At 63.2% G+C, this 56827-nt stretch carries 50 protein-coding genes, 1 tRNA gene and 1 pseudogene (2 of these 52 cut by a window edge); 20 read left to right on the forward strand and 32 right to left on the reverse strand.

Annotated features, from left to right (window positions below; all coding sequences use genetic code 11):
• The 3 genes in view from ACSQ3Q_RS16710 to ACSQ3Q_RS16720 are tightly spaced (at most 7 nt apart) and all read left to right on the forward strand, a layout consistent with a single transcriptional unit that may run on beyond the window.
• Positions 1–365, forward strand: the 3' end of a protein-coding gene (locus ACSQ3Q_RS16710) for a multidrug effflux MFS transporter (protein ID WP_436135465.1). 877 nt of this gene lie to the left of the window's left edge; the window shows 365 of its 1242 coding nt (coding positions 878–1242); the start codon falls outside the window, past its left edge; it ends in the stop codon at positions 363–365.
• A 7-nt stretch (positions 366–372) separates the two neighbouring features.
• Complete coding sequence (gene miaA, locus ACSQ3Q_RS16715) at positions 373–1374, forward strand: tRNA (adenosine(37)-N6)-dimethylallyltransferase MiaA (protein WP_436137019.1); 1002 nt, start codon at positions 373–375, stop codon at positions 1372–1374.
• Positions 1371–2117 carry an ABC transporter ATP-binding protein gene (locus ACSQ3Q_RS16720; protein WP_436135466.1) on the forward strand — a complete coding sequence of 249 codons (747 nt, stop codon included), beginning with the start codon at positions 1371–1373 and terminating at the stop codon, positions 2115–2117. Before miaA ends, ACSQ3Q_RS16720 begins: the two co-directional genes overlap by 4 nt.
• 8 nt (positions 2118–2125) lie before the next feature.
• On the opposite strand, the gene ACSQ3Q_RS16725 is transcribed toward ACSQ3Q_RS16720, so the two are convergent.
• Complete coding sequence (locus tag ACSQ3Q_RS16725) at positions 2126–3841, reverse strand: serine hydrolase (protein ID WP_436135467.1); 1716 nt, start codon at positions 3839–3841, stop codon at positions 2126–2128.
• 165 nt (positions 3842–4006) lie between these two features.
• Between ACSQ3Q_RS16725 and ACSQ3Q_RS16730 the strand changes: the two genes are divergently transcribed.
• The 3 genes from ACSQ3Q_RS16730 to ACSQ3Q_RS16740 are packed head-to-tail and all read left to right on the forward strand — an operon-like array spanning position 4007 to position 9015.
• A complete protein-coding gene (locus tag ACSQ3Q_RS16730) occupies positions 4007–6703 on the forward strand; it encodes an FtsX-like permease family protein (RefSeq protein WP_436135468.1) in 2697 nt (898 codons plus the stop codon).
• 52 nt (positions 6704–6755) lie between these two features.
• Complete coding sequence (locus ACSQ3Q_RS16735; RefSeq protein ID WP_436135469.1) at positions 6756–7832, forward strand: PLP-dependent cysteine synthase family protein; 1077 nt, start codon at positions 6756–6758, stop codon at positions 7830–7832.
• A 31-nt stretch (positions 7833–7863) separates the two neighbouring features.
• Positions 7864–9015: a lipocalin-like domain-containing protein gene (locus ACSQ3Q_RS16740; protein WP_436135470.1), complete on the forward strand. Its 1152-nt coding sequence runs from the start codon at positions 7864–7866 to the stop codon at positions 9013–9015.
• 72 nt (positions 9016–9087) lie between these two features.
• Here ACSQ3Q_RS16740 and ACSQ3Q_RS16745 read toward each other — a convergent pair whose 3' ends face one another.
• The 5 genes from ACSQ3Q_RS16745 to ACSQ3Q_RS16765 form a co-directional block, all read right to left on the reverse strand.
• Entirely contained in the window at positions 9088–10092 is a 1005-nt protein-coding gene (locus ACSQ3Q_RS16745) for a branched-chain amino acid ABC transporter permease (protein ID WP_436135471.1), read from the reverse strand.
• Positions 10093–10104: 12 nt separating this feature from the next.
• Entirely contained in the window at positions 10105–10989 is an 885-nt protein-coding gene (locus ACSQ3Q_RS16750) for a branched-chain amino acid ABC transporter permease (protein ID WP_436135472.1), read from the reverse strand.
• Between the two features lie 130 nt (positions 10990–11119).
• The gene (locus ACSQ3Q_RS16755) at positions 11120–12319 is read right to left on the reverse strand and encodes an ABC transporter substrate-binding protein (RefSeq protein WP_436135473.1); all 1200 of its coding nucleotides are present in this window, start codon (positions 12317–12319) and stop codon (positions 11120–11122) included.
• Positions 12320–12384: 65 nt separating this feature from the next.
• Positions 12385–13098, reverse strand: coding sequence for an ABC transporter ATP-binding protein (locus tag ACSQ3Q_RS16760; RefSeq protein WP_436135474.1), 714 nt, complete (start codon positions 13096–13098; stop codon positions 12385–12387).
• Positions 13098–13868, reverse strand: coding sequence for an ABC transporter ATP-binding protein (locus ACSQ3Q_RS16765; RefSeq protein ID WP_436135475.1), 771 nt, complete (start codon positions 13866–13868; stop codon positions 13098–13100). Before ACSQ3Q_RS16765 ends, ACSQ3Q_RS16760 begins: the two co-directional genes overlap by 1 nt.
• Before the next feature lie 418 nt (positions 13869–14286).
• On the opposite strand from ACSQ3Q_RS16765, the gene ACSQ3Q_RS16770 reads away from it, so the two are divergent.
• On the forward strand, positions 14287–16101 hold the full coding sequence (locus ACSQ3Q_RS16770; protein WP_436135476.1) for an ABC transporter transmembrane domain-containing protein: 1815 nt from the start codon (positions 14287–14289) through the stop codon (positions 16099–16101).
• 121 nt (positions 16102–16222) lie between these two features.
• On the opposite strand, the gene ACSQ3Q_RS16775 is transcribed toward ACSQ3Q_RS16770, so the two are convergent.
• The 21 genes from ACSQ3Q_RS16775 to pnp form a co-directional block, all read right to left on the reverse strand.
• Positions 16223–16720, reverse strand: a complete 498-nt coding sequence (locus ACSQ3Q_RS16775) for a DUF1178 family protein (protein ID WP_436135477.1) — start codon at positions 16718–16720, stop codon at positions 16223–16225.
• Positions 16721–16777: 57 nt separating this feature from the next.
• On the reverse strand, positions 16778–17083 hold the full coding sequence (locus ACSQ3Q_RS16780; RefSeq protein ID WP_436135478.1) for a DUF2818 family protein: 306 nt from the start codon (positions 17081–17083) through the stop codon (positions 16778–16780).
• 47 nt (positions 17084–17130) lie between these two features.
• The gene (nuoN, locus tag ACSQ3Q_RS16785) at positions 17131–18624 is read right to left on the reverse strand and encodes an NADH-quinone oxidoreductase subunit NuoN (RefSeq protein ID WP_436135479.1); all 1494 of its coding nucleotides are present in this window, start codon (positions 18622–18624) and stop codon (positions 17131–17133) included.
• A gap of 29 nt (positions 18625–18653) precedes the next feature.
• On the reverse strand, positions 18654–20129 hold the full coding sequence (locus ACSQ3Q_RS16790; protein WP_436135480.1) for an NADH-quinone oxidoreductase subunit M: 1476 nt from the start codon (positions 20127–20129) through the stop codon (positions 18654–18656).
• Positions 20130–20141: 12 nt separating this feature from the next.
• Positions 20142–22187 carry an NADH-quinone oxidoreductase subunit L gene (gene nuoL, locus ACSQ3Q_RS16795; RefSeq protein WP_436135481.1) on the reverse strand — a complete coding sequence of 682 codons (2046 nt, stop codon included), beginning with the start codon at positions 22185–22187 and terminating at the stop codon, positions 20142–20144.
• A gap of 31 nt (positions 22188–22218) precedes the next feature.
• A complete protein-coding gene (gene nuoK / locus ACSQ3Q_RS16800; protein ID WP_056162369.1) occupies positions 22219–22527 on the reverse strand; it encodes an NADH-quinone oxidoreductase subunit NuoK in 309 nt (102 codons plus the stop codon).
• Positions 22524–23192 (reverse strand): NADH-quinone oxidoreductase subunit J, encoded by a 669-nt coding sequence (locus ACSQ3Q_RS16805; protein ID WP_436135482.1) that lies wholly within the window; start codon positions 23190–23192, stop codon positions 22524–22526. The genes nuoK and ACSQ3Q_RS16805 overlap by 4 nt, the downstream gene beginning before the upstream one ends.
• Before the next feature lie 50 nt (positions 23193–23242).
• A complete protein-coding gene (gene nuoI, locus ACSQ3Q_RS16810) occupies positions 23243–23755 on the reverse strand; it encodes an NADH-quinone oxidoreductase subunit NuoI (protein ID WP_436135483.1) in 513 nt (170 codons plus the stop codon).
• 13 nt (positions 23756–23768) lie between these two features.
• Positions 23769–24845, reverse strand: a complete 1077-nt coding sequence (gene nuoH / locus ACSQ3Q_RS16815) for an NADH-quinone oxidoreductase subunit NuoH (RefSeq protein WP_436135484.1) — start codon at positions 24843–24845, stop codon at positions 23769–23771.
• Positions 24842–26977 (reverse strand): NADH-quinone oxidoreductase subunit NuoG, encoded by a 2136-nt coding sequence (gene nuoG / locus ACSQ3Q_RS16820; protein ID WP_436135485.1) that lies wholly within the window; start codon positions 26975–26977, stop codon positions 24842–24844. The genes nuoH and nuoG overlap by 4 nt, the downstream gene beginning before the upstream one ends.
• A gap of 14 nt (positions 26978–26991) precedes the next feature.
• A complete protein-coding gene (nuoF, locus tag ACSQ3Q_RS16825) occupies positions 26992–28347 on the reverse strand; it encodes an NADH-quinone oxidoreductase subunit NuoF (protein ID WP_436135486.1) in 1356 nt (451 codons plus the stop codon).
• Positions 28344–28880, reverse strand: coding sequence for an NADH-quinone oxidoreductase subunit NuoE (nuoE, locus tag ACSQ3Q_RS16830; RefSeq protein WP_436135487.1), 537 nt, complete (start codon positions 28878–28880; stop codon positions 28344–28346). The genes nuoF and nuoE overlap by 4 nt, the downstream gene beginning before the upstream one ends.
• Positions 28877–30130 carry an NADH-quinone oxidoreductase subunit D gene (locus tag ACSQ3Q_RS16835; protein ID WP_436135488.1) on the reverse strand — a complete coding sequence of 418 codons (1254 nt, stop codon included), beginning with the start codon at positions 30128–30130 and terminating at the stop codon, positions 28877–28879. The genes nuoE and ACSQ3Q_RS16835 overlap by 4 nt, the downstream gene beginning before the upstream one ends.
• Positions 30131–30157: 27 nt before the next feature.
• Complete coding sequence (locus tag ACSQ3Q_RS16840; RefSeq protein WP_436135489.1) at positions 30158–30766, reverse strand: NADH-quinone oxidoreductase subunit C; 609 nt, start codon at positions 30764–30766, stop codon at positions 30158–30160.
• A gap of 10 nt (positions 30767–30776) precedes the next feature.
• Complete coding sequence (locus ACSQ3Q_RS16845) at positions 30777–31256, reverse strand: NuoB/complex I 20 kDa subunit family protein (RefSeq protein ID WP_007849129.1); 480 nt, start codon at positions 31254–31256, stop codon at positions 30777–30779.
• A gap of 31 nt (positions 31257–31287) precedes the next feature.
• Positions 31288–31647: an NADH-quinone oxidoreductase subunit A gene (locus ACSQ3Q_RS16850; protein ID WP_055393226.1), complete on the reverse strand. Its 360-nt coding sequence runs from the start codon at positions 31645–31647 to the stop codon at positions 31288–31290.
• A gap of 73 nt (positions 31648–31720) precedes the next feature.
• A tRNA-Leu gene (locus tag ACSQ3Q_RS16855) sits at positions 31721–31805 on the reverse strand.
• 114 nt (positions 31806–31919) lie between these two features.
• Complete coding sequence (secG, locus tag ACSQ3Q_RS16860) at positions 31920–32297, reverse strand: preprotein translocase subunit SecG (protein ID WP_436135490.1); 378 nt, start codon at positions 32295–32297, stop codon at positions 31920–31922.
• Between the two features lie 42 nt (positions 32298–32339).
• The gene (tpiA, locus tag ACSQ3Q_RS16865; protein WP_436135491.1) at positions 32340–33089 is read right to left on the reverse strand and encodes a triose-phosphate isomerase; all 750 of its coding nucleotides are present in this window, start codon (positions 33087–33089) and stop codon (positions 32340–32342) included.
• A gap of 2 nt (positions 33090–33091) precedes the next feature.
• Complete coding sequence (locus ACSQ3Q_RS16870; protein ID WP_436135492.1) at positions 33092–34090, reverse strand: NAD(P)H-quinone oxidoreductase; 999 nt, start codon at positions 34088–34090, stop codon at positions 33092–33094.
• Positions 34091–34174: 84 nt separating this feature from the next.
• Positions 34175–36421 (reverse strand): polyribonucleotide nucleotidyltransferase, encoded by a 2247-nt coding sequence (gene pnp / locus ACSQ3Q_RS16875; RefSeq protein WP_436135493.1) that lies wholly within the window; start codon positions 36419–36421, stop codon positions 34175–34177.
• Between pnp and ACSQ3Q_RS16880 the strand changes: the two genes are divergently transcribed.
• On the forward strand, positions 36420–36551 hold the full coding sequence (locus ACSQ3Q_RS16880) for a hypothetical protein (RefSeq protein ID WP_436135494.1): 132 nt from the start codon (positions 36420–36422) through the stop codon (positions 36549–36551). The two genes, pnp and ACSQ3Q_RS16880, sit on opposite strands and share 2 nt — an antisense overlap.
• Positions 36552–36637: 86 nt before the next feature.
• Here ACSQ3Q_RS16880 and rpsO read toward each other — a convergent pair whose 3' ends face one another.
• The gene (rpsO, locus tag ACSQ3Q_RS16885; protein WP_005793232.1) at positions 36638–36904 is read right to left on the reverse strand and encodes a 30S ribosomal protein S15; all 267 of its coding nucleotides are present in this window, start codon (positions 36902–36904) and stop codon (positions 36638–36640) included.
• 1466 nt (positions 36905–38370) lie between these two features.
• Here rpsO and ACSQ3Q_RS16890 point away from each other — a divergent pair.
• The 9 genes and pseudogenes from ACSQ3Q_RS16890 (at position 38371) to ACSQ3Q_RS16930 (ending at position 50098) form a co-directional block, all read left to right on the forward strand.
• Entirely contained in the window at positions 38371–38964 is a 594-nt protein-coding gene (locus ACSQ3Q_RS16890; RefSeq protein WP_436135495.1) for a GspH/FimT family pseudopilin, read from the forward strand.
• Positions 38961–39644, forward strand: a complete 684-nt coding sequence (gene pilV / locus ACSQ3Q_RS16895; protein ID WP_436135496.1) for a type IV pilus modification protein PilV — start codon at positions 38961–38963, stop codon at positions 39642–39644. The genes ACSQ3Q_RS16890 and pilV overlap by 4 nt, the downstream gene beginning before the upstream one ends.
• A 38-nt stretch (positions 39645–39682) precedes the next feature.
• Positions 39683–40531: a PilW family protein gene (locus ACSQ3Q_RS16900; RefSeq protein ID WP_436135497.1), complete on the forward strand. Its 849-nt coding sequence runs from the start codon at positions 39683–39685 to the stop codon at positions 40529–40531.
• A 16-nt stretch (positions 40532–40547) separates the two neighbouring features.
• Positions 40548–41276, forward strand: a complete 729-nt coding sequence (locus ACSQ3Q_RS16905) for a pilus assembly PilX family protein (protein WP_436135498.1) — start codon at positions 40548–40550, stop codon at positions 41274–41276.
• A gap of 44 nt (positions 41277–41320) precedes the next feature.
• Complete coding sequence (locus ACSQ3Q_RS16910; RefSeq protein WP_436135499.1) at positions 41321–44665, forward strand: pilus assembly protein; 3345 nt, start codon at positions 41321–41323, stop codon at positions 44663–44665.
• 17 nt (positions 44666–44682) lie between these two features.
• On the forward strand, positions 44683–45105 hold the full coding sequence (locus ACSQ3Q_RS16915) for a type IV pilin protein (RefSeq protein WP_436135500.1): 423 nt from the start codon (positions 44683–44685) through the stop codon (positions 45103–45105).
• Between the two features lie 58 nt (positions 45106–45163).
• Positions 45164–46278: pseudogene (gene ribD, locus ACSQ3Q_RS16920) on the forward strand (bifunctional diaminohydroxyphosphoribosylaminopyrimidine deaminase/5-amino-6-(5-phosphoribosylamino)uracil reductase RibD).
• Between the two features lie 301 nt (positions 46279–46579).
• The gene (locus tag ACSQ3Q_RS16925) at positions 46580–47782 is read left to right on the forward strand and encodes an ammonium transporter (protein ID WP_436135501.1); all 1203 of its coding nucleotides are present in this window, start codon (positions 46580–46582) and stop codon (positions 47780–47782) included.
• A gap of 396 nt (positions 47783–48178) precedes the next feature.
• Positions 48179–50098, forward strand: coding sequence for a phospholipase D family protein (locus ACSQ3Q_RS16930; RefSeq protein ID WP_436135502.1), 1920 nt, complete (start codon positions 48179–48181; stop codon positions 50096–50098).
• A 28-nt stretch (positions 50099–50126) separates the two neighbouring features.
• Here ACSQ3Q_RS16930 and ACSQ3Q_RS16935 read toward each other — a convergent pair whose 3' ends face one another.
• Complete coding sequence (locus ACSQ3Q_RS16935) at positions 50127–51080, reverse strand: tRNA dihydrouridine synthase (RefSeq protein ID WP_436135503.1); 954 nt, start codon at positions 51078–51080, stop codon at positions 50127–50129.
• 249 nt (positions 51081–51329) lie between these two features.
• On the opposite strand from ACSQ3Q_RS16935, the gene ACSQ3Q_RS16940 reads away from it, so the two are divergent.
• On the forward strand, positions 51330–51914 hold the full coding sequence (locus tag ACSQ3Q_RS16940; protein ID WP_436135504.1) for a hypothetical protein: 585 nt from the start codon (positions 51330–51332) through the stop codon (positions 51912–51914).
• A gap of 89 nt (positions 51915–52003) precedes the next feature.
• On the opposite strand, the gene ACSQ3Q_RS16945 is transcribed toward ACSQ3Q_RS16940, so the two are convergent.
• The 3 genes from ACSQ3Q_RS16945 to ACSQ3Q_RS16955 all read right to left on the reverse strand — a co-directional run bounded on the left by ACSQ3Q_RS16945 (position 52004) and on the right by ACSQ3Q_RS16955 (position 54471).
• The gene (locus ACSQ3Q_RS16945; RefSeq protein ID WP_436135505.1) at positions 52004–53158 is read right to left on the reverse strand and encodes a methyltransferase; all 1155 of its coding nucleotides are present in this window, start codon (positions 53156–53158) and stop codon (positions 52004–52006) included.
• 10 nt (positions 53159–53168) lie between these two features.
• A complete protein-coding gene (locus ACSQ3Q_RS16950) occupies positions 53169–53693 on the reverse strand; it encodes a GNAT family N-acetyltransferase (RefSeq protein WP_436135506.1) in 525 nt (174 codons plus the stop codon).
• Positions 53694–53877: 184 nt separating this feature from the next.
• Positions 53878–54471, reverse strand: coding sequence for a hypothetical protein (locus ACSQ3Q_RS16955; protein ID WP_436135507.1), 594 nt, complete (start codon positions 54469–54471; stop codon positions 53878–53880).
• Positions 54472–54732: 261 nt separating this feature from the next.
• Between ACSQ3Q_RS16955 and ACSQ3Q_RS16960 the strand changes: the two genes are divergently transcribed.
• Both ACSQ3Q_RS16960 and ACSQ3Q_RS16965 read left to right on the forward strand, forming a co-directional pair.
• The gene (locus ACSQ3Q_RS16960; RefSeq protein WP_436135508.1) at positions 54733–55371 is read left to right on the forward strand and encodes a response regulator; all 639 of its coding nucleotides are present in this window, start codon (positions 54733–54735) and stop codon (positions 55369–55371) included.
• Positions 55358–56827: the 5' portion of a hybrid sensor histidine kinase/response regulator gene (locus ACSQ3Q_RS16965; RefSeq protein ID WP_436135509.1), read on the forward strand. The gene runs 447 nt beyond the window's last position; 1470 of the gene's 1917 nt are visible here — the first part of the coding sequence; it begins with the start codon at positions 55358–55360; its stop codon lies beyond the right edge, outside the window. Before ACSQ3Q_RS16960 ends, ACSQ3Q_RS16965 begins: the two co-directional genes overlap by 14 nt.

The raw sequence follows: 56827 nt of genomic DNA on the forward strand, positions 1-56827 counted from the left end.
TGGCGATTGCGGGCGCACTGAGCGTGAGCGGCGGGACGCTGATGGCGGCTGTAGCCCACATGGGCTGGCACCAGCCGTGGGCGCTGCTGCTGCCGTTTTATCTGTTCATGCTCGGGCACGGCATCCACCAGCCCTGTGGGCAAAGCGGCGCCGTGGGCCCCTTCCCCAAGGCGGCGGGCGTGGCGTCGGCACTCAACGGTTTCATGATGATGCTCGCCGCGTTCGCCATTGGCGGCTGGCTGGGCATGCGCCTGGATGGCACGGTCTGGCCGCTGGTCAACGGGATCTGGTTCTGGTCGGTGGCGCTGGCCGCCATCTCGTGGACGCTGGTGCAGAAGTTTGGAGCGCGGCGTGAGCACGCCTGATCACCCGATGCAGGAGGTGCACGCGCTGCCCACCATCGCCATCGCCGGCCCCACGGCCTCCGGCAAGACCGCAGGCGCCCTGGCGCTGGCTGCCGTGCTGGGCCAGCGGGGCATTCCGGTAGAGATCATCAGTGTGGACTCGGCCCTGGTGTACCGCGGCATGGACATCGGCACCGCCAAGCCCACCCCTGAAGAACGCGCCGCCGCGCCACACCACCTCATCGACATTCGCGACCCGTTGCAGGCCTACAGCGCGGCCGAGTTTGTGCAGGACGCCACGCGGCTCATCGCGGAGATCCGCACACGGGGTGCGCTGCCGCTGCTGGCGGGCGGCACCATGCTGTACTTCAAGGCGCTGTTCGACGGCATCGACGACATGCCCGCCGCAGACCCCGCCATGCGTGCACAGATCGAAGCCCAGGCCGCCGAACAAGGCTGGCCCGCGCTGCACGCCGAGCTGGCGCGCGTGGACCCTGTGACGGCGGCCCGCCTGGCCCCGGCCGACAGCCAGCGCATTCAGCGCGCGCTGGAGGTGTGGCACCTCTCAGGCCAGCCGCTGTCGAGCTTTCACACTACAAAAAAGATAGCTACCAGCACAGACACGACAAGCGCTGGAGCACTTTTTTCCTTAGAACCGGACGATCGCGTCTGGTTGCACGGCCGCATCGCCCAACGTTTTGACGCCATGCTGGCCAGCGGCTTCATCGACGAAGTGTCGGCCCTGCGCGCGCGCGGCGACCTGCGCCCCGACCTGCCCTCCATGCGCTGCGTGGGCTACCGGCAGGCCTGGGAAGAGCTGGACTTCCAGGCCACCCGCGCACCGGGCACGCCATTGAACCTGGCCCACCTGCGCGAGCGCGGCATTGCCGCCACGCGCCAGCTGGCCAAGCGGCAGATCACCTGGCTGCGCAGCATGCCGCAGCGCCAGGTCATCGCCTGCGACCGACCCGGCGCGGTGGACGCGCTGGTGCGGGCCGCGCTGCTGCGGCTGGAGCAGCGCAACGCATGACACTCGCAACCCTTCCTGCAGGGCCAGGCGGCGGCCCCGCATCGGCGCCGGGTGCTGCGATCCGACCGGCGAATGGCACAGCGGCGACCGCCGGGCTGCAGGTAGAGCAATTGGGCAAACACTACGGCGAGACACCCGTGTTCGCGCAGGTGGATTTCAGCGTGGCGCCGGGCGAGTTTGTCGCCATCGTCGGCGACTCGGGCGTGGGCAAGTCCACGCTGCTCAATTGCCTGGCGGGGCTCGACACCTGGGACACCGGGCGCGTGCTCCACGGCGGCGTTGACCTGGGCCCGCTGGACGACACACAGCGCGCGTTGTGGCGCCGCGCCCACGTGGGCTTTGTCTTCCAGGCCTTCCATGTGCTGCCGCATCTGGACGTGGCGCAGAACATCGCCCTGCCACTGATGCTGCTGGGCCAGCCCGACCCCCTCCGCGTGCAGTACATTCTGGACGCCGTGGGGCTGGCCGACATGGGCACGCGATTGCCGCAGCAGCTCAGCGGGGGGCAGCTGCAGCGTGTGGCCATCGCCCGCGCGCTGGTGCACCGCCCCGCGCTGCTGCTGGCCGATGAGCCCACCGGCAATCTCGACCCCACCACGGCGGCGCGCGTAATGGACCTGCTGCTTGCGCAAACGCGCGAGCACGGCGCGTCGCTGGTGCTGGTCACGCATTCCGATGCCGCGGCAGCACGGGCCGACCGGGTGCTGCGGCTGCGCAGCGACGGGATCGCGGCGGGGTCCTAGGAACCTGTTCACGGCTCCAGCCGGGGTGCCCTGAAATGCCCTTTCTGGTGTAGCACCACAGCACGCGCCTCGCCACTTCGGTAGCGCTCAAACTCCAGTTCCGCCCGCACCGCGTCGTACGCAAACCGGTCCTGCTGCCCCGGCACCGGGTAGACCGTGAAGCGCGGCTGGGAGCCCAGGCGCACGTGCAGCCGGCCGCCCGTGGCCTGCACATCCAGCACACTACCGCCGCGCAGGCGGTAGCGGCCCAGGTACGGGGCCAGCTCCTCGGTGGACTGTGGCGGCGCGAGCCCCAGCACCGGCTCCTGAACACGCTGGGCCATCAAGCGTGCGCCAAAGCGTGTGTAGTTCAACACCGCGGGCCGCCCTTCCTTGTCGCGCTCAAAGCGCAGTTGGCGTCCCGATGCCGGCTGCGTGAAGGCGTCGGGACCCAGCACCTGCAGCGGCTCGAACACCCCACCCGTGGGCCGCAGCTGCAACTGGCCATCCACCATGGCAAGGCTCAGGGCGACGGCAGGCGACGCGCGGTAGACCCCTTCATAGGGCGCCAGCGCAGCGGCATCGGTGGCAGGCTGGCCGGGCGGGACCGGGTAGCGCTGCGCCAGCAGGGGCGCCATCACATCCTGCTGCGCGGCCTGTGCGTTGGCCACCAGGGCGATCACCGCTTCGCCCCGGTCGGGAGCCAGCAGCCACACGCTGCGAAAGCCCCCCGTGCCACCGCCGTGCAGCCAGGTGCGCAGCCCATCGCGCTCGCGCAGCATGATGGCGTAGCCGATCTGGCCGCCGTCGTGGTCCGCCAGCGGCGTGAACAGGCGCTCGGCCGCCGGGCCCAGCGGCCCTTGCGCGCCGGCCAGCAGGGCGCGGCTGAACACCAGCATGTCCGCCGCCGTGGAGCGCAAGGCGCCCGCCCCGGCAAACGCATCGAACTCCCACACCGACACTGACACCGCTGCCTCGCCATCGTGCGGGGTGGCCAGGCGCGGCGCCTTGTCGCCCAGCAACTGCACCGTGTCGTGCATGCCCAGCGGGCCGGTGATGCGCTCGTGCACCAGCCCAGCCCAGGGCTTGCCATAGCGCTGGGCCAGCAGCTCACCCAGCACCGCAAAGCCGAGGTTGCTGTACACGCCAGGGCACGGCGGCGACTGGGCCAGGCGCGTGTTGGCCAGGGATTGCCACAGCCGGGCGCGGTCGTAGCCCAGGTAGGGATTGGCAGCGTCGGACCCACGGCGGAAATCCGCAGGCAAGCGCGGCAGGCAAGAGGTGTGGGTGACGAGCTGGCGCAGCGTGATGGCCGCGACCGGTGCGGGCAACGGCGCGGCCAGCGCTGGCGTGCCATGGAGCAGCCCGCCCAGCGTGTCGTCCAGCGCCATGTCCCCGCGCTCCACGGCCTGCGCCAGCAGCAACCCGGTGAACACCTTGCTGATCGATCCGACTTCAAACAGCGCCTGGGCCGGGGCCTCCGGCACGCGCTGGCGGGCTGTGCCATAGCTCGCCTGGCCCCCCTGCCAAATGCCCACCTCGGCCGCGCCGCGCAGCGGGCCCAGCGCCGCAGCGGCCATGGCGTCTGCGGGGCCGGACCAGCCGAAGCTAGCAGCTTGTGCGGAGGCCGCAGGCACTGCCTGGGCGGCCCCGTAGCCCGCGCACAGCGCCCACAACACGCCAACGGCAAAGGCGCGTCCCGGCCAGCGCTGCGTTGGCGCAAGGGTTCCAGTCGTGCAAGCCATCCATCGCCTCTCTGAACAACACCGCGGTGCGGGTGCCGTGCGGGCATCGTGGCACACCAGGGCTGTGGGCCAGCTTAAGAGTCCGTCCACTCTCTTGCGACCTCTCCATAGTGAACCCGCCCCAGCGCACACAGCCCCACCACACCAAGCCGCACAATCCCCCCCATGCTCGCGCTGCTTCGCACCTTCTCCTGGCAAGACCTGCGCCACCACCCTTGGCGCAGCGCCGCGGCCGTGGTGGCGGTGATGCTGGGGGTGGCGCTGGCGTTTGCGGTGCATGTGATCAATGCCTCCGCGCTGGACGAGTTTTCGCAGGCCGTGCGTACCGTCAACGGCCAGCCGGACTTGGAGTTGCGCGCCATGCAGGGCAGCCTGCCAGAGGCGCTCTACGAGCAGCTGGCCACACACCCGCAGGTGGCGCGCGCAAGCCCGGTGCTGGAGCTGTCGGCCGCGGCGCGCACCGTGCAGCCACAGCCCCGCAGCAGCGCCGAGACCAACGCCGAAACCAGCGCCAACACAGCGGCGGCCCGCACGCCGCTGCGCCTGCTCGGCGTCGATGCGCTTCTGCTGCCCACGATGGCGCCCGCGCTCATGCCCAGGCCCTGGCCGGGTGCGGATCGCCTGGCCTTGTTTGCGCCGTCCACGGTGTTTTTGAACCCTGCAGCGCTGCAGGCCCTGGGGCTCGCCGCCACGGGCGCCGAGCCTGCGCCGCAGCTCGTGCTGCGCGCGGGGCTGCAGGAGCTGCGCGTGCGCGTGGCGGGCACGGTGGCAGCCGGCGGTGCGCCGCTGGCGGTGATGGACATTGGCGCGGCGCAGGACCTGTTTGGCCGCGGCGGACAGCTGAGCCGCATCGACATCCAGCTGGTGCCTGGCACCGACCGCAGCGCATGGGAGCAGGCGCTGCGCGCCCTGCCCGGCTGGCCGGCGCAGGTGGTGTTCGCGCAGCCCGGCGATGCGGCGCAGCGCATCAGCAATTTGTCGCGCGCCTACCGCGTCAACCTCACGGTGCTGGCGCTGGTGGCGTTGTTCACGGGCGCGTTCCTGGTTTTCTCGGTGCTGGCGCTCAGCGTCGCGCAGCGCGGGCCGCAGTTTGCGCTGCTGGCCGTGCTGGGTGCCACGCCGCGCCAGCGCCTGGCGCTGGTGCTGGCCGAATCCGCCGTGCTGGGGGTGATCGGCAGCGCCGCCGGCATTGCCCTGGGTACGGCGCTGGCCGCGGTCGCACTGCAGCTGTTGGGCGGTGACCTGGGAGGCGGCTACTTTGCGGGCGTGCAGCCCGCGCTGCAGTGGAGCGCCCCGGCCGCTTTGGTCTACGGCGCACTGGGCGTGGTGGCCGCGCTGGTGGGCGGCTGGTGGCCGGCGCGGGCCGCCCAGGCGCTGCCGCCGGCGCAGACCCTGAAGGGCCTGGGCGCTGCGCCTGCCCAGTCAGGCGGCGGCCGTGTTGGTATGGTTTTGATAGCAATAGGATCCCTTCTGACCAGCGCTCCGCCCATTTTTGGCATCCCATTGGCGGCCTATGTGGCCATTGGCCTGCTGCTGGTGGGGGGCATCGCCCTGCTGCCCTGGGGCATGGCCTGGTTGCTGCACAGGCTGCAGCCGCTGGCCGCGCGCCATGCCCTGCCGCTGCTGGCGCTGGAGCGCGCGCGGCGCATGCGCGGCTCGGCCGCCATCGCCGTCGGCGGCGTGGTGGCCAGCCTGAGCCTGGCCGTGGCGCTCACGGTGATGGTGTCGAGCTTTCGCGGCTCGGTCACGCAGTGGCTGGACGCGGTGCTGCCTTCGCCGCTGTACGTGCGCTCGGCGCTCAACGCACCGGGCAGCGATGCCGCGCTGCTGCCCGCGGGTTTTGCCGAGGCGGTGGCGCAGCTGCCCGCGCTGGAACGCACCGAGCCGCTGCGCGCAAGCCCGTTGCAGCTCGACGCCACGCGCCCGGCGCTCATGGTCATCAGCCGCCCGCTGGGGCCGGAGCCCGAGCGCAACCTACCCCTGGTGGGCGATGCGCTGCCGGTGCCCGCCGGGCGCACGGGCGTCTACGTGAGTGAGGCGGTGGTCGACCTGTACGGGCTGCGCCCGGGCATGGAGTGGCCGGCACTTTCAAAGGCTTTTAGGCCTCTAGCGCTTGATCATCAAGCGCCTGTAGCTATATTTTTTGTAGCAGGCGTGTGGCGCGACTACGCGCGGCAATCGGGCGCCGTGGTGATGGACCGCTCGGTCTGGCTGCGGCTGACCGGCGACGCGCGCACCAGCGACCTGGCGCTGTGGCCGCGCGCGGGCACCGATGGGCAGGCGCTGCAGCAGGCCATTCGCGCAGTGGCTGCAGATTACGCAAACAAGGCGGCCGGCGGCCCGGGCGCAGCGGCATCAGGGGCTGGCGCGTCTAGCGACAACGCATCAACCACACTGGTCGAATTTGTCTCGTCCGGCACGATCCGCGAACGCTCGCTGCGCATCTTTGACCGCAGCTTTGCCGTCACCTACTGGCTGCAGGCCGTGGCGATCGGCATCGGGCTCTTTGGCGTGGCCGCAAGCTTCAGCGCGCAGATCCTCGCGCGCCGCAAGGAGTTCGGGCTGCTGGCCCACCTGGGCCTCACGCGGCGCCAGATCTTGGCGGTGGTGGCCGGTGAAGGCGCGGCGTGGACCGGCGTGGGTGCGCTCGCGGGTGTGCTGCTGGGCCTGGCGGTGTCGGTGGTGCTGGTGCATGTGGTCAACCCCCAGAGCTTTCACTGGAGCATGGACCTCGACATCCCCGCGTGGCGCCTGGCGGCCCTGTGCGGCGCCGTGGTGATCGCGGGCACTACCACCGCCTGGCTGGCCGGGCGCGCTGCGGCGGGGCGCGATGCGGTGATGGCGGTGAAGGAAGACTGGTGAGGGCAACCGCCGCCCGGTGGTCGCCCGGCCGGCCTGCGAGACAATCGCCCGCATGACCGCCCCGACCTCTGCCCCCCAGCACGCCAGCGCCTGGCTACACACCGCCATCGCCCGCATCGAAGCCGACTACCAGCGCAGTGCCGACACGCACCTGATCCCCCTGCGGCTGCCCGCGTTTGCGGCGCATGGGATCGACCTGTACCTCAAGGACGAATCGACCCACCCCACCGGCAGCCTCAAGCACCGGCTGGCGCGTTCGCTGTTTCTGTATGCGCTGTGCAATGGCTGGATCCATGAAGGCTCGACGGTGGTCGAGTCGTCCAGCGGCTCCACGGCCGTGAGCGAGGCCTACTTTGCGCGCCTGCTGGGCCTGCCCTTCGTGGCGGTGATGCCCCGCACCACCTCGCCCGAGAAAGTGGCGCAGATCGAGTTCCACGGTGGCCGCTGCCATTTTGTGGACAGTGCGGGCGAGGTGTACGCCGCGGCCCGCGTCATCGCGGCGGAAACCGGCGGCCACTACATGGACCAGTTCACCTACGCCGAGCGGGCCACCGACTGGCGCGGCAACAACAACATCGCCGAGAGCATGTTCACGCAGATGGCCCGCGAGCCGCACCCCGTGCCGCGCTGGATTGTGGTGGGCGCGGGCACGGGCGGTACCAGCGCCACCATAGGCCGCTACGTGCGCTACCAGCGCCACGCCACGGAGGTCTGCGTGGCCGACCCGGCGGGCTCGGTGTTCAGCGCTTACCACCGCACGGGCGACGCAGCGCTCACGGCGCCCGGTTCGCGCATCGAAGGCATCGGCCGCCCACGGGTGGAGCCGAGCTTTATCCGCACGCTGGTGGACCGCATGGTGGACGTGCCCGACGTGGAATCCATTGCTGCGATGCGGTCGCTGTCGCAACTGCTGGGGCGGCGTGTGGGGCCGTCTACCGGCACCAACTTTGTCGCCATGCTCACCCTGGCGGGCGAGATGCGCGAACGGGGCGAGCGCGGCTCGATCCTGTCGCTGCTGTGCGATGCGGGCGAGCGCTATCTGCCAACCTACTTCGACACCGATTGGGTGGACCGCACGTTTGGCGACTGCTCGGCCGCGCAGCAGCGGGTTGATGCGTTGATCGGCTGACGCCAGCGCCGACGCTGCACTGCCACCCACTATGCACAGCCCCGCACGCCGCCATTGGATGCTGGCGTCCAGCCTGCAAGCCGCAGGGCTGTCCGCGCTGGGCCACGGACTGCTGTGGCCGGGGGCGGTGCAAGCACTGCCTGCCCGGGCTTTGAGCTTTCCGCGCGACCACGGCAGCCACCCGGAGTTGCGCACGGAGTGGTGGTACATCACCGGCCATGTGCAGGCCGCTGGCAGGCCATGGGGGTTTCAGCTCACGTTCTTTCGGTCGCGCGTCGATGCCACGCAGGGCCTGCAATCGGCCTTTGCCGCCAAGCAGCTGCTGTTTGCCCATGCGGCAGTGACGGACGTGCGTGGCGGGCGCTTGCTGCACGACCAGCGCATTGCCCGCGCAGGTTTTGGCGTGGCGCGCGCCAGCGAGTCCGATACCGACATCCGGCTGCAGGACTGGTCGCTGGTGCGCAGTGCGGTGTTTGGCGGTACGACAGCCGGGGCGTCGCCGGGTGGAGCGGCCAGCCGCTATGACGCACGCATCGATGCCGGCAGCTTTCGGCTGCACCTGCAGCTCGACAGCACCCAGCCAGTGCTGCTGCAGGGCCAGCAGGGCTTGTCGCGCAAGGGGCCCGCGGCCGAGCAGGCGAGCTACTACTACAGCCAGCCGCAGCTGGCGGTGAGCGGATCCCTCACGGTCGGGTCTGATCGAATGGCCGTGGCCAGCGGGACTAACACAGGCCGCGCCTGGATGGACCACGAGTGGAGCGAGACCCTGATGCACCCCGAGGTGGTGGGGTGGGACTGGATTGGGATGAACCTGCACGACGGTGGCGCGCTCACGGCGTTTCGTCTGCGCCGCGCGGATGGCTCGGCGGTGTGGGCCGGCGGATCGCTGCGGTTGCCGGGCGGGGCCGTGCAAACCTTCGGCGCCGATGCGGTGGTCTTTACGCCCGAGCGCTATTGGACCAGCCCGGCCAGCGGCGTGCGCTACCCGGTTCAGTGGCGAGTGCAAACGCCCGCAGGCATCTACCAGGCGCGGGCACTGCTGGACAACCAGGAGCTCGACAGCAGCGGCTCCACCGGCGCGATCTACTGGGAAGGTTTGTCGGACCTGCTCAATGCAGCAAGCGAGCCCGTGGGGCGCGGGTACCTGGAGCTCACCGGATACGGAAAACCGCTGCGCCTTTAGAACGCGTTTGTGGTCGCGTTCAGCAGGCTGCAGCGGCTGAAGATGGAGGCGCCCTGAACAGGCGCTGCGGTGTCAGTGCCTGGCCGCACCACCGCCCGACCGGCGCCGTGCCATCCAGGCAATGATCTCGCCCATGATGCCGCGGCGAAAGGCCAGCACACAGATCACGAAGATCAGGCCGGTGACCATGGTGACCGACTCGCCCAGCGTCCTGAACCATTCCACGCTGGTCAGCGCCGCCAGCAGATTGCCGAATTCGCCGATCTTGTTTTCCAGCAGCACCACCACGGCCGAGCCGATCAGCGGCCCGGAGAGCGTGCCGAGGCCGCCCACCAGTGTCATCAAGATGACCTGGCCCGATGCCGTCCAGTGCACATCGGACAGCGTGGCAAAGCCCAGCACCAGCGTCTTGAGCGAGCCTGCCAGGCCGGCCAGTGCGGCCGACAACACAAAGGCCAGCAGCTTGAAGCGGTGCGTGTCGTAACCCAGCGAAATGGCGCGGGGCTCGTTCTCCTTGATGCCCTTGAGCACCTGCCCGAACGGCGAATGGATGGTGCGCACGATGACGAGGAAGGCCAGCACCACCACCACCAGCGTCACGTAGTACATGACGAGGTCGCTTTGCAGGCTGATGATGCCGAAGAGCTTGCCGCGCGGCACGCCCTGCAGGCCGTCCTCACCACCGGTGAACGGGGCTTGCAGGCAGGCGAAGAACAGCATCTGAGCGAGCGCCAGCGTGATCATCGAAAAGTAGATGCCCTGCCGGCGGATGGCCAGCCAGCCGAACAGCAGGCCGAGCAGCGCGCCGCCAGCCGTGCCCAGCAGCAGGCCCACTTCGGGTGTCAGGCCCCAGACCTTGATGGCGTGGCCGGTGACGTAGGCCGCGCCCCCCAGGAAGGCCGCGTGGCCAAAGGACAGCAGCCCCGTAAAGCCCAGCAGCAGGTTGAAGGCCGAAGCGAACAGTGCAAAGCACATGAGCTTCATCACGAAGACGGGGTAGGCGCCCAGGAACGGCGCAGCGACCAGGCCCAGCAGCAGCAGGCCGTAGCCGACGGTGGCAATGTTCTTGATGTTCATGCGGTCGGCCCCTTATTTTTCTTTGCCGAACAGGCCGGCGGGGCGAATGAGAAGAACGATGACCATGATGACGAACACCACGGTGGAGGATGCTTCGGGATAGAACACCTTGGTGAAGCCTTCGATGACCCCCAGGCCCAGCCCCGTGAGGATGGAGCCCATGATGGAGCCCATGCCCCCGATCACCACCACCGCGAACACCACGATGATGAGGTTCTGCCCCATGAGCGGCGTCACCTGGTACACCGGTGCGGCCAGCACGCCGGCAAACGCGGCCAGTGCGGCGCCAAAGGCATAGGTCAGGGTCACCATCACCGGCACGTTGATGCCGAAGGCTTCGACCAGGCGCGGGTTTTCGGTGCCGGCGCGCAGGTAGGCACCGAGCTTGGTCTTTTCGATCACGTACCAGGTCGCCAGGCACACGACCACCGAGGCCACCACCACCCATGCGCGGTAGTTGGGCAGGATCATGAAGCCGAGGTTGGTAGCGCCCTCAAGCAACTCGGGCGTGTCGTATCCCAGGCCCGAGACGCCGTAGATCGAGCGGAACAAGCCCTCGATCAAAAGCGTGAGTCCCAAAGTAAGCAGCAGGCCGTAGAGGTGGTCGAGTTTGTAGATCCACCGCAGCAAGAGCCGCTCGATCAACACCCCCACCAGCCCGACCACCAGCGGCGCCAGCACCAGCATCCACCAGTAGTTGATGCCGAAGTAGTTCATCGCCATCCAGGTGATCAGGGCGCCGGTCATGAACAACGCGCCGTGCGCGAAGTTGATGACATTGAGCAGGCCAAAAATGACGGCCAGACCCAAACTGAGAATTGCGTAGAACGACCCGTTGACCAGCCCCAGAAGGAGCTGGCTCAACAGGCCGGGCAATGAGACACCAAAGAATTCCATGGGAGGCAACGGCTGGTGGAGAGAAGTGGTTCAGAAGAGAAAACTGGCAGGTCCCCGGACCCGAGGGTCCCACCGGAACAAGCGCGGGCGCACCACAGCGCTGCCGGCTTGTTCGCGTGTTTTCAGGGGTTTACTTCCAGAGCGGGCACTTGCTCTCGGCCTTGGTGGTGAACACCGTGTCACCGGGCAGCTTTTTGACCAGCTTGTAGTAGTCCCATGGCTTGGTGGATTCCGAAGGCTTCTTCACTTCCATCAGGTACATGTCGTGCACGTAGCGGCCGTCGGCACGCAGCTGGCCGGAGCCGAAGAAGTCGTTCATCTTCATGCCGCGCCAGGTGGTCATCACCTTGTCGGCATCGACGCTCTTGGTGGCTTCCACGGCCTTGAGGTAGTTCATGGTGGCGGAGTAGTCGGCCGCCTGGATTTCGGTGGGCATGCGCTTCGTCTTCTCGAAGAAACGGGCGGCAAACTTGCGCGTGTCGTCGTTCAGGTCCCAGTACCAGCTGGTGGTGAACTGCAGGCCTTCGGTGTTGCGCAGGCCCAGGCTGTGCACGTCGCTGATGAAGATCAGCAGACCAGCGAGCTTCATGCTCTTGCCGATACCGAATTCCTTGGCGGCCTTGATGGCGTTGATGGTGTCACCGCCAGCGTTGGCCAGGCCCAGGATCTGCGCCTTGGAGTTTTGCGCCTGCAGCAGGAAGGACGAGAAGTCCGACGCGTTGAGCGGGTGGCGCACCGTGCCCACCACCGTGCCGCCCTTGGCCTTGACGACCGTGCTGGTGTCGGCTTCGAGCGCGTGGCCGAAGGCGTAGTCGGCTGTCAAGAAGTACCAGCTCTTGCCGCCGGTATCCACGATGGCCGTGCCGGTGCCCTTGGCAAGGGCCACGGTGTCGTAGGCGTAGTGCACGGTGTAGGGCGTGCACTGGTCATTGGTCAGGGCCGAACTGGCGGCGCCGTTGTTGATGTACACGCGCTTTTTCTCGGCAGCCACTTTGGCGATGGCCAGGGCCGTGCCCGAGTTGGTACCGCCGAACACCATGGTCAGGCCCTGGGTATCGATCCATTCGCGCGCCTTGGACGCTGCGATGTCCGCCTTGTTCTGGTGGTCGGTGCTCATCAATTCGATGGGCATGCCCAGCACCTTGCCGCCGAAGTCGTCGATGGCCATCTGGATGGCCACCGCGCCGTTCTTGCCTTCCACGTCCGCGTACAGGCTGGACATGTCGGTGATGAAGCCGATCTTGACCTTGTCCTGCGCGTGTGCGGCCGAGGTGGCCAGGCCCGCTGCGGCAAGCACCAGTGCGAGCGCTGTGAGTTGGTTCTTCTTCATGGATTGTCTCCTGTAGGTGTGGTGGGTGAAGAAACGAAAGAGGTTCAAAAGGCTCGCTGGCGCGGTCAGACGCCCAGCAGCTCGGTGAGCACCGGCATCTTGGCTTCGAGTTCGGCAGCGCCGAATTTCTCGACGATGCGGCCGTGCTCCATCACGTAGAAACGGTCGGCCAGAGGCGCGGCAAAGCGGAAGTTCTGCTCCACCATCACCACCGTGTAGCCCTTCTCGCGCAGCATCGTGATCATGCGGGCCAGGGCCTGCACGATGACGGGCGCGAGGCCTTCGGAAATTTCGTCAAGCAGCAGCAGATTGGCACCCGTGCGCAGGATGCGTGCAACGGCCAGCATCTGCTGCTCGCCGCCCGACAGGCGCGTGCCCTGGCTGTTCTTGCGCTCGGCCAGGTTGGGGAACATGGCGTAGATCTCCTGCACGGTCATGCCGGGCATGCCCGTCTTGAGTGCAGGCGGCAGCAGCAGGTTTTCTTCGCACGAGAGGCTGGAGAAAATGCCGCGCTCTTCAGGGCAGTACCCCACGCCCAGGTGGGCGATGCGGTGCGTGGGCATGTTCACGGTTTCCACGCCATTGATCTTGACCGAGCCCTTGCGCGCCCCGGTCAAACCCATGATGGCGCGCATGGTCGTCGTGCGGCCTGCCCCATTGCGGCCCAGCAGCGTGACCACCTCGCCCGGCTGCACGACGATGTCCACGCCGTGCAAAACGTGCGATTCGCCGTACCAGGCTTCGAGGTTTTTGATTTCGAGTGCAGGGGTGCCAGCCATCAGTGTGCCCCTTGCAGTTGGCCGTCGGTGGTGCCCATATAGGCTTCCATGACCAGAGGGTTGCTCGACACCTCGGCATACGGCCCTTCGGCCAGCACCGCACCGCGCTGCAGCACGGTAATGCAATCGGCGATCGTGGAGACGACTTTCATGTTGTGTTCGACCATGAGAATGGTGCGGCCCGCCGACACCTTCTTGATGAGTTGCGTGACGCGGTCCACGTCTTCGTGGCCCATGCCCTGCGTGGGTTCGTCCAGCAGCATGAGTTCGGGCTCCATGGCCAGCGTGGTGGCGATCTCGAGCGCGCGCTTGCGGCCGTACGGCAGGTTGACGGTGACCTCGTCCGCGACGTCGGCGAGGCCGACCTCGGCCAGCAGCTGCATCGCGCGGTCATCGAGCTGATGCAGGGTGCGTTCGCTGCGCCAGAAGTGGAATGACGTACCGAGCTTGCGCTGCAGCCCCAGGCGCACGTTCTCCATCAGCGTGAGGTGCGGGAACACGGCCGAGATCTGGAAAGAGCGGATCACGCCGCGCCGCGCGATCTGCGCGGGCTGCTCGCGCGTGATGTCGTGCCCGTTGAAGCGGATGGTGCCCGAGGTCGGCGTGAGGAACTTGGTCAGCAGGTTGAAGCAAGTGGTCTTGCCTGCGCCATTGGGCCCTATCAGCGCATGGATGGAACCGCGGCGCACGGCCAGGTTCACGTCGCTGACTGCGGTGAATCCCTTGAACTCTTTGGTCAGGCTGTGGGTTTCAAGAATGACGTCGCTCATTGCGCCTGGGTCGCTCCGTAGGGGACTGAAGAAGGAGGCCGGTGAAGGTCTCCGTGCATGCGGTATGTCGCCGTGCATCCTATGCTTGCTTACCATGTGGTAGATACTGGGACTAATGCCTATGTATAAACGCCTACGCGGCGGGGACAGGCAGTGCACCCAGAGTGCCGACCCGGGTCTCCACAGGGTTCGGAGAGCGCCGCTGGGCGTGCTGCAGGCGCTCGGTGGACTCATCGCTTGGCCGTTGCGCCGGCTCTCAAAGCACTGAGCATTTGAAGCGCCTGCTTACAAATCCCAGGCGTAAGCAGCGCACCGCGCGCTGGTACTGAGACTGGTGCTTTTGCAGCGCTCGGGTTGTGTGAACTCCGCAATGGCCGTACGGCGGGCCTTTGCCACCACCCGCCTCTACACTCCGCCGATGGCAACCCTTCCCTCCCAGGCGCCCCGCGGCGCACCGCGCTCCCTCACCGGCCTGCTTCCCTTTCTCAAACCCTACCGTGGGCGCATCGCGCTGGCGGGGGTGTTCCTGGTGATGGCAGCCATCGCCACGCTGGCGTTTCCGCTGGCCTTGCGCAACCTTGTGGACGTGGGGCTCATCAGCACCGACAAGGGCGCGCAGACGATGGCGCTGCGCAATCACTTTGAGGTGCTGTTCGCGGTGGCGGTCGCGCTGGGCGTGTTCTCGGCGGCACGTTTTTATATGGTGAGCTGGCTGGGCGAGCGGGTGACCGCCGACCTGCGCAATGCCGTGTATGGCCATGTGCTGCGGCAAAGCCCGCAGTTCTTTGAGACCACGCAGACCGGCGAGGTGCTGTCGCGCCTGACCGCCGACACCACGCTGGTGCAGACCGTGGTGGGCTCGTCGCTGTCAATGGGGCTGCGCAATGCCGTGATGGGCGTGGGTGCGCTGGCTGTGCTGGTGTGGACCAATCCCTACGTCATGTCGATCGTGCTGGCGGCGGTGGTCCTGGTGGTGTTGCCGACGATGTGGATCGGGCGCCGCGTGCGCCGGCTGTCGCGCGACAGCCAAGACCGGGTGGCCGACTCCAGCGCCATCGCGGCCGAGGTGCTCAATGCCGTGCCGGTGGTGCAGAGCTACACGGCCGAGCCGCGCGAAACCAGCCGCTTTATGCAAGCCACCGAAAACGCGTTCCAGGTCGCCATCAAGCGCAGCCGTGCGCGGGCGCTGCTGGTGGCCTTCATCATCATCGCCAACGCTGCACTGCTGCTGTGGGGCCTGTACCGCGGCACCGGGGCCGTACTGGCGGGCAAGATGACGGCCGGCCACCTGGGGCAGACGGTGGTGTACGTGGCCCTGCTGGCTGGTGCGGTGGCGGTGCTGGGCGAGGTCTATGGCGACCTGCTGCGCGCTGCCGGCGCCACCGAGCGGCTCATGGAGCTGCTGTCGAGCCGCTCGCCCGTAGCCGACCCCGACGCACCGCGCGACCTGCCCTTGTCAGGCCAGGGCCTCGCCGTGGAATTCGACAAGGTGCAGTTCCACTACCCGTCGCGGCCTGACCAGCCTGCGCTGCAGGATTTCTCGCTGCGCCTGGCGCCAGGGGAAACCGTGGCGCTGGTGGGCGCGAGCGGTGCGGGCAAGACCACTGTGTTCCAGCTGCTGCAGCGCTTCTACGACGTGAACACAGGCGCCGGTGAGCGCCCGCAGGGTTACGTCCGCCTGAACGGCGTGGACATCCGCGAACTGCGGCTGGAAACACTGCGCGCCAGCACCGGCACCGTACCCCAGGACGCCGTGATCTTTTCGGCCTCGGCCATGGACAACATCCGCTACGGGCGCCCCGACGCCACCGATGAAGAAGTGATAGCCGCCACACGTGCCGCGTTTGCGCACGACTTTCTGATGGCGCTGCCCGAGGGCTACGCCACCTTCCTGGGCGAACGCGGCGTGCGCCTGTCGGGCGGGCAGCGCCAGCGCATCGCGATTGCACGGGCCATGCTCAAGAACCCGCCGCTGTTGCTGCTGGATGAGGCCACCAGCGCGCTGGACGCCGAAAGCGAGCGCATGGTGCAGGCGGCCCTGGACACCGCCATGCAGCGCCACACGGGGCGCCGCACCACCCTGGTCATCGCCCACCGGCTGGCCACGGTGCAGAACGCGGACCGCATCGTGGTGCTGGACCACGGGCGCATCGTGGAAGAAGGCACACACGCCGCATTGCTGGCCCAGGGCGGCGTGTACGCGCGACTGGCGGCGCTGCAGTTCACGGTGTGAACCCAGGGCACCAAATATGATGTTGCTATATTTTTTATAGCTACTAACGCTTTCTGAATAAGCGCCAGGGGCCAAAAACACCTAAAACCAGCAGCCACAAAAGGCTGCGGAGGCCCCAGGCTTACTGCAGGGTTTCCTTGGCAGCAGCGGGCAGCGGAAGGGGCATCACGGCGATGCCCTCCTCGATCAGCTGCACCGCCTCGTCCGGTGTCGCCTGGCCGCGGATGGCGCGCTCTTCCACTTCGCCGTGGTGCATGCGCCGCGCCTCTTGCGCAAAGCGCGGACCCACGTCCTCGGTGTTGGCAACGATCTTGCGCGCCAGGTCCAGCCATGCGGCCTGCAAAGCCGGAGGCAGCATGCTGGCGTCGACCGCGCCGGCAGGGCGCTGGGCCGGGATCACTTCGGTGCCAGGGGTATGGCCTGCGGCAGCGGGGCCTGCGGCGGGCGCGCGTGCGCCCAGGTTCAGACGGGGAGCGCTCAGGCGCTTTTCAATGTGGTCGTCCGCGCACATCGGGCACTGCACCAGCCCGCGCTCGCGTTGGCTTTGGAAATCTTCTTCGGAACCAAACCAGCCTTCAAAGACATGGCCGTGTTGGCATTGGAGATCGAGCACCTTCATGACGGGATTCGCGAGCGGGAAGACCCGGCCCGCGTCCCAGCCGGCATCGACACCCTGTCAGCCATGCCGGCGCAGCAGGTAACGATAGACAAAACCCGGGAAGGCCAGGGTCAGGAACAAGGTGCCGGTGATGGCATAGAACTCCCAGCCTTGCGGCGCGATCTGGCCTGCGCGGCGCTCGAGCAGCAGCGCGAGCCCTCCGACCAGGAAATAGCACAAGATCAGCTCTGCCAGCCGCCCGGCCAGGGGCTTGCGCGGCGATGCCGCGGGGCCCACCACCAGCCAGCGGTGGTTTACAAAGGGCAGGTTCGCAGCGATGAGCGCCGCGATGATGACCAGCCAGACCGATCCGGTGAGTGACACAGGGTGAAAAGGTGCGCGAAGGAACGGGGAGCGCGGAACTGGCGCGCTCAGGTCGCCAGCGCGCGCACCACGGCGTCGGCGCACAGGGCCATCAGGCCGCCGGGCAGGATGCCCAGCACCAGGATCAGCGCACCGTTGAGGGTGAGCACCACACGCACATCCGCAGGGGCCGACACGTTGGAGGCAGTCAGCGGCGCATCGAAGTACATCACCTTCACCACGCGCAGGTAGTAGAAGGCGCCGATGAGCGACATGACCACGGCGAACACGGCCATGGCGATGTACAGCGTCTGGCCCGAAGCCACCAGGGCCTGCAGCACCGCGAGCTTGGCATAGAAACCCACCAGCGGCGGCAGGCCCGCCATGGAGAACAGGCACACGGCCATCACACCGGCGTAGAGCGGGCTGCGCTGGTTGAGGCCGGCAAAGTCAGAGATCTCTTCGCTCTCGAACCCTTCGCGGGCCAGCAGCAGGATCACGCCAAACGATGCGAGCGTGGTCAGCACATAGGTCACGACGTAGAACATCGAGGCGCTGTAGGCGTTCTCGACAGCGGTCGCGTCCACGTTGCCGTTCACCACACCCGACATCAGGCCCAGCAGCACGAAGCCCATCTGCGAGATGGTCGAGTACGCGAGCATGCGCTTGAGGTTGGTCTGCGCAATGGCCGCCAGGTTACCCACCAGCAGCGATCCGATGGCCAGCACCGCCAGCATCTGTTGCCAGTCGATGGCCAGGGGCAGCAAGCCGTCCACCAGCAGGCGGATGGTGATTGCAAAGGCTGCCAGCTTTGGCGCGCCGCCGACCATGAGCGTGACGGCTGTAGGAGCACCCTGGTACACGTCAGGGATCCACATATGGAACGGCACCACGCCCAGCTTGAAGGCCAAGCCCGCCACCACAAACACCAGGCCAAACACCAGCACTTGGTGGCGGATCTGGCCCGAATTGACGGCCTTGAACACCTGGCCGATATCCAGCGAGCCGGTGGCACCATAAATCATGGACAGGCCGTACAGCAGGAAACCGCTGGCCATCGCGCCCAGCACAAAGTACTTCATGGCCGCTTCAGTGGCCGTGGCGTTGTCACGGCGCAGGGCCACCAGGGCGTAGCTCGACAGCGTGAGCAGTTCGAGGCCCAGGTAGATCACGAGGAAGTTGTTGCCCGAGATCATGATGAACATGCCCAGCAGCGAAAACATCGCCAGCGTGAACATCTCGCCGCCGCGCAGCATGCCGCGGTCGGCCGCATAGGGGCGCGCGTAGACCAGCGTGATCATCATCGCCACGGTGGCAAAACACTTGAGCCAGTTGCCCATGGCGTCGCTGACCACCATGTTGCCAAAACCGTAGAAGGTGTTGCCGCTGCTGGCGTACATGGCCTGCAGACCCGCCACGACGGCCAGTGTGAGCAGCGTCAGCACGTAGGTGGCGGTGCGGCGGGTGCTGTGCACACCCAGGTCGACCAGCGCGATCACGCAGGCCATGGTCAACAGCACGATTTCGGGGTAAATCGCGAGCCAGCTGATGTTGTCAATCATCTCGAATCTCTCAGTTCAGTCTGGTCTGGTCAGTTCAGCTTGGGCTGGGCGACGTGCTTGAGCAGTTCGGCGACCGAGGTATCCATCACGTCCGTGAACGGACGCGGATACAACCCCATGGCCAGCACGGCAATCGCCAGCAAGGCCATCACAAGGAATTCACGGCTGTTGATGTCCGTCAAGCCCTTCACGTTCTCGTTGGCCACGGGGCCCAGGTACACGCGCTTGAACATCCACAGCGTGTAGGCCGCACCAAAGATCAGCGCCGTGGCAGACGCCGCGCCGATCCAGAAGTTGGCCTTGGTCGCACCCAGGATCACCATCCATTCGCCCACAAAACCGGCAGTGCCTGGCAGGCCGCAATTGGCCATGGCAAACAGCAGGGCAAACGCCGTGAAGTTGGGCATGGTGTTGACCACGCCGCCGTAGGCTGCAATTTCACGCGAATGCACGCGGTCGTACAGCACTCCGATCGACAGGAACATCGCACCCGACACGAAGCCGTGGGCAATCATCTGCACCAGGCCGCCGGACACGCCGAGATCGTTGAAGATGAAGAAGCCCAGGGTCACGAAGCCCATGTGCGCGACCGACGAGTACGCCACCAGCTTCTTCATGTCCTTCTGGACCATGGCCACCAGGCCCACGTAGATCACGGCAATCAGCGACAGCGCAATCATCAGCCACGCCCATTCGCGCGATGCGTCGGGGGCGATGGGCATGGAAAAGCGCAGGAAGCCATAGGCGCCGAGCTTGAGCATGATCGCGGCCAGCACGGCCGAGCCGCCGGTGGGCGCCTCGACGTGCACGTCGGGCAACCAGGTGTGCACGGGCCACATCGGCACCTTCACTGCAAAGGCGGCAAAGAATGCGAAGAACAGCAGCGTCTGCGCCGTGCGGCTCAGAGGCAGCTGGTGCCAGGTGGCAATGTCAAAGCTGCCGCCCGACTGGTTGTACAGGAAGATCAGCGCGATCAGCATCAACAGCGAGCCGAGCAGCGTGTACAGGAAGAACTTGAACGCTGCGTAGATCTTGTTGGGCCCGCCCCAGATACCGATGATCAGGTACATCGGAATCAGCGTGGCCTCGAAGAACACGTAGAACAGCATGCCGTCCAGCGCCGTGAACACGCCGATCATGAGACCCGAGAGAATCAGGAACGCGCCCATGTACTGGTTCACACGCTCGGTGATCGACTCCCACGAGGCGATCACCACGATCACCGTGATGAAAGCCGTCAGCGGCACGAACCAGAACGAGATGCCGTCCACGCCCAGGTGGTAGTGCACATTGAAGCGTTCGATCCACGCGGCCTTCTCGACGAACTGCATTGCAGCGGTGCCGAGCTTGAAGTCGCCATACAGCGGCAGTGTTGCCAGGAAACCGATAACTGCACCGATCAGCGCCAGCCACCGCACAGCACGTGCATGCTCATCCCGCCCAATGGCCAGCAGCAGCAAGCCGAAGGCGATCGGCGCCCAGATTGCAAGACTCAACAGACCCATTTGTTGTTTTCCTTATTTGATGAGCTGCAAGAGAACATCGCCCCAGACAAACCAGGTCATCAGTGCGAAGACGCCCAGGATCATCACCAGTGCGTAGTGGAAGATGAAGCCGGACTGCATCCAGCGCACAACACCAGACACGCTGCGCACAACCTTCCAGGAACCGTTCACGAGGGCGCCGTCGATGATCGCCTGATCGCCCACCTTCCAGAGACCCACGCCCAGCGCACGTGCGCCGCGGGCGAGGATGTTCTCGTTGATCCAGTCGAGGTAATACTTGTTCTCGAACAAGGTGTAGATCGGCATGCAGATGCGTTTGATGGCCGCAGGCAAAGCCGGGTTCACCATGTACATGTAGTACGACAAGGCCACGCCAGCGACCGCCAACCAGAACGGCGCGGTCTGCAATCCGTGCAAGGCCATCGCCACCGGGCCGTGGAAGATCTCGCCGAGCTTGGCCATCGCCGGGTGCTTGGCTGCATCGACAAAGATCACGCCCTTGAAGAAGTCGCCAAACAGCATGGGCTGGATGAACATGAAGCCCACCACCACCGAAGGAATGGCCAGCAGCACCAGCGGCACCGTCACCACCCAGGGCGATTCGTGCGGCTCGTGGTGGTCGCCATGGCCATGGTGATCGTCGTGGTGGCCATCGTGGTGTGCGTCAGGGTTCTGATCAAACCGCTCCTTGCCGTGGAACACCAGGAAGTACATGCGGAACGAATAGAACGCCGTGATGAACACGCCCGCCAGCACCGCAAAGTGCGCGAAGCCGGCCGCAGGCAGTTGGCTGAAGTGCACCGCCTCGATGATGCTGTCCTTCGAGTAGAAGCCCGCGAACAGCGGCGTGCCGATCAGCGCGAGCGACCCCAGCAACGAAGTGATCCAGGTGATGGGCATGTACTTGCGCACGCCGCCCATCCAGCGGATGTCCTGGTTGTGGTGCATGCCCATGATGACGGAGCCGGCACCAAGGAACAGCAGCGCCTTGAAGAACGCGTGCGTCATCAGGTGGAACACCGCGACCGAATAGGCCGACGCCCCCAGGGCCACTGTCATGTAACCCAGCTGTGACAGCGTGGAGTACGCGACCACGCGCTTGATGTCGTTCTGGATGATGCCCAGGAAGCCCATGAACAGGGCAGTGATGGCGCCGATGATCAGGATGAAGTTGAGCGCGGTGTCCGACAACTCGAACAGTGGCGACATGCGCGACACCATGAAGATGCCGGCAGTCACCATGGTGGCCGCGTGGATCAGGGCCGAGATGGGGGTCGGGCCTTCCATCGAATCCGGCAGCCACACGTGCAACGGGAACTGGGCAGACTTGCCCATGGCGCCGATGAACAGGCAGATGCAGATCACGGTGATCAGCAGCCAGTCGGTGCCGGGGAACGACATGCCACCCAGTGCGCCAGCCTTGGCGAATATCTCGGCGTAATTCAGCGTGCCGGTGTAGGCAGCGATCAGGCCAATGCCCAGGATGAAGCCGAAGTCGCCCACGCGGTTGACCAGGAAGGCCTTCATGTTGGCGAAGATCGCCGTGGGCTTGTTGAACCAGAAGCCGATCAGCAGATACGACACCAGGCCAACGGCTTCCCAGCCGAAGAACAACTGCAGCAGGTTGTTGCTCATGACGAGCATCAGCATCGAGAACGTGAACAGCGAGATGTAGGCGAAGAAGCGGTTGTAGCCGTCGTCCTCTTCCATGTAGCCGATGGTGTAGATGTGCACCATCAGCGACACGAAGGTCACTACCACCATCATCATGGCCGTGAGGCTGTCGATCAGGAAACCGACTTCCATCTTCAGGCCGCCTACCACCATCCAGGTGTAGAGCGTCTCACTGAAGCGCGCGCCGTCGAGCGCCACGCTCTTGAGCGTCATCGCAGACAGGATGAAAGCGACGAGCACGCCCAGGATCGTCAGGGTGTGGGAGAGCCGGCGACCAATCCAGTTGCCACCGAAGGTCGTGCCGAAAATGCCGGCCAGCAAGGCGCCCGCCAGCGGAGCCAGCGGCACGGCCAGGAGCGTTGAAGCAGAGAGGGTTTGACTCATTCTTGAGAACCTTGGGAATGCTGGTAACCCATCAACCCTTGAGGGTGTTGAGGTCTTCCGCGTTGATGCTGGACTTGTTGCGGAACAGGAGCACCAGGACGGCCAGACCGATGGCCGACTCGGCAGCTGCCACTGTCAGGATGAAGAACACGAACACCTGTCCATGCATGTCGCCCAGGTAGTGGGAAAACGCGACGAAGTTCATGTTGACCGCCAGCAGCATCAGCTCGATCGCCATCAGCAGCACGATCAGGTTCTTGCGGTTCAGGAAGATGCCGATCACCGCGAGCGCGAACAGCATCGCACCCAAGGAAAGAAAGTGGCCCAAAGTCAGCGTCATGCTTTTTTCTCCTCGGCGGCTGGCTCGGCAGGCACTTCGGGCGCTGCCTTCTGAGTCACTGCGACCTTCACAACTTCCAGGCGGTCACCGGCGCGCACGCGGATCTGCTGCGATGGGTTGATGGCCTTGCTGTCCTTGCGCTGGCGCAGCGTGAGCGCGATGGCCGCAATCATGGCGACCAGCAGAATGACGGCCGCGATTTCGACTGGGTACAGGTATTCGGTGTAGAGCAGCTTGCCCAGCGCCTTGGTGTTGGAGTACGGCACCACCTGCCCAGCAGCATCCACCATGGTGGCGAGGGCCTTGGGCTCGTCCATGCCGCGAAATCCGCCCATCAACACGGCGGCCATTTCGAGGGCGATCAGAGCGCCCACGGTGGCCGCGAGCGGGAAATTCTTCCAGAACCCCTTGCGCACGGAGTCGATGTGGATGTCCAGCATCATCACGACGAACAGGAACAGCACCATGACCGCGCCCAGGTACACCAGCACCAGTGCGATGGCCAGGAACTCGGCCTTGAGCAGCAGCCACACGGCGGCGGCCTGCGAGAAGGCCAGGATGAGGTACAGCACTGCATGCACGGGATTGCGGGCAGTGATCACCCGGAAGGCTGCAAACAGCAGCACGACCGAGAAGAGATAGAAGAAACCAGTCTTGGCGTCCATGGATCGGGTCTTTATAGAAAGTCTGGCAAAAAGGCCGCGCTCGGCACCGCTCAGCGGTACTTCGCGTCCGCAGCCTTGGCTGCCGCGATTTCGCCTTCGTACCGGTCACCCACGGCCAGCAGCATGTCTTTCGTGAAGTACAAATCGCCGCGCTTTTCACCGTGGTATTCCAGGATGTGCGTCTCGACGATCGAGTCCACCGGGCAGCTCTCCTCGCAGAAACCGCAGAAGATGCACTTGGTCAGGTCGATGTCGTAGCGCGTGGTACGGCGCGAGCCGTCGGCGCGCACATCCGACTCAATCGTGATGGCCATGGCAGGGCACACGGCCTCGCACAGCTTGCAGGCGATGCAGCGCTCTTCGCCGTTTTCGTAGCGGCGCAGTGCGTGCAGGCCACGGAAACGGGGCGAGATCGGGGTCTTTTCTTCAGGGAACTGCACCGTCACCTTGCGACGGAAGGCGTAGCGGCCCGTCAGGGCCATGCCCTTGAGCAGCTCCACGAGCATGAAGCTCTTGAAGAAGTCTTTGAACGAAAAAGGTGCAGCAGCAACAACGGCAGTCATTTGTGTGTCCCGCTTATTTCCAGATATTCCAAGGCGACAGCAGCCATCCGCCCACGAAGAGCAGATACACCAGCGTCACCGGGATGAAGATCTTCCAGCCCAGACGCATGATCTGGTCGTAGCGGAAGCGCGGGAAGGTGGCACGGATCCAGATGAACATGGACACCACCAGGAAAGTCTTGATACCCAGCCAGATCCAGCCCGGAATGAACGAGAGGAATTCGACCGGAGGCAGCCAGCCGCCCAGGAACATCAGCGCGGCCAGGATGGACACGAGCCACATGCTGGCGTACTCGGCCAGGAAGAAGATCGCGAAGCCCATGCCCGAATACTCGACCATGTGGCCAGCCACGATTTCGGCCTCGCCTTCCACTACGTCGAAGGGGTGGCGGTTGGTTTCGGCCACGCCAGAGATCAGGTAGACCAGGAAGATCGGCAGCAGCGGCAACCAATTCCAGGACAGGAACGACAGGCCCATGTTGGCGGCCATGCCGCGGCTTTGGGACATGACGATCTCGGTGAGGTTCATGCTGCCCGACACCATGATCACGACCAGGAAGCAAAAGCCCATGGCGATTTCATAGCTCACCATCTGGGCCGAAGCCCGCAGTGCGCCCAGGAAGGCGTACTTGGAGTTCGATGCCCAGCCGGCAATGATCACGCCATACACCTCGATGGAGGTGATGGCCATCACCAGCAGCAGGCCGGCATTGATGTTGGCCAGGGCTACATCGGGGCCGAAGGGAATCGCCACCCAGGCGGCCAGCGCCGGCATGATGGCCATGACCGGCCCGAGCACGAACAAACCCTTGCTCGCAGCCGTGGGCTGGATGATTTCCTTGGTCAGCAGTTTGAGCGCGTCGGCGATGGGCTGGAGCAGACCCATGGGGCCCACGCGGTTGGGACCATGGCGCACCTGCATGAAGCCCAGCAGCTTGCGCTCCCACAGCGTGAGGTAGGCCACGGCACCCATCAGCGGCGCCAGAATGCAGACGATCTTGAGAAGGATCCAAAGCACCGGCCACACCACGCCGGTCCACCAGCCAAACGACAGCAGGTTCAGGCCCGCGTTGTAGATCGCGTCGATCATGCGGCCACTCCTTCACGTGCGATGCGCGCATCGGCAGTGAGCTGCAGCGATGGGGAACGGCGCACGAGACCGTCGAGTTGATAGATGGAAGCCACGACGGGCTCGCCGACCACAGCCGAGCTGGCGGGCGCTGCTGCGCCGACCACATTCGACAGCTGCTCGGCAGGCACATGCGTGACGCTGCCAGCAGGCGCATTCGTAGCGCGGGCCAGCACGTCCTGCGAGGTCTCGAAATCGAAGCCGGGGACACCGAGCAAATTGGCCAGCACACGCAGGACCTTCCACGCAGGGCGGGTATCGCCCAGAGGGCGCACCACGGCATGGAAACTTTGCAGCCGGCCCTCGGCATTGACGAAGCTGCCCGAGGTTTCGGAGAACGGCGCAATGGGAAGCAGCACGTCGCTGAATTCAAGGTTGGTCTTGAAGGGGCTCATGGTCACGACCATCTCAGCACCCGACAGCGCAGCGGCGGCATTGGCACCCGCGGCAGAGTCAAACACCGGCTCGGTGTTGAGCAACAACGCTGCCTTCAGGCCGCCGGAGAGCATCTGGCCGGCATTGAGGCCACCCTTGACGGGATGGGCGCCGGCGAACTGCGCGCCGACCGTGTTGGCGGCTTCCGTGAGGTAGCCAACAGAGGCACCCGTGTTCTCGCCGATCCAGTTGGCCAATGCCAGCAACCGTGTCGCCTGCGCGTGGTGCGCAGCTGCATTGCCCAGCAACACGGCCTTGCGTTCACCGCCCAGCAACGAACGGGCGATAGCTTGAGCAACATCATCAGCGCTCGCGGCGCCCTGGGGCGCGGCTACGCCCTTTTCTTGCGCCACTGCCGAGGCAATGCCACCCAGCACCTGAACCCATTGGTCGGCACTTTGCACAATGAACGGCTGCACAGGCAATGCCCAGTCGCGGGCCACCGAATCCACGGCACTGACCTGGCAGCCATGGCGGGCAGCCTGGCGGATGCGCTGCGCAAACAGCGGATGGTCTTTGCGCAGGTTGGAGCCCACAACCAGCACGCGCTGCAGCGTGGACAGAGAAGCGATGGACGTGCCCAGCCAGCGAACGCCTTCAGGCGCTGCAAACTCCGCATTGCGCAGGCGGTAATCGATGTTGTCGCTGCCAATTCCGCGCATGAGCGCGCTGGCCAGGTACAGCTCTTCGACCGTGCTGTGCGGGCTGACAAGAGCGCCGATGCTGTGGGCGCCGTGGTCGTTCTTGATGTTCTTGAGACCGTTGGCCACGTACTCGAGCGCGGTTTGCCAATCGACCTCTTTCCACACCCCGCCCTGCTTGAGCATGGGTTGGGTCAGGCGGTCGTCGCCGTTGAGCGATTCGTACGAGAAGCGGTCGCGGTCGGCGATCCAGCATTCGTTGATGGCGTCGTTCTCCAACGGCACCACGCGCATGACCTTGTGGTTCTTGACCTGGATGATCAGGTTGGCACCGGTGGAATCATGCGGGCTCACCGAGCGGCGGCGCGACAGCTCCCACGAGCGGGCACTGTAGCGGAAGGGCTTACTGGTCAACGCGCCCACAGGGCATATGTCGATCATGTTCCCCGACAGCTCGGAGTCGATCGTATCGCCCACTACGGTGGTGATCTCGGAATGCTCGCCGCGGTGGATCATTCCGAGTTCCATCACGCCGGCCACTTCCTGGCCGAAGCGCACGCAGCGTGTGCAATGGATGCAGCGGCTCATCTCTTCCATGGAGATCAGCGGGCCCACGTCCTTGTGGAACACCACGCGCTTTTCTTCCTGATAGCGCGAGGAGGAACCGCCGTAGCCCACAGCCAGATCCTGCAACTGGCACTCGCCACCCTGGTCGCAGATAGGGCAATCCAGAGGGTGGTTGATGAGCAGGAACTCCATGACCGACGCCTGGGCCTTGATGGCCTTATCGCTCTTGGTGCGCACGATCATGCCCTGCGTGACGGGCGTAGCGCAGGCAGGCATGGGCTTGGGCGCCTTCTCGATGTCCACCAGGCACATGCGGCAGTTGGCGGCAATCGAGAGCTTCTTGTGGTAACAGAAATGCGGAATGTAGGTACCCGCCTTCTCGGCTGCATGCATCACCATGCAGCCTTCGGCGACTTCCACTTTCTGACCGTCCAGTTCAATTTCAACCATATGTCTTCTCGCGATCAGGCGGAGGTCGCAGCCTGGGAGGCGTTGTTCCGGATCAGTGCTTCAAACTCGGGACGGAAATGCTTGATCATGGCGCGCACCGGCATCGCGGCGGCATCGCCCAGCGCGCAAATCGTGCGGCCCTGGATGTTGTCTGCCACCGAATTGAGCAAATCCAGGTCGCCCGCGCGGCCCTGGTTGTGCTGGATGCGATCGATCACGCGCCACATCCAGCCGGTGCCTTCGCGGCAGGGCGTGCATTGGCCACAGGATTCGTGCGAATAGAAGTACGACAGGCGCAGCAGGCTCTCGACCATGCTGCGGGAGTCGTCCATCACGATCACGGCGCCGGAGCCCAACATGGAGCCGGCCTTGGCGATGGAGTCGTAGTCCATCGTGCATTCCATGATGACGGAGGCGGGCAGCACCGGGGAAGACGAGCCTCCGGGGATCACCGCCTTGAGCTGACGGCCCTTGCGCACGCCACCGGCCAGTTCAAGCAGCTTGGCAAACGGCGTGCCCATGGGCACTTCGTAGTTGCCGGGCTTTTCCACGTCGCCCGAGACCGAGAAGATCTTGGTGCCGCCGTTGTTCGGCTTGCCACACTCGAGGTACGCCGCACCGCCATTGCGGATGATCCACGGCACGGCCGCGAAGGTCTCGGTGTTGTTGATGGTGGTGGGCTTGCCGTACAGGCCGAAGCTGGCTGGGAACGGTGGCTTGAAGCGGGGCTGGCCCTTCTTGCCTTCCAGCGATTCGAGCAACGCAGTTTCTTCGCCGCAGATGTAGGCGCCGAAACCGTGCGCAGCGTGCAGCTGGAAGCTGAAGTTGCTGCCCAGGATCTTGTCGCCCAGGTAGCCCGCCGCGCGTGCTTCTTCGAGCGCTTCTTCGAAGCGGTCGTAGGTCTGGAAGATTTCGCCGTGGATGTAGTTGTAGCCCACGGAAATGCCCATCGCGTAGGCCGCAATGATCATGCCTTCGATGACGATGTGCGGGTTGAACTGCAGGATGTCGCGGTCCTTGCAGGTGCCCGGCTCGCCTTCGTCCGAATTGCACACCAGGTACTTCTGGCCGGGGAACGAGCGGGGCATGAAGCTCCACTTGAGGCCGGTGGGGAAGCCCGCACCGCCGCGGCCGCGCAGGCCCGATTCCTTCACGGTGGCGATTACCTGGTCTTGCGTCAAGCCTGCGCCCTCGCCCTGCGCCAGGATCTTGCGCAGCGCTTCGTAGCCGCCACGCGCTTCGTAGTCCTTGATGCCCCAGTTCGTGCCATCCAGGCCCGCAACGATCTGCGGGTTGATGTGGCGGTCGTGGAAGCAGGTCTGGACGCCGGTCGCCTGGAACTGCGAGAGGATTTGTGCGGCAGTGGTCATGCTTGTCCCTCTGCGGCCTTGAGGCCGTCGACTAGCTGGTCGAGCTTGTCGGTGTCCATGAAGCTGCACATGGTGCGGTCGTTGACCAGCATCACGGGCGCGTCAGCGCAAGCGCCCAGGCATTCGCACTGCTGCAGCGTGAACAGGCCGTCGGGCGTCGTTTGGCCCATGGTCACACCGAGTTTCTTCTCGAGGTGCTGCAGGGCTTTTTGGCCATCGCGCAGCTGGCACGGCAGGTTGGTGCAAACGTTGAGCTTGTACTTGCCCGTCGGCTGCTGGTTGTACATGTTGTAGAACGTGGTGACCTCGTGCACCGCGATCTGGGCCATGCCCAGGTACTCGGCAATCACGGCCTCGCTCTCAACGCTGACCCAGCCCTGTTCCTGCTGCACGATGGCCAGGCAGGCCATGACGGCCGACTGCGCCTGCTCGGGCGGGTATTTGGCGACTTCGCGCGCAAACCGGGCGCGCGTTGCCTCGGTGATGGCGCCAGCGGTGCCAGCGGTCTGGTTCTTCGACTCGGTCGTACTCATCGGTCAATCTCCCCGAACACGATATCCATGGTGCCGATGATGGCCACGGCGTCGGCAATCATGTGGCCGCGGGCCATTTCATCGAGCGTTGCCAGGTGGGCAAAGCCGGGCGCGCGGATCTTCAGGCGGTAAGGCTTGTTGGCGCCATCGCTCACGAGGTAGATGCCGAACTCGCCCTTGGGGTGCTCGACGGCGGCGTAAGCCTCGCCCTCGGGCACATGGAAGCCTTCGGTGAACAGCTTGAAATGGTGGATCAGCTCTTCCATGTTGGACTTCATGGATTCGCGAGACGGTGCAGCCACCTTGTGGTTGTCGGTGATCACCGGACCGGGGTTGGCACGCAGCCAGTCCACGCACTGCTTGATGATGCGGTTGGACTCGCGCATCTCATGCACGCGCACGAGATAGCGGTCGTAGCAATCGCCGGTCTTGCCCACTGGCACGTCGAAATCCATGCGGTCGTAGACGTCGTACGGCTGGGTCTTGCGCAGGTCCCAGGCAATGCCGGATCCACGCAGCATGGGGCCGGTCATGCCCAGGTTCAGCGCCCGCTCGGGCGGCACCACGCCGATGCCCACGGTGCGCTGCTTCCAGATGCGGTTGTCGGTGAGCAGGGTTTCGTATTCGTCCACACAGGCCGGGAAGCGCTGCGTGAAGTTTTCGATGAAGTCCAGCATCGAACCTTTGCGGTTCTGGTTCATGGCCTCCAGGGCCTTGGCATTCTTGATCTTACTGACCTTGTACTGCGGCATGGAATCCGGCAGGTCGCGGTACACACCGCCCGGACGGAAATACGCCGCGTGCATGCGCGCGCCGGACACGGCTTCGTACATGTCGAACAGGTCTTCGCGCTCGCGGAAGGTGTAGATCAGGATGGTGGAGCTGCCGCAATCGTTGCCGTGCGAACCCAGCCACATCAAGTGATTCAGCAGGCGCGTGATCTCGGAGAACATCACACGGATGTACTGCGCACGGATAGGCACTTCCAGGCCCATCAGCTTCTCGATGGCCAGGCAGTAGGCGTGCTCATTGCACATCATCGAGACGTAGTCCAGCCGGTCCATGTAGGGCAGCGACTGGATATACGTCTTGTGCTCGGCCAGCTTTTCCGTGGCGCGGTGCAACAGGCCGATGTGCGGGTCGGCGCGCTGCACGACTTCGCCGTCGAGCTCGAGCACCAGACGCAGCACACCGTGCGCGGCCGGATGCTGCGGACCAAAGTTCAGGGAATAGTTCTTGATTTCAGCCATGGTGGGTCACGTGGGCGCGGGGGCGCCTTAGTGCAGGCCTCCGTACTTGTCTTCGCGGATGATGCGCGGTGTGATCTCGCGCGGTTCGATCGATACTGGCTCGTAGACCACCCGGCGCTGCTCTGCGTCATAGCGCATCTCGACATGGCCCGACAGCGGGAAGTCCTTGCGGAAGGGATGACCGATGAAGCCGTAGTCGGTCAGGATGCGACGCAGGTCGTTGTGGCCGTCGAAGACGATGCCAAAAAGGTCGAACGCCTCGCGCTCATACCAGTTGGCCGAGTTCCACAGGTCGGAGACAGAAGCCACCACCGGGAAGTCATCGTCCGGGCAGAAGACTTTCACGCGCACGCGCTGGTTCAGGCTGACGGACAACAGGTGCGACACCACGCAGTAGCGGGCACCTTCGTTCACCCGATCGGCATACGAGGAGTAGTCCACGCCGCACAGATCCACCAGTTGCTCAAAGCGACAACCTTCGGCATCACGCAGAACGCGCATGGCGTCGAGATAGTCGGCTGCAGCAACCACCACGGTCACCTCTTCCAGGGCCACGGAAATCTGGCGGACCCTTGCACCAAGGGCAGCGGAAATATGGTCCTTGAGCTTTTCAGGCCGAATGGCAACAGAAGTCATCATCAACCCTTCAGACGCGAGCAATGGTGTTGGTGCGGCGAATCTTTTGCTGCAACTGGATGATCCCGTAGATCAACGCTTCCGCGGTCGGAGGGCAGCCGGGCACATAGACATCCACAGGGACGATGCGATCGCACCCGCGCACCACGGAATAGCTGTAGTGGTAGTAACCACCACCGTTGGCGCACGAACCCATCGACAGAACCCACCGGGGTTCGGACATCTGGTCGTAGACCTTGCGCAGGGCCGGCGCCATCTTGTTGCACAGCGTGCCAGCAACAATCATCAAGTCGGACTGGCGGGGGCTGGCACGGAACACTTCGGCGCCAAAACGGCCAATGTCATAGCGCGCAGCCGCCGCGTGCATCATCTCTACCGCACAGCAGGCCAGGCCAAATGTCATGGGCCACAACGAACCCGTCTTGGCCCAATTCACCACGGAGTCATAGCTCGTGGTGATGAAGCCTTCCTTCATCACGCCTTCAATCATTGCATCATCCTTGCTTGCTGCTGAAGCCAGCTCATTCCCAATCCAGGGCGCCCTTTTTCCACTCGTAGGCAAAGCCCACGACGAGGATGGCCAGGAAAATCACGACCGCCACGAAACCAGCAATGCCCACCTCGTGCAAGGTGACGGCCCACGGAAAGAGGAAGGCGATTTCGAGATCAAACAGAATGAACAAGATGGCCACGAGGTAGTAGCGCACATCGAACTTCATGCGTGCATCCTCGAAGGCCTCAAAGCCGCATTCGTAGGGGGAGTTTTTTGCGGCATCTGGGCGATTGGGGCCCAGTATGTAGCCTAGTACCAAGGGGACAACGCCGACGGCGATGCCGACCAAGATGAACAAAAGGACGGGGAGGTACTGATCGAGGTTCATCTTGAGGATGTGCTCACCGCTGTGGCCTAGCCCGACATGGCCCTTGATGGGTCATGCGGGGAGGCCTTTGTTTTGGTGCCGTCGGCGAGACTCGAACTCGCACAGCTTTCGCCACTACCCCCTCAAGATAGCGTGTCTACCAATTTCACCACGACGGCTGATTTTTGCATCTGGATGGCATGAGGAACCTTGCGGTTTTGGCTTTCCAGACAATCCAGGATTCTACTCCGTAAAAACCCTGCTCCGGGTCTGTCGACCCAATTTAGTGCAGATTATTTGGTGGGAATCTGCGCTGCGCCCGATGCCGCCACGGCAGGCGCAACTGCTGCGCCAGGCGCCGAAGCGGCGGGATTTGCACCTGCAGGTACGGCCGCTGCGGGAGTCTCCAGCACACTGCCTGCTCCGGCTGGACGGGCATTGCCAAAGTAAGCCAGCGCCAGCGTGGCTACAAAGAACACCGCCGCCAACACGGCCGTCGCGCGCGACAGGAAATTGGCACTGCCACTGGCACCAAAAAGGCTACCCGAACTGCCGCTGCCAAAAGCCGCACCCATGTCAGCACCCTTGCCGTGCTGGACCAGGACCAGGCCGATCATCCCCAGCGCGGACAGCATCTGCACCGCCAAAACCACATTCACGATCACGTTCATTCTCTGTTCACTCCTGATTGAATAGCTTCTTGATCCGCCGCCTCAGTGGGCAGCGGAAATGATTTGCAGAAAGTCGGCCGCCTTGAGAGACGCACCACCAACAAGACCACCATCGATATCGGGCTGCGCCAGCAGTTGCGCTGCATTGGCAGCATTCATGCTGCCGCCGTAGAGCAGCCGGATCCGGTCCGCATGCTCGCTAGCGGCTGACAGCTGGGCACGCAACACGGCGTGCACTGCTTGAGCCTGCTCCGGCGACGCCGTGCGCCCTGTACCAATGGCCCATACCGGCTCATAAGCCACCACCACCTCGCTGATGCAGTGGCCGTTGAGATGGATCACCGCAGCGAGTTGGCGCTTCACCACCGCTTCGGTCTGCCCGGCTTCGCGCTCTTGCAGCGTCTCGCCCACGCAGACGATGGGAGTCACCCCAGCCGCCAACGCACGCTGGGCTTTCTCGGCCACCACCACATCGGTTTCGCCGTGGTACTGGCGGCGCTCGGAATGCCCTACCAAGGCATACCGGACGCCAAAGTCCTTGAGCATGGCCACCGACACCTCACCGGTATAAGCGCCCGCTTCGTACTGCGAGACGTCCTGCGACGCAACCGCCACGGCAGAGCCGGAAGTCAATGCCTGCACTTGCGCCAAATAAGGCGTTGGCACAGCCACAGCGACATCACACGCCGCATCGCCCAGCCCTCCTATGAGCGCTTTGAGCAAGGCTTCGTTGGCCGCGAGGCTGCCGTTCATCTTCCAGTTGCCGGCGATGAGTTTTTTCTTGCTGCTCATGATCACCACGTCAAAACGATCTTGCCGATGTGTTGGTTCGATTCCATCAGCGCATGCGCATCGGCCGCACGGGCTGCCTCGAACGTACTGTGGATCACTGGCCGCACCTTGCCCTCCGCCAGCTGGGGCCAGACCTGCTCACGCAGCGCGCGCGCGATGGCACCCTTGAATGCCACAGAGCGGGGGCGCAACGTGGAGCCGGTGATAGTAAGCCGGCGGCGCAGCACCAGCCCCGCGTTGAAATCGCTCTTCACCCCACCTTGAACGGCGATGATGACGATCCGGCCATCCTCTGCCAGGCACTCCACCTCGCGCGCCACGTAGTCGCCCGCCACCATGTCGAGCACCACGTCCACACCTTTGCCGTCGGTGATGCGCTTGACCTCGGCCACGAAGTCCTGGGACTTGTAGTTGATGGCATGCTGCGCACCCAGCTCCAGAGACGCAGCGCATTTTTCATCGCTGCCGGCCGTGGCAATCACCGTGGCACCAAAGGCACGCCCCAGCTGCACCGCTGTCACGCCGATGCCGCTGGTGCCGCCCTGCACAAGCAGGCTCTCACCCGCTTGCAGGCGCCCGCGATCAAAAACGTTGCTCCAGACCGTGAAGAAGGTTTCAGGCAACGAGGCCGCTTCGACATCACTCAGCCCGTCAGGCACAGGCAAACACTGCACCACAGGCGCGACGCACCATTGCGCGTAACCACCGCCCGCCACCAGTGCGCACACCCGGTCACCTACACGGATGCCAGCCGCTGCCATGGCGGCGTCATCGCCGGACTCCACCACGCCAGCCACTTCAAGACCCGGCAGGTCTGACGTCCCCGGCGGAGGGGCATAGTGCCCCAGGCGCTGCAGTACATCAGGACGGTTGATCCCGCTCGCTGCAACACGGATCAGCAGCTCGCCATCACCCGCCTGTGGCACCGGGCGATCACCCAGGCGCAACACCTCGGGTCCACCGAAAGCAGTGATCTCAACAGCACGCATGTTGCGGTTCATTGGACGGTAAATATAGAAGATTTTGGCCGCTAGCGCTTAATCCATAAGCACTAGCAGCTACAAAATCAATAGCAATCAGCACTATCAGCCAGTCACTTGACCGGATGCATCATCCGAAGGCAGGGACTGCTGCTGTTGTTGCTGGTCCGCGGGCTGACGGCTACCGTCACGGCCATGGTCACGGCGCGGCTCGCGATCACCCCGCTCTGCGGGCGCTGGGCGGTCGCCGCCACCCATCGGGCGGTCCGACAGCACCTTCATCGAGAGCTTGATGCGGCCCTTTTCGTCGGTTTCCATGACCTTGACCTTCACGATCTGGCCTTCGGTCAGGTAGTCGGACACTTTCTCGACGCGCTCGTGGGCGATCTGGCTGATGTGCAGCAGGCCGTCCTTGCCAGGCAGCAGGTTGATCAGTGCGCCGAAGTCCAGGATCTTGGTCACAGGGCCTTCGTAGATCTTGCCGATCTCGACTTCCGCAGTGATCTGCTCGATGCGCTTCTTCGCTTCGTCGGCCTTCGTTGCGTCGGTCGCTGCGATGGTGATGGTGCCGTCTTCCTCGATATTGATCTGGCAGCCGGTCTCTTCGGTCAGCGCGCGGATCACTGCCCCGCCCTTACCGATCACGTCACGGATCTTCTCGGGGTTGATCTTCATCGTGTAGAGCTTGGGCGCGAAGTTGGACACTTCGGTCTTGGCCTCGCCCATAGCTTCCTGCATCTTGCCCAGGATGTGCATGCGCGCTTCCTTGGCCTGTGCCAATGCGACCTGCATGATTTCACGGGTGATGCCCTGGATCTTGATGTCCATCTGCAGCGCAGTGATGCCGGTGGTGGTACCGGCCACCTTGAAGTCCATGTCACCCAGGTGATCTTCGTCACCCAGGATGTCGGTCAACACCGCAAAGCGGTTGTCTTCCTTGATCAGGCCCATGGCGATGCCGGCCACGTGGGCCTTCATCGGCACGCCGGCGTCCATCATCGACAGGCAGCCGCCACAGACCGATGCCATCGACGAAGAACCGTTGGATTCGGTGATTTCGGACACCACACGAATGGTGTAGGGAAACTCTTCTTTGGTCGGCAGCACGGCGATCAGCGCGCGCTTGGCCAGGCGGCCGTGGCCGATTTCGCGGCGCTTGGTAGAGCCCATGCGGCCCACTTCGCCGGTGGCAAAGGGAGGCATGTTGTAGTGGAACATGAAGCGGTCTTCGAACTCACCAGCCAGCGCGTCGATGCGCTGCGCGTCGCGCTCGGTGCCCAGCGTGGAGATCACCAGCGCCTGGGTTTCGCCACGCGTGAACAGCGCCGAGCCGTGCGTGCGGGGCAGTACGGAATTGCGGATTTCGATGGGGCGCACGGTGCGCGTGTCGCGGCCGTCAATGCGGGGCTCACCGGCCAGGATCTGGCTGCGCACGATCTTCGATTCGATAGCGAACAGCAGGTCGCCCAGCTTGCCGGAATCAAACGGCTCGCCGCTTTCCTTCAGCGACGCCAGCACGCTGGCATTGGCTTCGCGCAGGGCTTGCGTGCGGGCTTGCTTGCTGCGAATCTGGTAGACGGCGCGTAGCTTCTCTTCGGCCAGGCCCTTGACCTTGGCAACGAAGGCCTCGTCTTCGGCAGGTGCCTGCCAGTCCCACACGGGCTTGCCAGCGTCGCGTACCAGTTCATGGATCGCGTTGATGGCGATGTTGGCTTGTTCGTGACCGAACACCACGCCACCCAGCATGATTTCTTCGCTCAGCTGCTGGGCTTCGGACTCCACCATGAGCACGGCGGCTTGCGTGCCGGCGACGACGAGGTCCATCTGTGAATCCTTGCGGGCCGTCTGGCCCGGATTCAGCACGTACTGGCCGTTGATGTAGCCCACGCGTGCGGCGCCGATGGGGCCACTGAATGGAATGCCGGAGATCGACAGGGCAGCGCTCACGCCGATCATGGCGGCGATGTCGGCGTCAACTTCAGGGTTAAGCGACACGGTGTGGATGACCACATGCACTTCGTTGAGGAAGCCTTCCGGGAACAGCGGGCGGATCGGGCGGTCGATCAGGCGGCTGGTCAGCGTCTCGTGTTCGCTGGGCTTGGCTTCGCGCTTGAAGAAGCTGCCAGGGATCTTGCCGGCGGCGTAGGTCTTCTCGATGTAGTCGACGGTGAGCGGGAAGAAGTCTTGTCCGGGCTTGGCCGACTTGGAAGCGACCACGGTAGCGAGGATGACAGTGCCGTCGATCTCGACCAGCACGGCACCGTTGGCCTGGCGGGCGATTTCACCGGTTTCCATGACGACGGTCTTGTCGCCCCACTGGAAGGACTTGGTGACTTTGTTGAAGATGGTCATGATGACTCCTTTTGCTTCGGTTTTGATAGCTGGTTACGCTGAACCAGCAAGGGCCGGAGGCAATTCAGAACACGATGCCATTCCAGCGATGCTGCAGCACTGGGCGGCGGTTTCAACATCGGTGGAATGACACAGCTTCGCTCTGCTTTTGCGACTCCGAAGTAAAAAACGCCTGAGCTAGCGTGCTAACCCAGGCGTTTTGACATGCGAATGCGCTTACTTACGCAGACCCAGCTTGGCGATCAAAGCCGTATAACGGTCAGCGTCCTTAGCCTTCAGGTAGTCCAGAAGCTTGCGGCGGCGGCTCACCATGCGCAGCAGGCCGCGGCGACCGTGGTGGTCTTTGGCGTGCGTCTTAAAGTGAGGCGTCAGTTCGTTGATGCGAGCGGTCAGAAGAGCCACTTGCACTTCTGGGCTACCAGTGTCATTGGCAGCGCGGGCATTGGCCTTGACGACTTCGGCCTTGATGGAGGATGCGATCATATTTTTCCTTGGATTGAGGCCCACGAAGGGTTGCAGGCCATGTTTTACTTGCGCCAGCAGCTGGAACGGCCGCAGGCGTGCGTCTTGCACCATGCAAAAACCCCACTATCATAGCACCGCACGTCTCGTTCCGCTCATACTATTTGACTCCACTGAATTCCCATGCTTAAACGGCGCTTCAAACAGAATGCACTTCAAAAAAATTTGCCCGCTTCGCACGCCAAATGGCTCGCAGTAATCCTGTCGCTGTACTTCCTGAGCTTCCTGCCGGTCGCACAAGCCCAGCCTAGAGGAGGGAGAATCGGTCCGCCGGGACAGCACCCTGGGGCCATATCAGCCAAGAAAAAACCCGTGAATAAAATTACCTATCAACGCACTGCCTCTGAGGAAAGCCCCGCGGCGCGAGACAAACGGATGCTTCGGGAGTGCAAAGGGATGCACAACGCTGGAGCGTGCCGCGGATATACGCGATAGCAAATTATTGAATTATTGAAACCCCATAAATTTGACCTGCGGCGCCAGACGTCCATACCTAGCCGGTCAAATACCGGTATTTACGAATAACTGTTTACACCCCGCATTAAATCAAATGACAGGAGCAGAATATCGATTGCTACACTAGGCCGAAGCAGATCCAGGCGCGATGCCGAAGTAATTGCCAAATACAGCAATCGGTACCGAGTATGAGCTACGCGTCACTTATGGAGCTCTGTACTAATCCTTGCGCCGCATGGTCGACGAGGCCTTACGCCAAGACACCACAGTCAGGAAGCAATGCAGGATGGGGCCAAGCATCACCCACCAAGCGCACACACGAATGCAAACATAAGTTCATGAACCATGGAAATTTTGGTTCCCTGAAGTGGCCTATCTGGTAAAGCGCCCGCGCGCCCAACACGGAACGCCGGAGCCAATAACCGTGCATCCCCTGATGCTCATCCATTTCATGTGACAGTGGTTAAAGCCCAGCGACAGCCATGGAAAATCACTGCACGACGTGTCAGCCTTCACAACTTTGCTGACTTGACCCACCGGGATGGCCACCTCCTAACGGGTCCAGCATCCTGCGCTTTAAACACCTGCTGGAGCGCCACAAGTTGACCGATTAACTAATGGCTAACGCCAATGCTCGGCTGCAATCGCACGTTAATGCCACGCTGATTGTAGCGCCCCAAGCCACAAGGGACCAACCGGCGAGCAAGACGCCGAGTGCACCATCCCAGAAGGGCAACCAGTGACACTCTCGACATAAATGCCCATATTACCAATGGGTACGACTCGGCCCTGGTGACGCGTTGCAAGGCGCTAGCGGCAACGTCGGTGAAAGCGCATTGAGCAATCAAAACACAGGCCTCCTGCCTCCAGTTGACGCTCTCAAGCGTGTTGCGCTGCCACCTATCACATGCTGGATACCGCTGGTCCTCATGGTCACAAGGAGATCACAAGCGGTCGCCTAACATACAGACATGAGAAATTCATCCGCTCAAATTCGACAATCGATCGCAAGACCACGTTGCTTAAAGAAGCAGGACATTCGGGGCTTCACGATGATCGAGCTCATGGTTGTGGTCGCCATCCTTGCCACACTTACCGCCCTTGCAGCCCCTAGCTTTACGCCAATGATTGAGCGCTGGCGCGCCCGCCAAGCCGTTGAGGAAATGGTGGCAACTTTATATTTTGCACGATCCGAAGGGGTCAAGAGAGGGGGAGGGGTCGTTATTGAAAAAATCCCTAACTCCGCAGGAGTATGTACGCTTGCCCCGAACAATGCAGACTGGGGATGTGGGTGGAGAGTTTTTTTCGACGCCGACCAAGATGGAGGCTTCGACGCGGGCGAACCTATTCTTCAAACTTCGCCCCCCCCCTTAAATACTGAAATAACCATCCCCAGCAACGGCGGGAAAATTGTCGTTGATCGATGGGGTGCATTTAATGGAATGAGCGCTACAGCCATAACCTTCGTACCGAAGGGAAAGAACGTGAGCGATCCAGCGTCGGCTGCAATATGTGTATCCTCGGGCGGGCGGATCAGAACCCTTGCAGGCTCAGGCGTGTGTTGAAAACCTCTGTTATCCGACATTCAACTAACATGTTAATTTCAAAAAACCAGCAAGGCTTTAGCCTTATTGAGTCTCTTGTCGCCATTGTAATAACCGCACTTGGCATTTTAGGGATACTTGGCGTACAAATGCGTACCTTGTCCGACACTCAAAACGGCGTACGCAGAGCACAAGCCATCCGATTAATCGAGGACCTGAGCGAGCGCATTAAGGTAAATCCCACGCCGTTGGCGCCGGCAGTAATGGCCACCTACCGGGTTTCGGCACCTGGCCCTATTGCATCTCCGCCTGCCTGCACAACTGCCTGCACACCAGCGCAGTTAGCCCAGCACGATATCGCCTCATGGAAACAACAAGTAATTAATACGCTCCCGGCAGGGGATGCAGTGGTTTTCTCTGCCGCTGATGAACTTGATCTTAATAACCGGCGGCAGTTGGGGGTAATGGTAAGCTGGATTCAAAAGGAAAGTCGTAAGGAAACCGATAGTAATACCGACTTCGCCACCTACATTGCACCCTTTGCTGCAGCGGGAACTGGGGCGGCGGCAGTTAGCTGCCCGGCAAATAGGATATGCCATCTCCAATACATTCAGGTGGTGGCGCGGTGCCAACAGGATACGGCGGGGGGAGCAGCCGCGGCGACAACGTGGTGCCCATTCACACGCTCCGAACTCCCCTAGAACAGTGGCGCCGCAAATTAAATGACGAATCGAGTGAAATGACGTCACGGAACAAAGTTGTAAATATGAGAACGCCCTCTTCACGTAGTCGTATACAGTCCGGAGCAACCCTTATCGAGTTGATGGTCGGAATAACCATAGGCTTGTTGACTATTGCTGTAGCAATAGGGTCGCTCATGGTATCTCGGGGTGTATCCAGCGCGGTTAGCGACGTTACCGGCCTGCAAGAGCAAGCCAGTTATGCGTTTCGAATTATTGGCCAGCAACTGCGGCAGGCTGGATCGATTCGGTTGGATTTGGCCTCTAACAAGCCTGACGGTACGGCAATCGTCGCGGAAGATGTGGTTGCATTTGAAACCGTCTTTGATACTCAAAACAACACGATCACTGGTTTGGATTCGCCCTCGACATTAACGGTAGGTGCCCAAGCGTTTAACGAACCCAGTTTTCAGGATGCAACTGACCCACAGCTTATCAGAGACTGCATGCGCCAAAAGGCAACGCTGGTCGCTGGCAATGGAAATATTCGAAGCCAGTTTTCGCTGAACGGCGATCAACTAATGTGTCTTGGGTCTGCAAATGCCGCACAGGCCGTCATTCGCAATGTGGCCGCATTTCAAGTAACCTATCTCATCCAAGAAAATGCATTTTTGGGGGCGCCAACCATCCGGCGAGTAAATGCCGCCACGGCCGCAACTGACTGGACACGCGTTTTCGGCGTAGAGGTCTGCCTTGACCTCATGGGAGACGAACGGATTGACACCCGGGGGAATGCGGCGGCAGATGCGCAATACAGAAACTGTGCAGGCACGTTAGTACCTTTCGGGAGCCGGACGCACATGGTGTTTAGAAATGTCTATCAGTTGCGCGGCCAGGGTCGGATCTAATCTCACTTCAAACGCCATGAAATCTACCGCCAGCATCCAACAACAAAAAGGCATATCTCTTTTTGTTGTAATTATTATTGTTCTCTTGTCAACGCTTCTTTCATTATGGGCCTCCAGGTCCGCACTTTTCAATGAGCTGATAGTGGGCAACGACGCAGACTATCAACGAGCATTTGAAGCTGCGCAGGCACTCATACAAGACGCGGAATTTGACATCAAAGGTTCTCGGCCTGACGGATCGTTGTGCGTCCCGTTAGCTGGCTCACCAGCTGTTTGCCGCGTGCCCGACGCAAGTAATACAGTTTGGTTTCCAAATGAAGACAAGGAAGTATCTGAGCTTCTGCACGAGCTTAGTACCGCCACCACTGGTTGCAAAAATGGAATATGTCTTAAGCGCACAGGCAACCAAGATTTCTGGGCCGACACAGCAACACTGACAAGTATGATCGCTGCAGGCGTAGGCGCGAGATATGGCCAATATACGGGCGCTGAAAAAGGAAACGTCAGCAACACCATCCTAAACAATAACACAGCAGGCAGTGGTGGATGGTACTGGGTGGAAGTCATGCCTTATGACCCAAGCGCTGGAAACGGCGCAATTATAACTAGCGGTTCGAATTCCAATTTGCTGCTGAATATTGTTCCTCGGGTGGTCTACCGTATTACGGCGGTAGCTCGCGGCCTTAAGCCTGGAACCCAAGTAGTGCTGCAGTCTACCTTCGTCCGCCAAAAGAAAAAAGACTGAGCATTCAGCCAAACATTACAGAGCAAAAATTGGAGTGGTAAAAAATGAATATTCCTCAACGCTTTAAAAAGACAATACTCAGCGTAACAATCGGAAGTATTACGTTGCCAAACTTTGCGTTTGGCGCGGCAATGAACTTGGCGCAATATCCCGCAGGCACAGCAAGCACGCTGCCTGCGCCAAACGTTATTGTGAGTGTGGATAATTCCGGCAGTATGGGCGCTGCGGGGATGCTGGCACTACGAAACGCGCTTACAACCGCCTTCGCCCCCGGCGTTATGCCGGACGGAGCAATCCGCCTAGCGTACCAATCGATGTGGAATTGCAGCACAATTCCCAGCACGCACCCTCACTGCGCAGTGGGTGGCGTGGCTAACAACACCATGCGTGAGTTGACAGGCCCCGTGGCCACCACAGACCCTAGTCATCGAGGTCAGTTTTTCCGATGGGTTTCCACTCTTGGCCCCGTTGGTGGGACCCCCACCCATCAGATGATGTACAACGCCGGGGAGTACTTGAAAACGACAGGTGCCAATAGCCCCTGGAATGCCACCCCGGGCACTGCCGACGCTGCCCCCGAAACGTGCAGGCGGTCATACAACATCCTGATGACAGACGGTGGGTGGAACACTTATGACGCTACAACCCAGGCCGCAATTAACGCTGCCAGTATTGGGAACGTAGATGGCACCGCCCGTACTCTCCCCGATGGAGCCTCATACGATCCAACCTCTGGCGAAACTCGTATCTACGCGGATGCATTTGGCTCATTTGGTGCAGGGGCAAACAAGCCTACGCTTTCGGACATGGCGTTTCATTATTGGTCGCAAGATTTGCAACCCGCCATAAATAACAACTTATCACCTCAAATAAAAAAAGCCGGGGCGGAAACCTTTTTTGATGGCGCTGCTTCTCAAACAGTTTCTGAATACTGGAATCCCAGAAACAATCCTGCGACGTGGCAGCACATGCAGACATACACCATCGGATTCAATGCTGCGGCGGCTTGGCCGTCGATTGGCACCAACCCCATGTTCAATATCGCGCAGGGTATGTATGGAGGCGATTTCTCACGCGCGGTTGTAGGCACAAGGGCCTGGAGAAGCACAGTACAGGTAGGGCTAAATGACGCCGAACGCTCGGAAGACATTTGGCATATGGCAATTAACAGCCGTGGAAAGTTTTATCCCGCTACAAGCCCTGCCGCACTGACAGCCGCGTTTCAAGACATTCTTAATGTCATTATTTCCGACAACAGTACGCCCATTACTACAGCAGCTGGATCTGCAACTACAATTGCGCGTTCTGATGCGGGGGTATTTAAGGCTGGATACGATGCAAGCAAGTGGTCAGGATATGTAAGATCTGACAAGGTCGAAGCACTTACGGGCAATGAGACCGCAAATCCGGCGTGGGGAATTAACACAGGCGCGTTGGCCCCTGCCGACCGACGCACTACAGCTCAAAAACTGGATGCTCGTGCGAGCATTACAGGCCGAGTCATATACACAACCAATGACGTTACAAATGCGGGCGTTCCCTTTGAATGGGACATATCAACCACAAAACTCAGTGCGGCGCAAAAAACGATGCTGGATGGCGCTTCCATTGGCGAAGACCGGTTGAATTTTCTTCGGGGGGACAGAACAAAAGAAGGTGGTACAGCAGCTCTTCCTTTTCGCATCCGGGCGTCTCGCCAAGGTGACATCGTCAATTCTGGCGTGTGGTATACCCCAGCGCCCGTAAGTAATTTTACCTTCGCGGGCTATAAAACGTTTTCAAGCGCAAATCGCAAGCGTATTCCCATGATTTACGTGGGTGGCAACGACGGTATGCTGCACGGCTTTTCCGCACTTGACGGGGAGGAAGTTGTTGCGTACGTACCTAAAGGTGTTATTAAGAATTTGCCGGAGTTAGCTGATCCGGCATATTCACACCGTTACTATGTCGATGGGTCCCCTTTCACTGGCGACGCTGATGTTTCCGGGCCCGCTGCAGGGGTTCGTGACTGGCGTACTTTGCTGGTGGGGACTTTGGCCGCTGGCGGCAAAGGCTATTTTATTCTCGACGTGACAAAGCCGGGCACAACCGATGGCCTAATTCCTTCTGATTTCACCAACAACGCCGCTGGAGCGGGAGTAGTAGTGCAAATGGATAAAACCATCCACTCAAGCGACGTGCTCGTCTCAACGACTGAAGAAGCCGATATAGGCCATATCTTCGCAGCTCCGGTTGTAGATCCAATTAATCCCTATGTACCCACTCAAATAGTGCGCCTGAACGATAACCGGTGGGCAGTGGTTATGGGTAACGGGTACAATAGTACAAATGAACGTCCTGTACTACTAATTCAATACCTCGACGGTGCTAAGGAGCTCAAACGAATCAGTGCCGCTGCAGTCGGCAGCGCTGAGGCGGTACAAAATGGGTTATCTGCACCTAGGCTCGTGGATCTGAACAGCGATGGCAAACCAGATATCGTTTATGCAGGCGACCTGCGCGGCAATTTGTGGAAGTTTGACATCTCAAGCACGACCCCGGCATCTTGGGGTGTGGCGCTCAGCGGTTCGCCCCTTTATATTGCTAGAGACGGAACAGGAAATATCCAGCCTATTACAGTTCCGCCATCGGTAAAAGTGAATGATCGAGGAGCAGGGGGCATGATGGTGGCCTTTGGCACAGGGCGCAATGTTACTTTGGCTGATCGTACAGATATTTCCTCGCAAACATTTTATTCAATTCTGGACAGCACAAAATACAAAAATAGTGTTACCGGTGTTATTTCTGTTGATCCAGCCTTTCCGGGAGCAGCATTAACAGGGCGGGGCTCGTTGGTTGCCCAAAGCGTTGTTTCTTCCGGAACCGGATCAGGCAGCTACGGTGGGAATACGTTTTCCAGTCTGACCCAGAATACCGTTCCTTACACGGGCGCCTCTGCAAAAAAAGGTTGGTATTTTGATTTACCAGTGTCAGGGGAGCGCCTGCTGAAGCCCGCGTTCTTTTATGACGGCAGCAACGTGCTTGAAGTTCTCTCGCAAGTGCCCGCGTCCAGCGCCCTCATTGGTGGCCCCACATGCAGTCCTAATCCTCAAGCTGAGAAACAGTATCGTACCTTCTTGAATATCATGGATGGCCGCGCTGCAAGCGTTCAGCTGCTCGACAGAAATGGCGACGGCCTTTATAATGCGAGCGATTATTTGGGCGGAGTTTTTGCTTCGCGAATGGACACGACAGGCGGTTCCAAGACTAATATTTATTTGCCTAACAAGGTCATCGCAAAGGGCGAAACAGGGCAAGCTGGAGCCGGTGGTACTCCCCTTGCTAAAGACGACGCCATGCGACTCATGCCAGAACAGCCGCTTAGGCCTAGCTGGCGCCAGGTTCAGTAACCACTCTCGAAACCAGAATGAATACCAAACTACAGCAGGGCTTTACGCTCATTGAAGTAATGATAGTGGTCGCGATTGTTGGAATATTGACTGCCATCGCGTTACCAAGCTATCAGGAATACATTGCTCGTGGCCGCCGGGCGGAAGCAAGGGCGGGCTTGTTGCAAGCTGCGCAGTGGCTTGAACGCGCATCCACTGCAACTGGGCAATACCCTGCAACCGCAGCGTTCCCCCCCAACCTCACAACTGTGCCCTCAGGCGGATATGCGATTTCCCTCCTATCGCCTTCCGCGGGTGCAGGCACATTTTTACTGACCGCAACTCGACAAGGGCCTCAGGCGAACGATCCCTGTGGTAACTACACACTCAACCAAGCCGGCGCGCGCGGATCACTCTTGCTTTCGGGCGGGAAAACGCTGGCTGATTGCTGGAACAGGTAGCGCATAAATTTCATTTTTATTACCACTGTGCGCAGGCAAACATTTAAGCAAATGGCCACTGGAACCCCATCAGCATATAAACATTTCAAGGACGGTCGGCCTTGCGACTCAAGCGCTTTTTTTAACTCCAATCCGCGCGTCGGCTCGCATAGGCAACGCCTTGACAAGCACATATTGCAAGTTGATTGGTCAAGGCTTCGACCAAGGGAGGGCGTTGCCCTTAGATGCCGCGACCCTGCACGACGCTGCTGACAATAGCTACGATGCCGCTGGAGCTACCGCTTACGTGACAGTGAAGCCATGTACCTATGACGGTCGCACGGCGCGCTGTTGCGATGCACTCATTCAAGCAGGCATCCCTAAGGTTATCGCTTCGATTGCCGATACAAGTTCGTTTTCCGCAGGCTGTGGGTTCGAGCGCCTACGCGCGCGGGGGGCATAGAAGTGGTTGTGTACACCGGCACTGATGAGTCGCGAGAACTCAACATCGGGTTCTTCAGCCGCATGATTCGCGGCACGCCGTGGGTTCGCGTGAAGTCGGCTGCGTCGCTGGACGGGACCACGGCGCTGACCAATGGCGCCAGCCAGTGGATTACCTCGCGCGCGGCGCGTGCTGACGGGCACGCTTGGCGCGCGCGGGCGTGTGCTGTGCTGACGGGCATCGGGACGGTTCTGGACGACAACCCGCAGCTTGACGTGCGTGAGGTCGACACGCCTCGGCAGCCCCATGTGGTGGTGGTGGACAGCCAGCTGCAGCTGCCCCTGGACGCCAACCTGTTGAAGCCGGACCGCGATTGCTACGTCTACACCGCTATTCAAGATGCCAACAAGCAGGCAGCGCTTGAGTCCAAAGGCGTTCAGGTGGTGCACCTACCCAACGCTGCCGGCAAGGTTGATTTGGCGGCGATGCTGAAGGACCTGGGCCGCCGCGGCATCAATGAACTGCATGTGGAGGCGGGCCACAAGCTCAACGGATCCCTGATCCGCGAAGGGCTGGTGGATGAATTGCTGGTGTACTTGGCGCCACGGCTGCTGGGCCAGGGCTGGGGCATGGCGGACTTCGGCCCGCTGACCGGGTTGTCGGAAGGGCTCGCGCTGGAATTCAAGTCCGTCGAAAAGGTAGGCCCCGACCTTCGCGTATTGGCGCGCGTGCAAGGGCGAGACACCTTCTAGCAACAGTGGGGGGCCTGCGACCTGGTCGCAGCTGGCCCAAAGCCTTTTGCTATATTTTTAATAGCAATAAAACCGATACAAATAAGCGATAGAGCCTTATTTCATTCGAAATTCGTGCCAGCCTGATCTTTACGACCGACGCCCAATGCCGCGTTGGCGTGTCTCGTTCTAATCCGTTTAGTCCCAACATGGTGCGTGATCGCGCACCATAACTTGGCGTACTTCTTGCTTCAACTTGGTGCAGATCTGGTGTTCCCCACAAGACGCACCAGAAACGATCAATTCAACGCAAGAGGACGTTATGGAAGCACTCAAACAGGGCACGGACGCCTTGTTCATTCTCCTGGGGGCCATCATGGTGCTGGCCATGCACGCAGGGTTCGCGTTTCTGGAGCTGGGCACCGTCCGCAAAAAGAACCAGGTCAATGCGCTGGTCAAGATCCTGGTGGATTTCTCGGTGTCGACCGTGATGTACTTTGTGGTGGGCTACAGCGTGGCCTACGGCACGCACTTCTTTGTAGGCGCCGACTCGCTCGTGCAGCAAAGCGGATATTCGCTGGTCAAGTTCTTCTTTCTGTTGACCTTTGCCGCGGCCATTCCGGCCATCGTGTCAGGCGGGATTGCAGAGCGTGCGAAGTTCTGGCCGCAACTTATGGCGACGGCCGTCATCGTGGGCTTCGTGTACCCGTTTTTTGAAGGCATCGCCTGGAACCAGCACTTTGGCGTGCAAGCCTGGATCAAGGGCCTGACGGGCGAAGAGTTTCATGACTTTGCGGGCTCGATCGTGGTGCACGCGATGGGCGGCTGGATCGCCCTGCCGGCCGTGATTTTGCTGGGGTCGCGCGCCAACCGCTATCGCAAGGATGGAGCGATCTCGGCGCACCCTCCTTCCAACATTCCGTTTCTGGCGCTGGGCGCGTGGGTGCTGGTGGTGGGCTGGTTTGGCTTCAATGTGATGAGCGCCCAGACCGTGGACAAGCTCTCGGGCCTGGTGGCCGTGAACTCCTTGATGGCCATGGTGGGCGGCACTTTGGCTGCGCTGGTGCTGGGCAAGAACGACCCCGGCTTTGTGCACAACGGCCCGCTGGCAGGGCTGGTGGCCGTGTGCGCAGGCTCAGACCTGATGCACCCGCTGGGCGCCCTGGTCGTGGGCGCGGTGGCGGGTGCCATCTTCGTGGTGATGTTCACCCTGACGCAGAACAAATGGAAGATCGACGACGTGCTGGGTGTGTGGCCCCTGCACGGCTTGTGCGGGACCTGGGGTGGGCTGGCCGCCGGCATCTTTGGCAGCAAGGCCCTGGGCGGGCTGGGCGGTGTGAGCTTTTCGGCCCAACTGATTGGCAGCGCCCTTGGCGTGGCATGGGCGTTGCTGGGCGGGCTCGTGGTCTACGGCATCCTCAAGAGCACCGTGGGGCTGCGGCTCACGCAAGAAGAAGAGTTTGACGGCGCCGACCTGTCGATCCACAAGATCAGCGCGACGCCGGATCGGGATGTGAACTGGTAAATGCGCATGGCGCTGGCTGCTTTGTGCCCCGGTGCGCATCCTTTCTGCAAGCATTGTTGTATAGGGTTGGCAGACGACGCCGCTACCGATGGCCGCACGCGCCAAGCAGGGGTGCGATCAACGCCCGTGCGTTTAGTCGCACGGCGGTGTAGCCCCGGCCAGTCAGTTGGGTCGCACGCGGGGCAACCCACTTGATGGTCTCCCGCGCCCGGTGCGGTTGCGGTGCGGGAGCCCCTAGCGACGCGACCACAAAGCCATCCACGAGTCGGTTTGCCGCCACCAAACAACAGCCAGCGCAGCGCGTGCTCACCCACCTTGTCTGCCGGCCAAGTTCCACTACCGCCTAGGCGCGGCGTCTGACACCCGCGGAAAGCCCTGCGCAGTCACAATCGCGCCATGCCGTCCACGCCCACTGCCCCTGCTTTTTTAACCTCCACGGCCCGCTATGGTTGGCTCGCACTTGTGGCCGTGGTGCTTGCCGGGGCCATCACCGGGTGCGCCGGCTTGCCCAAGGATGTGGACCGTCCGGTGTCCAGCGCCCTCGCCTCCCCCGCTGGCACAGCCCTGGGCCAACTGGTTGAAGAGCGCCGTGCCGCTGCCGGGGCGCGTCACCCCTCCGGGTTTGTTCTGCTCAGTGGCCCGCAGGCAGCCTATGGCAGCAGGCTCGCGCTGGTCGACGCCGCACAGAAGACGCTGGACCTGCAGTACTACGCCATCCATGCCGATGCCAGCAGTGAGCGCCTGCTGTTGAGCGTGGTGGCAGCGGCCAAACGGGGCGTGCGCGTGCGCGTGCTGCTCGACGACTTTCACAGCACCGGCCGCGACGCGCAGGTCATGCGCCTGGCCTTTGTGCCCAACATCGAGATGCGCATGTTCAACCCGCTGACCGGTGCGCGCGGCTCGCAGATCGGGCGTATGTTCAGCGTGATCGGCGATTTCTCGCGCGTGCAGCAGCGCATGCACAACAAGCTTTTTATTGCCGACAACGCGATGGGCGTGACGGGGGGACGCAACCTGGGCGATGCCTACTTTGGCAATGCCGAGTCCGGCAACTTTGTGGACCTCGACGTACTGGCCGCTGGCCCGATCGTGCAGGACCTTTCGCGCAGCTTTGACAGCTACTGGAACAACGACCGCGCGTACCCCGTGCAGTCGCTCGTCACCCGCGAGGAGCTGGACGCGCTGCGTGAGCGCCTGCGCGCCACGGACGCCGCCCAGCGCGATCGCGTGGCCGGCCAGGGGGGCACGCTCGCTCCCGACAACCAGCCCCCGGCCGACGGGCGACGCTCTACTGTCGCGCAACGCGCCCGCATCTGGGATCAGCAGCCGATGGACCTGGCCCAGGCCCAGTTCACCTGGTCGCCCGCCGCCGTGTTGGTGGACAAGCCCGCAAAGATCCCGCCAGACAACACGTCGCCCCCTACGCTGCCAGAAAAGGCACCCGCCAACGCGTCGCCGATGGCCATCGCAGCCCGCGGACAGCGTGCGGCCACGGCGGAACCAGCTTCTGCGCCGCCTGCGGTGCCGACGCCCGCTCCGGCCGCCGCACCGGCCAGTGCAGCCGCGCAAGGCAATGGCGCGCCTCCGGCAGTGGCAACTTCATCCGACCGCCCCGCCAATGAGGCCGAGCTCACTGAGGCGCAAACCGACACCGTCGTGGATGGCCTGCTGCAACTCATGGGGCAGGCCCGGCGCGATCTGTTGATCGTGTCGCCGTACTTTGTGCCCGGGCCCGACATGAAGCAGGCGTTTGCCGCAGCCCGTGCGCGCGGCGTGCGGGTGCGGGTGCTCACCAACTCGCTCGCGTCCAACGACGCCCCCATTGCCCACGCAGGCTATGCGCGGCACCGCCCCGACCTGCTGGCCATGGGCGTGGAGCTGTACGAAATGCGCAGCGAACTCCCTGGGGTGCTGAGCGGAGCGCTGGGCTCCACCGGTAGCACCGGTGGCAAGGGCGGGAGCGCAGGGGGCGGATCGATGGGCAGCTCGCGCGCCATGCTGCACTCCAAGCTGCTGATCATGGATGGGCGCCTGCTGGCCGTCGGGTCGATGAACCTGGACATCCGCTCGCAGCGGCAGAACACCGAGATCGCACTCTTGATCCGCAGCGGCGAACTCTCGCGCCGCGCCAGCGCACAGATCGAAAGCGCGCTGCGCGACGCGGCCTGGCATGTGGAACTGAACGACGGTCGGCTGGTATGGCACGCACCGCAAGGCAGCGGCTTGCCCGACGCGACGTCGGAGCCCGATGCCAGCGCACCGCTGCGGTTGATGCTGCAGTTGCTGGGGCCGCTCGCGCCCGATCACTTGCTCTGAGACCAGGCAGACGTCGGGCGCGGCGGCATCACCCCTGCTGCACTGCCACCCAGGCCGTGATGGCGCGTTGATCCGTCATCGTGCGCACATGCTGGTAGGCGACCTCGGCCTCGGGGAAACGCCGGCGCAGCAGGTTGAGCCATTGCTTGAGGCGGCCCGCGCGCTGACGCGGCTCCAGGTCGTCGCACACCAGTTGCCAGAACGCCGCGATGTGCGGCAGCAGCTCGGGCCAACTCACGGTGTCCGCGCCCGGCTGGCCCGCATCCGCCGCCCGGATCGCACGGGCCAGCCCCGGGTCGGCCACGATGCCACGGCCCAGCATGAGCGCAGCGCAGCCCGACACCTCGCGGCAGCGCTGCGCGTCGGCCACGGTCCAGATCTCGCCGTTGGCCACCACGGGGATGCGCACCGCGGCGCGCACCGCAGGGATGTGCTCCCAGTACGCCGGCGGGCGGTAGCCGTCGGCCTTGGTGCGGGCGTGCACCACCACCTCACAGGCGCCGCCGGCCTCCATGGCTTGCGCGCACTCGCGCATCAGGCCGGTGTCGTTAAAACCCAGGCGCATCTTGGCGGAGACCGGCAGGTGCACGGGCACCGCGCGGCGCACGGCCGCCACCACCGCAGCGATGCGTTCAGGATCCTGCAGCAAAGCCGCGCCGCCGCCGTGGCGGTTGACGACCTTGGCGGGGCAACCGAAATTGAGGTCGATTCCCTCGGGCCCAAGCGCCGCCAGGCACGCGGCGTTTTCCGCCATGCTGACCGGATCAGACCCCAGCAGCTGGGCGCGCACCGGCACCCCGGCCAGCGTGCGGCTGCCGTTGCGCAGCTCGGGCACATAGCGCAAGAACACCTTGTCCGGCAGCAGCGTGCCGGTAATGCGGATGAATTCAGAGACGCAGCGGTCCACCCCGCCCACGCGGGTCAGCACATCACGCAGCACAAAGTCGAGAAGCCCCTCCATCGGGGCCAGCAGCAAGGTCATCGCGGGTCGGACGCCCGGCACCGCGTGGGCGCCAAACCGGCACGTGGTGGGAGCGTGTTCACAGGGAATTTGAATATAAACAGGGCCTAGCGCTTATTCCATAAGCGCTAGCAGCTACAAAAACAATAGCAATGGCTTTGAGAGGCAGCCGCGGGTTGCGCGAGCAGCCCGCCATTGTGCGGCACCGGGTCATCACAACGTCATCCCCGCTTGGTGCAATTGCCCCATCCCCCGCGACTGGAGCCACCCATGCTGCTGCAAAAAACCGAAAAAGCCCGCCTGGAACTCTCACCCGGCGTGCGCACGCTGAGCCTGCGGGAGCGCTCGCTGCTGCTGCTGGCCGACGGCAAGCCGCTGTCGGACCTGCAAGCGATGTACAACGGCATCGGCGCGCAGATCGTGGACAACCTCATGCGCCAGGGCTACCTGGCAGGGCCTGCAGAATGGCCGCCCGCGTCCACCGCCAAGCCTGCGAACGCGCCCAACCCCACACCTGCCGCGCCGGCCGCAGCGCGCACCGAGCCCGCAGAAGCCCTGCGCTCCCTGGCCGGTGCCCGCATGTACCTCTTTGACGCCTGCGAACGCCTGTTTGCCCGCCGCGACCCGGTGCTGGCGCAGCAGTTCCGCGAAGCGCTGCGTGCTGCCAAGGACGAGGACAGCATGCTGGACGTGGGTGAAGCGATGTTTGACGAAGTCGCCCTGGCGGCAGGCGCCGAGCGGGCCGCCACCTTGCGCGAGCGGTTTGAGCAACTGCTGCCGGCAGCGGCAAAGGCACCGGCGGCCCCTGAAACAGCCAAATCGTTTGGCGCCACCCAGCCCGTGGCCTTGGCCTGAGCAAGGAACGGGGAGCGAGAAGCGAGAAGAGCAAGCACGGCACCCGCCAGCGGATGGCAACCGCTGGCAAACCCGCGCCCGCGCTCCAATCAGGCGGCCGCAGCGCCCAGCCGCCAGAGCGTCGTGACCTCGGCCGCGCGGGCCGCGTGCAGGGCATCGGCCGCGTCAGCCGCCTTGGCGTGGTGCGGTTTCACGTCGTGCTGGCCACGCACCACCAAGCCCGCTTCGGCAATCCAGCCCAGCAACTGCTCGCGCGGGCGCAGGCCCAGGTGCTCGGCCAGGTCCGACAGGATCAGCCAGCCTTCGCCCGCGGGCTCCAGGTGCTCGGCCAGCCCGGCCAGAAAGCCGCGCAGCATGCGGCTGCCTTCGTCGTACACCGCGTGTTCGATGGGCGAATTGGCCCGTGCCGGCACCCACGGCGGGTTGCACACCACCAGCGGCGCGCGGCCGGGCGGAAACAGGTCCGCCTTCAGCAGCTCTACCCGCGGCAGTACGCCCAGGCGCTGCAGGTTCTCCTCTGCGCACGCCAGCGCACGCGGGTCCTGGTCGGTGGCCACCACGCGTTGCACGCCGCGGCGCACCAACACGGCCGACAGCACGCCAGTGCCCGCGCCGACATCAAAGGCCAGCGTCTTGGCCGGCAGCGGGGTGTTGGCCACCAAGTCCACATACTCGCCACGCACTGGCGAGAACACGCCGTAATGCGGATGAATGCGATTGAGCGGCGGTGCGCCCAGTGCGGACACTTCCACGCCCTTCTTGCGCCATTCGTGCGCGCCGACCAGGCCCAGCAGCTCGCGCAGCGTGGCCACCGAGCGCTCACCCGTGGCAGGGCCCCAGGCCTCGGTACAGGCTTGGCGCCAGTCGGGCGCGCGGCGCAGGGCAATGCTGTAGTCGCCTTCCAGCGGAATCAGCACAGCGGCCAGCACGCGTGCGCGCTGGGCCTGTGCCTGCCGGTGCAGGTGGAAGGCCTCGGCGGGCGTGGCAGTTGCCAGCTTTTGCGCGGCCCGGGCCGCAGCCTTGACCGGTTTGCGGTCGGCCCGGCGCATCAGCGCTTGCAGAAGATGGCGCGCGTTCTGAAAATCACCCTGCCAGAGCAGGCCGGTGCCTTCGGCCGCCATGCGGAACGCCGTGTCGGCGGCCAGCGTGTCGTCGGCAGTGACAACCCGGCGCGGCGCCGGGGCGCCGCTTTCAGAGCGCCACTGGGCTTGCTGGGGCTGGCCTTGATGGCTCCAAGTGATCATGGGTGGGTGCTCAGGCGTTGATCGGGCGCTTCAGGCGCACTTCTTCAATCTTCACGCCACCGACCACCGCCGTCTTGGCCGTGGACAGTTCGCGCTTGAAGCCCGCAAGCTCATGAAAGCGCAGGGCACGCTCGTTGCGCAGCGGCACCCAGGCCGTCACGTTGGTGCAGCCTTCTTCCTGAAGGCCATCGCGGGCGGCGTCCCACAGGGCCAGGCCAACGCCTTGGTTCCAGTGGGTGGGGGCTGCGTAGATGGCCCAGATTTCCCCAGTGGTGGGGCGGGACTTTTCATCGCGCGAGCGGTCGTAGCCGACAAAACCGACGATCTTCTCGCCGTCGGTGGCCACCTGGACCTGGGGCTCGCAATATTCAATGGCTTCGCGCCAGTAGGCCTGGCGCTTTTCAACCGACGACATGGACTTCAACTGCTCGTCTGGCACCACCCCTTTGTATGCCTCTTGGGCAGAGACGGTATGGATCTGGGCGATGGCTTTTGCATCGCGAAGCGTAGCGGGACGAACCTGGATACTGGACATGGAAAAACCGAACGAAACGGGGAATGAAAATACGAAAGGACCGGCATTGTCGCCGCAAACGGTTTTTCACCCTGTGCGGGGCCCTGCCTTGCCCTCGATCACACCCGGTTTCCGCCACCCTGCGGACAGTATCTGTGGCAGCAGCGGCAGTGCTGCGCAACACCATCACCGCGCACTCAGCGCTCTACGCCAGTGCCATGGCACCCACCAGCGAAGCGCCTGCGGCAGCCGAGGCCGCGCGCTGCACCAGCGCCCGCTTGTTGCGGGGGCGCGGCACGTGGACCGCAGGCGGCGTGCCATTGATCGCAGCCAGGCCCAACACCAGCGTGACGGTGTGGGACCCGTCTTCGCGGTCGTCGTCGGCGTAGGCGCGGTAGCTGCCGTTGCCCTGCCCATGGCTGCGCTGCACGGTGTGGAAGGCCACGCGCGCGCCGCTCACCCGGTGGCCGCCAAAAGGCAGCACGCGCAGCCGGGCATCGCGGTCCAGCGCCAGGCCCATGTGGCCGGGGCGGTTGACGAGGTCGGTGCGGACCGCGCGCCAAGTCTGCCCGTCGTCGGTGGAACACTGCCAGGTCCCCGCCTGGGCGTCCAGGTGTTCGATCACCACACCCGCCGACGCCAGCATCCCCGGGCAGTTTTCTTCCACGATCTGCGCGACCGTGTTTCCCCCCAGCCCCGGGCCCCCTGGGGCCACACTGGGCGGCAGAATCCGCGGCTCGTTGTGGCGCGCGGACGCGGTGGCAGAACCAGAGCCATGGATGGATGCAGTGAATGTCATGACAAATCCCTCTGAACAGCAAAAGTGAAAAAGGCAAAGGCTGCGCATTGGTGTGCACTTGCATCCCATCCCCCGCGCTTGCGTTACAGGGGCCGCCGCCCCCTCGGAGGTCGCGCCATGACCTTGCCGCCTTGAGGCGGGCCGGCGCGGCCGGCAAAGTGCTTTTCAATGCTTGACGGAAAGTCTAGAAAGTGCCCTTGCCAGCGTCCATCGCACAAATGGACTAGTCCGCAACACCACGTTGTGCGCAATACTTGTCGGATGACTGCCCGTCTTCTGCTGGTAGATGACCACAACCTGTTTCGCACAGGTTTGCGCCTGATCGTGCAGGACCACCCCGCTGTGGGCACGATTGCAGAGGCGGGCTCCATCGCCGAAGCCTGCGCCCTGAACGCGGTGGACACCGACCTGGTGCTGCTGGACATCCAGCTGCCCGGCATGAATGGGCTCGATGGCCTGCGCCCGCTGCGCCAGGCCTGCCCCCACGCCCGCATCGTGCTTGTGTCCGCCAGTGTGGCGCCCGATGCGATCCACGAGGCGCGGGCCCGCGGCGCCGACGGTTTTCTTTTCAAGTCGGCCAGTGCAGAGGACATCCTCAATGCCATCACCTGTGCGCTGGCCGGGCAGCCCTGCTTTCCCATCCACAGCGGCCACAGCACTGCGTCTCCACGCGGGCCCGCTACCCCTTCACTGACCGCACGGCAACTTGATGTGCTGGCCCTGCTGTGCACCGGCAAGCCCAACAAGGTCATCGCCCGCGACCTGGGCTTGAGCGAAAACACCGTGCGCGTGCACGTGGCCGCCATCTTTGCGCAGCTGGGCGTCAACAGCCGCAGCGCCGCATTGCTGGCCGCGCAGCGCATGGGCTTGTCGACCCCGCAGCTGCATGACACGCTCTGACGTGCTCCCTACGGCGCGTGACGCCATGGATCCGCCCACGCGCTGGGGGTGGCGGGTGTGGGAGCGCGACGAGGTGCTGCGCGAGCAAGTCGCCCTGCTGCGCCAGAACTTTCCGATGACGCTGCTGGCCTCGCTGGCCACGGCCCTGGGCACGCTGTGGGTGATGGCGCACGTGGCAGACACGCAGGCCACTGCCATCTGGCTGGTGCTGCACGCGCTGGTGGTGTGCGGGGTCTACATCACGGTGCAGGGCGTGGCGCCCTTTGCCGACCCCGCGCGGCAAGCGGTGTGCAAGCTCATCGTCTGCATGGCCGCCATGGGGCTCAGCTGGGGCGGACTCGGCTATGTGGTGCTGTACTGGGGCACGCAGGACAGCGTGATCTACGCCATCGGCATCATCAGCACCGTGTCGTCTGGCACGCTGGGCTTGGGGGCGCCCCTGTTCAGAGCGTATGTGACCTACCTGACCTGCGCCATGGGCGGGGTGATGATCGCCGTGGCGCTGGCAGGCGGGCCGGCCATGTGGCCTGCGCTCCTCTTGACCACCGTGTACTACGCACTCACCTGCATGCAGGCACGCACGGCCGACCGCGCTACGCGGCGCAGCATCGCGCTCAAGCTCGAAAACGACCGGCTGGTGACCGAGCTGCGCGCCGAATCTCACCGCGCGCTGGCGGCGCAAGAAGCAGCCGAGCGCGCCGACCGCGACAAATCCCGCTTTCTGGCGGCGGCGAGCCACGACCTGCGCCAGCCCCTGCATGCGATGGGTCTGTTTCTCGAATCGCTGCAGCGCAGCCCGCTCAATGACCACCAGCGCACGGTGCTGGGCCATGCCCACGCTGCCTCGGGGGCGGCAGCCGAGATGCTCACCACCTTGCTCGACTATTCGCGGCTGGAGGCCGGGGTGGTCAAGGTGCGCCCTGCCCCCTTTGCCGTACAGCCGCTCCTGAGCGCATTGGAGCAGGAGTTTGGCGTGCAGGCCGACACGGCCGGGCTGGTGTACCGCACGCGCGAGACGTCCGCCGCCGCGTATGCCGACCGCTCCCTGGTGGGGCTGGTGATGCACAACTTCATCTCCAACGCACTGCGCTACACCGGGCGGGGCGGCGTGCTCATCGCGTGCCGCACGCGCGGCAAGCGCCTGGCGCTGGAGGTGTGGGACACCGGCGCGGGCATACCGCAGCACCAGTGGGAAGACATCTTTCGGGAGTTCCACCAGCTGGGCAACCCGGAGCGTGACCGGCGCAAGGGCCTGGGCCTCGGCTTGGCCATTGTTCAGCGGCTGGCGCGCGAGATGAACACGTCGGTGGAGTTGCTGTCGCAGCCTGGCCGCGGCTCGGTGTTCCGCCTGTGGCTCGACCGCTGGCAAGGTGCACTCGAAGACGAGGGCGCCCCATCACTCGGCCGGGATGCGCACAGCCTCAAGGGGCTGAAAGTTCTGGCCATCGACGACGAC

Source organism: Acidovorax sp. LjRoot129 (genome assembly GCF_964253765.1).
Classification (GTDB): Bacteria; Pseudomonadota; Gammaproteobacteria; order Burkholderiales; family Burkholderiaceae_C; genus Acidovorax.

Bases quoted from the DNA above. Each gene is read 5' to 3' on its own strand.
- miaA (WP_436137019.1), top strand. From the start codon at position 373: ATGCAGGAGGTGCACGCGCTGCCCACCATCGCCATCGCCGGCCCCACG.
- ACSQ3Q_RS16720 (WP_436135466.1), top strand. From the start codon at position 1,371: ATGACACTCGCAACCCTTCCTGCAGGGCCAGGCGGCGGCCCCGCATCG.
- ACSQ3Q_RS16725 (WP_436135467.1), bottom strand. From the start codon at position 3,841: ATGGCTTGCACGACTGGAACCCTTGCGCCAACGCAGCGCTGGCCGGGA.
- ACSQ3Q_RS16730 (WP_436135468.1), top strand. From the start codon at position 4,007: ATGCTCGCGCTGCTTCGCACCTTCTCCTGGCAAGACCTGCGCCACCAC.
- ACSQ3Q_RS16735 (WP_436135469.1), top strand. From the start codon at position 6,756: ATGACCGCCCCGACCTCTGCCCCCCAGCACGCCAGCGCCTGGCTACAC.
- ACSQ3Q_RS16740 (WP_436135470.1), top strand. From the start codon at position 7,864: ATGCACAGCCCCGCACGCCGCCATTGGATGCTGGCGTCCAGCCTGCAA.
- ACSQ3Q_RS16745 (WP_436135471.1), bottom strand. From the start codon at position 10,092: ATGAACATCAAGAACATTGCCACCGTCGGCTACGGCCTGCTGCTGCTG.
- ACSQ3Q_RS16750 (WP_436135472.1), bottom strand. From the start codon at position 10,989: ATGGAATTCTTTGGTGTCTCATTGCCCGGCCTGTTGAGCCAGCTCCTT.
- ACSQ3Q_RS16755 (WP_436135473.1), bottom strand. From the start codon at position 12,319: ATGAAGAAGAACCAACTCACAGCGCTCGCACTGGTGCTTGCCGCAGCG.
- ACSQ3Q_RS16760 (WP_436135474.1), bottom strand. From the start codon at position 13,098: ATGGCTGGCACCCCTGCACTCGAAATCAAAAACCTCGAAGCCTGGTAC.
- ACSQ3Q_RS16765 (WP_436135475.1), bottom strand. From the start codon at position 13,868: ATGAGCGACGTCATTCTTGAAACCCACAGCCTGACCAAAGAGTTCAAG.
- ACSQ3Q_RS16770 (WP_436135476.1), top strand. From the start codon at position 14,287: ATGGCAACCCTTCCCTCCCAGGCGCCCCGCGGCGCACCGCGCTCCCTC.
- ACSQ3Q_RS16775 (WP_436135477.1), bottom strand. From the start codon at position 16,720: ATGAAGGTGCTCGATCTCCAATGCCAACACGGCCATGTCTTTGAAGGC.
- nuoN (WP_436135479.1), bottom strand. From the start codon at position 18,624: ATGATTGACAACATCAGCTGGCTCGCGATTTACCCCGAAATCGTGCTG.
- ACSQ3Q_RS16790 (WP_436135480.1), bottom strand. From the start codon at position 20,129: ATGGGTCTGTTGAGTCTTGCAATCTGGGCGCCGATCGCCTTCGGCTTG.
- nuoL (WP_436135481.1), bottom strand. From the start codon at position 22,187: ATGAGTCAAACCCTCTCTGCTTCAACGCTCCTGGCCGTGCCGCTGGCT.
- nuoK (WP_056162369.1), bottom strand. From the start codon at position 22,527: ATGACGCTGACTTTGGGCCACTTTCTTTCCTTGGGTGCGATGCTGTTC.
- ACSQ3Q_RS16805 (WP_436135482.1), bottom strand. From the start codon at position 23,192: ATGGACGCCAAGACTGGTTTCTTCTATCTCTTCTCGGTCGTGCTGCTG.
- nuoI (WP_436135483.1), bottom strand. From the start codon at position 23,755: ATGACTGCCGTTGTTGCTGCTGCACCTTTTTCGTTCAAAGACTTCTTC.
- nuoH (WP_436135484.1), bottom strand. From the start codon at position 24,845: ATGATCGACGCGATCTACAACGCGGGCCTGAACCTGCTGTCGTTTGGC.
- nuoG (WP_436135485.1), bottom strand. From the start codon at position 26,977: ATGGTTGAAATTGAACTGGACGGTCAGAAAGTGGAAGTCGCCGAAGGC.
- nuoF (WP_436135486.1), bottom strand. From the start codon at position 28,347: ATGACCACTGCCGCACAAATCCTCTCGCAGTTCCAGGCGACCGGCGTC.
- nuoE (WP_436135487.1), bottom strand. From the start codon at position 28,880: ATGAGTACGACCGAGTCGAAGAACCAGACCGCTGGCACCGCTGGCGCC.
- ACSQ3Q_RS16835 (WP_436135488.1), bottom strand. From the start codon at position 30,130: ATGGCTGAAATCAAGAACTATTCCCTGAACTTTGGTCCGCAGCATCCG.
- ACSQ3Q_RS16840 (WP_436135489.1), bottom strand. From the start codon at position 30,766: ATGACTTCTGTTGCCATTCGGCCTGAAAAGCTCAAGGACCATATTTCC.
- ACSQ3Q_RS16845 (WP_007849129.1), bottom strand. From the start codon at position 31,256: ATGATTGAAGGCGTGATGAAGGAAGGCTTCATCACCACGAGCTATGAC.
- ACSQ3Q_RS16850 (WP_055393226.1), bottom strand. From the start codon at position 31,647: ATGAACCTCGATCAGTACCTCCCCGTCCTTTTGTTCATCTTGGTCGGC.
- secG (WP_436135490.1), bottom strand. From the start codon at position 32,297: ATGAACGTGATCGTGAATGTGGTTTTGGCGGTGCAGATGCTGTCCGCG.
- tpiA (WP_436135491.1), bottom strand. From the start codon at position 33,089: ATGAGCAGCAAGAAAAAACTCATCGCCGGCAACTGGAAGATGAACGGC.
- ACSQ3Q_RS16870 (WP_436135492.1), bottom strand. From the start codon at position 34,090: ATGAACCGCAACATGCGTGCTGTTGAGATCACTGCTTTCGGTGGACCC.
- ACSQ3Q_RS16880 (WP_436135494.1), top strand. From the start codon at position 36,420: ATGATGACTCCTTTTGCTTCGGTTTTGATAGCTGGTTACGCTGAACCA.
- pnp (WP_436135493.1), bottom strand. From the start codon at position 36,421: ATGACCATCTTCAACAAAGTCACCAAGTCCTTCCAGTGGGGCGACAAG.
- rpsO (WP_005793232.1), bottom strand. From the start codon at position 36,904: ATGATCGCATCCTCCATCAAGGCCGAAGTCGTCAAGGCCAATGCCCGC.
- ACSQ3Q_RS16890 (WP_436135495.1), top strand. From the start codon at position 38,371: ATGAGAAATTCATCCGCTCAAATTCGACAATCGATCGCAAGACCACGT.
- ACSQ3Q_RS16900 (WP_436135497.1), top strand. From the start codon at position 39,683: ATGACGTCACGGAACAAAGTTGTAAATATGAGAACGCCCTCTTCACGT.
- ACSQ3Q_RS16905 (WP_436135498.1), top strand. From the start codon at position 40,548: ATGAAATCTACCGCCAGCATCCAACAACAAAAAGGCATATCTCTTTTT.
- ACSQ3Q_RS16910 (WP_436135499.1), top strand. From the start codon at position 41,321: ATGAATATTCCTCAACGCTTTAAAAAGACAATACTCAGCGTAACAATC.
- ACSQ3Q_RS16915 (WP_436135500.1), top strand. From the start codon at position 44,683: ATGAATACCAAACTACAGCAGGGCTTTACGCTCATTGAAGTAATGATA.
- ACSQ3Q_RS16925 (WP_436135501.1), top strand. From the start codon at position 46,580: ATGGAAGCACTCAAACAGGGCACGGACGCCTTGTTCATTCTCCTGGGG.
- ACSQ3Q_RS16930 (WP_436135502.1), top strand. From the start codon at position 48,179: ATGCCGTCCACGCCCACTGCCCCTGCTTTTTTAACCTCCACGGCCCGC.
- ACSQ3Q_RS16935 (WP_436135503.1), bottom strand. From the start codon at position 51,080: ATGACCTTGCTGCTGGCCCCGATGGAGGGGCTTCTCGACTTTGTGCTG.
- ACSQ3Q_RS16940 (WP_436135504.1), top strand. From the start codon at position 51,330: ATGCTGCTGCAAAAAACCGAAAAAGCCCGCCTGGAACTCTCACCCGGC.
- ACSQ3Q_RS16945 (WP_436135505.1), bottom strand. From the start codon at position 53,158: ATGATCACTTGGAGCCATCAAGGCCAGCCCCAGCAAGCCCAGTGGCGC.
- ACSQ3Q_RS16950 (WP_436135506.1), bottom strand. From the start codon at position 53,693: ATGTCCAGTATCCAGGTTCGTCCCGCTACGCTTCGCGATGCAAAAGCC.
- ACSQ3Q_RS16955 (WP_436135507.1), bottom strand. From the start codon at position 54,471: ATGACATTCACTGCATCCATCCATGGCTCTGGTTCTGCCACCGCGTCC.
- ACSQ3Q_RS16960 (WP_436135508.1), top strand. From the start codon at position 54,733: ATGACTGCCCGTCTTCTGCTGGTAGATGACCACAACCTGTTTCGCACA.